The sequence below is a fragment of the Pelagicoccus sp. SDUM812005 genome (genome assembly GCF_031127875.1).
In the GTDB taxonomy this organism is placed as follows: Bacteria; Verrucomicrobiota; Verrucomicrobiia; order Opitutales; family Opitutaceae; genus Pelagicoccus.
The window spans coordinates 1-50,743 of sequence record NZ_JARXIA010000030.1; the positions used below are offsets into that span (position 1 = coordinate 1).

At 59.1% G+C, this 50,743-nt stretch carries 21 protein-coding genes; 5 read left to right on the forward strand and 16 right to left on the reverse strand.

All coding sequences use genetic code 11. The annotated features are described in order from the left end of the window. The first annotated feature begins 717 nt into the window (after nucleotides 1-717). Together QEH57_RS23115 and QEH57_RS23120 are read left to right on the forward strand one after the other, a co-directional pair. Nucleotides 718-1,113, forward strand: a complete 396-nt coding sequence (locus QEH57_RS23115) for a hypothetical protein (protein ID WP_309009173.1) — start codon at nucleotides 718-720, stop codon at nucleotides 1,111-1,113. A gap of 36 nt (nucleotides 1,114-1,149) precedes the next feature. Further along, complete coding sequence (locus QEH57_RS23120) at nucleotides 1,150-2,205, forward strand: integron integrase (protein ID WP_343224835.1); 1,056 nt, start codon at nucleotides 1,150-1,152, stop codon at nucleotides 2,203-2,205. 765 nt (nucleotides 2,206-2,970) lie between these two features. Here the strand turns inward: QEH57_RS23120 and QEH57_RS23125 are convergent. Both QEH57_RS23125 and QEH57_RS23130 read right to left on the reverse strand, forming a co-directional pair. Then, nucleotides 2,971-4,299, reverse strand: a complete 1,329-nt coding sequence (locus QEH57_RS23125; protein WP_309009174.1) for a mechanosensitive ion channel family protein — start codon at nucleotides 4,297-4,299, stop codon at nucleotides 2,971-2,973. A gap of 192 nt (nucleotides 4,300-4,491) precedes the next feature. Beyond that, nucleotides 4,492-4,851, reverse strand: coding sequence for a hypothetical protein (locus QEH57_RS23130; RefSeq protein ID WP_309009175.1), 360 nt, complete (start codon nucleotides 4,849-4,851; stop codon nucleotides 4,492-4,494). Between the two features lie 372 nt (nucleotides 4,852-5,223). Between QEH57_RS23130 and QEH57_RS23135 the strand changes: the two genes are divergently transcribed. After that, nucleotides 5,224-6,228, forward strand: coding sequence for a hydroxyacid dehydrogenase (locus QEH57_RS23135; RefSeq protein WP_309009176.1), 1,005 nt, complete (start codon nucleotides 5,224-5,226; stop codon nucleotides 6,226-6,228). Between the two features lie 24 nt (nucleotides 6,229-6,252). After that, nucleotides 6,253-7,047 (forward strand): TIM barrel protein, encoded by a 795-nt coding sequence (locus QEH57_RS23140; protein ID WP_309009177.1) that lies wholly within the window; start codon nucleotides 6,253-6,255, stop codon nucleotides 7,045-7,047. 250 nt (nucleotides 7,048-7,297) lie between these two features. On the opposite strand, the gene QEH57_RS23145 is transcribed toward QEH57_RS23140, so the two are convergent. The 10 genes from QEH57_RS23145 to QEH57_RS23190 all read right to left on the reverse strand — a co-directional run bounded on the left by QEH57_RS23145 (nucleotide 7,298) and on the right by QEH57_RS23190 (nucleotide 25,607). After that, nucleotides 7,298-8,746, reverse strand: coding sequence for a DUF1501 domain-containing protein (locus tag QEH57_RS23145; RefSeq protein WP_309009178.1), 1,449 nt, complete (start codon nucleotides 8,744-8,746; stop codon nucleotides 7,298-7,300). A 20-nt stretch (nucleotides 8,747-8,766) separates the two neighbouring features. Further along, nucleotides 8,767-11,184, reverse strand: coding sequence for a DUF1549 domain-containing protein (locus QEH57_RS23150; protein ID WP_309009179.1), 2,418 nt, complete (start codon nucleotides 11,182-11,184; stop codon nucleotides 8,767-8,769). Nucleotides 11,185-11,518: 334 nt separating this feature from the next. Continuing rightward, complete coding sequence (locus QEH57_RS23155) at nucleotides 11,519-12,856, reverse strand: sulfatase-like hydrolase/transferase (protein WP_309009180.1); 1,338 nt, start codon at nucleotides 12,854-12,856, stop codon at nucleotides 11,519-11,521. A gap of 18 nt (nucleotides 12,857-12,874) precedes the next feature. Further along, nucleotides 12,875-14,821: a hypothetical protein gene (locus tag QEH57_RS23160; RefSeq protein ID WP_309009181.1), complete on the reverse strand. Its 1,947-nt coding sequence runs from the start codon at nucleotides 14,819-14,821 to the stop codon at nucleotides 12,875-12,877. A gap of 38 nt (nucleotides 14,822-14,859) precedes the next feature. Further along, a complete protein-coding gene (locus tag QEH57_RS23165) occupies nucleotides 14,860-16,314 on the reverse strand; it encodes a sulfatase-like hydrolase/transferase (RefSeq protein ID WP_309009182.1) in 1,455 nt (484 codons plus the stop codon). 15 nt (nucleotides 16,315-16,329) lie between these two features. After that, entirely contained in the window at nucleotides 16,330-18,084 is a 1,755-nt protein-coding gene (locus QEH57_RS23170; protein WP_309009183.1) for a hypothetical protein, read from the reverse strand. Between the two features lie 160 nt (nucleotides 18,085-18,244). Next, complete coding sequence (locus tag QEH57_RS23175; RefSeq protein WP_309009184.1) at nucleotides 18,245-20,248, reverse strand: fructose-bisphosphatase class III; 2,004 nt, start codon at nucleotides 20,246-20,248, stop codon at nucleotides 18,245-18,247. Nucleotides 20,249-20,378: 130 nt separating this feature from the next. Further along, entirely contained in the window at nucleotides 20,379-21,737 is a 1,359-nt protein-coding gene (locus tag QEH57_RS23180) for a BNR repeat-containing protein (RefSeq protein ID WP_309009185.1), read from the reverse strand. 14 nt (nucleotides 21,738-21,751) lie between these two features. Beyond that, nucleotides 21,752-23,809, reverse strand: a complete 2,058-nt coding sequence (locus QEH57_RS23185; protein ID WP_309009186.1) for a BNR repeat-containing protein — start codon at nucleotides 23,807-23,809, stop codon at nucleotides 21,752-21,754. A 79-nt stretch (nucleotides 23,810-23,888) separates the two neighbouring features. Further along, entirely contained in the window at nucleotides 23,889-25,607 is a 1,719-nt protein-coding gene (locus tag QEH57_RS23190; RefSeq protein ID WP_309009187.1) for a sulfatase, read from the reverse strand. A 173-nt stretch (nucleotides 25,608-25,780) separates the two neighbouring features. Here QEH57_RS23190 and QEH57_RS23195 point away from each other — a divergent pair, with 173 nt between their 5' ends. Next, the gene (locus QEH57_RS23195; RefSeq protein WP_309009188.1) at nucleotides 25,781-26,824 is read left to right on the forward strand and encodes a LacI family DNA-binding transcriptional regulator; all 1,044 of its coding nucleotides are present in this window, start codon (nucleotides 25,781-25,783) and stop codon (nucleotides 26,822-26,824) included. Nucleotides 26,825-26,936: 112 nt separating this feature from the next. Here QEH57_RS23195 and QEH57_RS23200 read toward each other — a convergent pair whose 3' ends face one another. From QEH57_RS23200 to QEH57_RS23215, 4 genes are all read right to left on the reverse strand, one after another. Then, complete coding sequence (locus tag QEH57_RS23200) at nucleotides 26,937-30,998, reverse strand: TonB-dependent receptor plug domain-containing protein (protein ID WP_309009189.1); 4,062 nt, start codon at nucleotides 30,996-30,998, stop codon at nucleotides 26,937-26,939. Between the two features lie 621 nt (nucleotides 30,999-31,619). Beyond that, nucleotides 31,620-35,384, reverse strand: a complete 3,765-nt coding sequence (locus QEH57_RS23205; protein WP_309009190.1) for a TonB-dependent receptor plug domain-containing protein — start codon at nucleotides 35,382-35,384, stop codon at nucleotides 31,620-31,622. A gap of 419 nt (nucleotides 35,385-35,803) precedes the next feature. Continuing rightward, nucleotides 35,804-36,355, reverse strand: coding sequence for a VPDSG-CTERM sorting domain-containing protein (locus QEH57_RS23210; protein ID WP_309009191.1), 552 nt, complete (start codon nucleotides 36,353-36,355; stop codon nucleotides 35,804-35,806). A gap of 164 nt (nucleotides 36,356-36,519) precedes the next feature. After that, nucleotides 36,520-50,205 carry a BNR-4 repeat-containing protein gene (locus QEH57_RS23215; protein ID WP_309009192.1) on the reverse strand — a complete coding sequence of 4,562 codons (13,686 nt, stop codon included), beginning with the start codon at nucleotides 50,203-50,205 and terminating at the stop codon, nucleotides 36,520-36,522. Between the last annotated feature and the right edge of the window lie 538 nt (nucleotides 50,206-50,743).

The window sequence follows — 50,743 nt, forward strand, 5'->3', positions numbered from 1 at the left end:
CTAGGTCAAATAATCTGTTCCGTCGTTTGAGGATGCTGCCTCCTTCGATTCAAAAATTCTCTATGATATTATATATTCTTCAGAAGTGGCTAACGACAAGGTCAGACGCGAGCGCTTGCGCGAGTTGTCTGCACCGCCTGGATATGTGTTGATCTTTTGGGTTTCATCTTGGGGTAACCTTTTCGACAAATCGATCTTTTGAATGCTTAGAAGATCATCTTTTTGTTCGTCGGTTAGATCCTAATTTCTTTATTTTTATTTAGGTCGGAGTCTTTGGGGCTTCCTGTTTCGAAGTTGGGTAGGGTGCTTTCTTCTCAGAAGTAGATTATTGATAAGGTCGGATAGTTGCTCAAGTAGATCGTCGAAGTCTTCGGTTGTTCTCTTTTGTATCCAGATTTATACGTCTCAGCCTGATCATTCGTTTTCTTCACATATCAGTAGTATTCTATGTAGTTTTGGTACACATAACACTTCTGATGTTATTTGCGGTTTTTAACTGTTAAGTGCGCAGAATAACCGGCTATGGGCGTGGTTATGTGTCGGTAAATGGTCATATGCACTTTTTTCGGGGAATGGTTATTTGGACGTAGACGCTTGTTGGGAGCTTGTTGGAGCGAGGGGTTGACACAAGTCAAAAGTAAGTGAAAATACGAGTTCTTGTATCTGTTATGTGCCTAGGATACCCCCTCTAGGCTTAACCCCAATCTTGCTTGTATCATGAAGGAATCCGCCCCTGACGCTCCGGTTTGGGTAGCGCGAGCTCGCGCTGCCTGGAAGTCGATTCAATCTCCACCGCCCAGCCGCAAATGGACGGCTTACTGGATTAAGAAGTTTCTGGTATACCTTGAGCGCAGGAACAAGGGGATCTTGCCGGAAAAAACGCCTTCGATGGGAGCGGTGAAGTCGTTTTGCCGATTCATCGAGGATAAGTGGGAAGTGGAGGAGTGGAAGGTAGAGCAAGCAAGCGAGGCGCTTGGCTGGTTCGCTAACGTAGCCCGATTTGGCGAAGGAGGAGGCAATGCGGAGTCGAAAGGAGCCTCGGCTTGTCCTGCTCCGAGGGCCGCTGGTTTTTCGGGTCCCGACCTAGGCGGTACGGTTGAACGTGAAAGATGAATTTGCGCCGAGGTTCCAGCTCTGCCTCGCCCGTGGTTGCTTGACGATCGCTTAGCCGGGCGTTTTTCGAAATGGGGGGAGTTGGTGGTTGCGGAGTGTCGCAAGCGAGGGCACTCGATTCGGACGGAAAAGACCTACGAACAGTGGTGCCGTCGCTTCTCGGAGTGGTGGAAGGGGGTAGCCGATGAATCGACGGCGGCTCCGGAATTGGGAGGATTGGGAGAGGTTGTGGAGAGTGCGGTGGTCGGATTTATGGACTATCTGGCGGTTGACAAGTGCAGCTCGGCGTCGACGCAACGGCAGGCCCTGAACGCGGTTAGCTTCTTGGTGACGAAGACCTTAGGGCTGGAGGCCTTGGATTTTTCCGACTTCGTGAGGGGAAAGCGTCGTAAGAACCTGCCGGTGGTGCTGAGCGTGGACGAGGTGCAGCGGCTGCTCTTGCAGATGGAGGGGGAGTCGCGGCTGGCGGCGGAGCTGCTGTACGGCGGTGGGCTCCGCTTGATGGAGTGCGTGAGGTTGCGGCTCAAGGATCTGGATTTTGAATACGGCACGATCTTGGTAAGGGACGGCAAGGGAGCGAAGGATCGGGTGGTGCCTTTGGCCAAGTCGGTTGTGCCGGCACTGAAGCGTCAGGTGGAGTTCGTGAGGTCGCAGCACGCGGCGGACCTCAAGGCGGGCTTCGGGGACGTCTACCTGCCGCCGAACTTGGCCAAGAAGTGGCCGAAGGCCGGCAAGGACGTGATCTGGCAATACCTGTTCCCGAGCAAGCGCATGCAGGTGGATCCGCGCTCGGAGGCGGAGAGGCGTCACCATATGACCGATCGCAAGCTCCGGGACGCGGTCAAGAAGGCCTCGCGGGACGCTGGGATCCTTAAGCGGGTGACGCCGCATACCTTGCGGCACAGCTTCGCGACGCACTTGCTGGAGAAGCACTATGATATCCGTACGGTGCAGGAGCTTATGGGGCATGCGTCGGTGGAGACGACGATGATCTATACGCACGTGATGAATCGCCCGGGGCTGCACGTGGTGAGCCCGATGGACGACTTGGCGCTGGACAGTGGCGAGAGGGTGGCGGGAGCGGCGTTTTGAGGCGGGGATGAGGGGGATGGGTTTTGGGGCCCGCAGATCTTCGCAGATTTTCGCAGATTGGGTTTGGGGATGGAGTGAGTACGGGGAGGAATCGCAGATATTTTGATGATTTTTGACGGATCCTGTGAGGGGATGCTGCGCCGCGGAGGAATTAACATCGCTTCGCTGAATCCCTTCGGCGGGCCTTCCACCTTCGCTAAAGCTTCCACCTTCGCCAAGGCTTCCGCCTTCGCCAAGGCTACTGCGGACATGCCTGTGGACATGCCTGCGGACGAGTCGGTGGACAAGTTGGAGGGCACGACGGTGGCAATGTTCGCGGGCCTCAGGGCGAGGATCCCTTCGCTGAACTCAGGGCGAGGACTCGATGCGGGAGTTGGTAGGGAGGGAAGAGTTGGATCTGCCTTCGTTATAGGGCCGCCATTTCGTCGGCCGTAGCTTTAGCGAAAGTGGAAGCTCAAAGAGCGACGGCCGGATTCGCGGTTCCACCCCCCTTAATCTCTCTCGGTACGCGGTTCCTCCGAACAAAAACCCCATCAGTCTCCAAACCAATCTGCGAAGATCTGCGGGCCCCAAAACACAAACCCAATCTACCATTCATCCCGAACGTCTACTTTGCTCTGATGAGCGAGGAGGCGTTTTGTGGTTCGTGGATGTAGCGACGGTTTTAATTTGGTTCATCATGTTTGTTTTGTAAAGCGAGGCGTCGCGTGGCGGCGATGCGGCCTTTTGACGAGGGCGAGGAGGTGAGATGAGGGGGCTTGGGGTTTATTCGTAGGCAAGGGGACTCGCGAAGGGGGCCGACAGGGTGCGTAAGTCGTGTCCGGTAGGCGCTTCGTGGATACGAAGGCCGAACTCGGGGAGCACCGCGAAGATGTGGTCGAAGATGTCGGATTGGATGTCTTCGTATTCGCCCCATTTGGTGGTGGCGGTGAAGGCGTAGATTTGCAAGGGGAGCCCCTGGTTGGACGATTCGAGCTGCCGCACCAGTATCAGCATTTCCTGGGCAATCCTGGGGTGGCTTTTGAGGTAGGATTTCAGGTAGCCGCGGAAGGTTCCGACGTTGGTGAGGCGACGTCCGTTCAGCGGAGACGACAGGTCGAGCTCGGCTTGCGAGTTCGATTGTTCCAGTTCGGCGAGCTTTCCTTCGAGATAGGGGGCCAGCAACTTCGCTTTGCGGAGCCGTTGCAGGGTGTCCTCGTCGAGGAAGGCGATGCTGGAGGTGTTGATATGGATGTTGCGCTTGATGCGTCGTCCGCCGGAGTCCGACATGCCGCGCCAATTCTTGAAGGAGTCGGAAATGAGGGCGTAGGTGGGAATGGTGGTGATGGTCTTGTCCCAGTTTTGCACCTTCACGGTGGTGAGTCCGATGTCGATCACGTTGCCGTCGGCCCCGTACTTGGGCATTTCGAGCCAATCGCCGACCGATAGCATGTTGTTGGCCGAGAGCTGGATTCCGGCGACGAGTCCTAGTATCGGGTCTTTGAATACGAGCATGAGCACGGCGGAAAGGGCACCGAGGCCGCTGAGCAGGATGAGCGGGGATTCGCCCATGAGCAGGGATATGCCGATGATCGAGGCGACGACGCTGGCGGCGATTTTGAGGGTTTGGGTTATGCCGCGCAGCGGGAAGTGGATACGTTTTCCGTTGCGAAGGAGGAGGCCCTGCAGGGCGTCGAGAAGGGCGTAGAAGGTAAGCAGGCCGAACAGCAGCATCCAGAGTTGGAGGGCTGTGGTTAGGGCCTTGCTGAGGAAGGATGCGGGCGAGAGCCAAAGCTGGGCTTGTACGTGAGCCACGGCTCCCTGCAGGGCGAAGGCGGCGCGGGAAAGCACGCGGCGGGCGTAGAGGGTCCTGCTCAAGCCCTGCGTGTTTCGGGCCTTGGCCCGGTCGATCAGCTTCAGGGCGAGGCGATGGAGCAGCAGGTGGAGGATGCTGGCTACGATAGCCATCCATGCGAGGGCGATGGCGTTGTACAGGAGGCTTGCGTACTCGGGGGATTGGCTTTGCAGCCAATTGTGCAAGGATTCGCGGACGCCAGTCCGGATGATTTCGAAGTTTTCTAGGGAAGCGATTGGTTCCCACCGTTGTGTATTCATGGAAAAGTGTGAGTTGATGGATCGAGGGAATTGCGGCGGTGAGCTCGCGGGGCGTTGAGGTGGCTCCGCTTTTGGTGTTCGCGGCGAAGGCTTGGGCCGCGAACGTATAGGGGCAGGCCTGGCTGGCCCTGGGGGCTTGCCAGTCGTGGCGGGGCCCGCTAGCGGCGCATACCGCGGTCGAGCTCTACAAGATTAACGAGAAATCTCGCTGCTTCTAGGCGGGGAGCGGCACCCGAAGGACGCTTGTAGGACTCCTTCGACGATCTCGTTTTCTTCCTCCAGTACGCTGACGAAGAAGGAAGTGGGGGCCGTAGGCGCTTGGTCTTCGTCCGTGGCGAAAACGAGTTTCGCCTGAACGGGGTCCTTGTGGATAGGGAGGCGCAAGGGCGAACCTGTCTCGCATCGCCCTACGGCCAAGCTGTGTTGGTTGTGGAGAGTGGTTAGGGTTGGCTGCTCACTTTCGTCGTGGATGGGCAGGGTCGCGCTGAGCGTTCCGATGGGAGTGGAAACGGCTAGGAACAGCGCGACGAATATATGCCAGATAGTTTTCAAACGACGGAGTGGATGACGGAACCTGCAATGACGAACGGGGGGCTGATGTCAATTGCACTGGGCGTTGGATTTGATGCGGGAAATCGTGTTTTTTTGGCCCGCAGATTTACGCGGATGTTTTTCGGTTTCTTGGGAATGTTGGCAGGGAGAGGATTGCTCTGATGAGCAAGGAGGCGTTTGGGTGAGGTGGGGATTTTGGATTGTGCTTTTGGGGGGGCGCAGATTTACGCGGATGTGCGCAGATTGTTTTTTTGGGGGGGATGGTTGGGGAATGTGGGGAGGGGAGTTGGTTTTGTATTTCATACAGTTGGATTCGGTTGTGGGGGAATTTGGAAGGCGCTGGTCTTGAGGGACTCAACTGAATTGTTTTTTATGTCAAAACTCCCCAAGTCTATCGTGATTATGGACCCGCTTCGCCTCTCAAGCGTTTATGGTCCGGAACAGCTTTCTCAGATCGAAGAAATCAGCGAATTGGTCTGCCCGCCTTTGTCCAAGGAGGATGTCGCTGCTAACCCTGAACGGATGGCTGAAGTCGAATACCTTTTTGGTGGTTGGGGCATGCCTGAGTTGAACACGGCGTTTCTGGAGAGCGCCCCTAACTTGAAGGGGGTCTTTTTCAGCGCCGGCACGGTGAAGCCTTATGTCTCGGACGAGCTTTGGGAGCGTGGCATCGTTTTAACGAACGCCCACCAGGCCAATGCGGTGCCGGTGGCCGAGTACTGCGTGGCGGCTATCATTCTCTCGCTGAAGCTGGGGTGGACTTACCTGCGTACTCTGCGGGAGAAGCAGAGCTGGCAGCGGGAGACGACGGAGATCCCGGGCTGCTACGACGCGACGGTTGGCCTAGTGTCGCTGGGTGCGATCGGGTTCAAGACGCTGGAGCTTTTGAAGCCTTTTAAGGTCAAGCCCTTGATCTACAGCACGAGCATGTCGCAGGCCCAAGCTGAGGAGTGGGGCGGCGAGGTGGTTAGCCTGGACGAAATCTTCGAGCGCAGCGACGTGATATCGCTGCATACGCCGCTGTTGCCGTCGACACGGGGCATGATTCGCGGCGAGCACATTCGCAAGATGCGTCACCGGGCGACGTTCATCAATACGGCTCGCGGAGCGGTGGTGAACCAGGCTGAGATGATCGAAGCGATGCGGGAGCGTCCGGACTTGACGGCTTTGGTCGACGTGACGGACCCGGAGCCTCCTGCCGATGGAGACGAGATCTTCAAGGTGGATAATATCCATGTGACGCCTCACATCGCGGGGTCGCTGGGGCGGGAATGTCGCCGCCTGGGCCAGACTGCGATCGACGAGTGCAAGCGCTACCTAGCTGGCGAGGATTTGCTCTACCAAGTGGTGGAAAGCGATTTGGCCCGCATGGCCTAGCTGGAACTAGAGCTTGGATCCGAGATGAAGATCGCTATCAACACCGTTACCTTGCGCGAGTTTTCCCGCGAGGAGGTTGTATCCATATTAACTGACAACAAGGTAGGCGCCGTTGAGTGGGCGGGAGATGTTCATGTACCGCCGGGCGACTTGGAGGCGGCTGCGGCTGCCAAGGAGCTTTGCGAGCAAGCGGGCATCGTTTGCACGAGCTACGGTTCCTACTACCAGTGCGACGAGCAGGGGCAAGGGGGCGGTCCGTTCCGCTTTAACCTGGGTGGCGACGTAGCGCTCGATACGGCGGCGGCTTTGGGAGTGGACGCGATCCGCGTGTGGGCCGGGCGCTTGGCTAGCGATAAGGCTTCCGCGGAGTACCGCAAAGAGGTGGCTGGGTGTCTTGCTGCCTTCTGCGATCAGGCGGCAGCCTTGGGGATGTCGGTGCACCTTGAGTTTCACCGTAATACGCTGACGGATACGGTCGCGAGTACGCTTGACTTGTTGGGGGCTGTTTCGAGGGACAACTTGTTTTCTTACTGGCAGCCTCGCCATGGGATCGGCGTGGAGGAGAATGTCGCTGACATCCATGCCTTGGGGGAGCGGCTCTCGAACGTGCATGTTTTCCACTGGTTGTTGCAGGAGGATGGCTCGAGCGTGGAGCGGCGCCCGCTCGTGGAGGGGCGGGAGCGTTGGGATGTGTATTTCTCGGCGATCCAGGCGTATCCGCGGGATCGTTACGCGATGATCGAGTTCGTGAGGGGAGATACGCTTCCTCAGTTGGAAGAGGATCTGGGGGTGCTGCGTTCGGTTTTGAGTCTGGATTGAGGTGGATGATTGGGGCGGTGTGTGTGGCCCGCAGATTTACGCAGATTTGCGCAGATTGGGTTTGATGGAGCTTGTAGGGGATCTTGCAATACGGTCGCGGGCTAAAGCTCCGCGCTACGGGATCTTGCAATGGGGTCGCGGGCTTCCGCCTTCGCCAAGGCTTCCGCCTTCGCTGAAGCTTCTGCGGACAAGTCTGCGGACGGGGAAAGCTCCGCGCTGCGGGAGCTTGCGCTTTTTGAGGGGTGGGGATTTAGGCGAAGATGTCGGTTACGGGGGTGCCTTTTCCGTCTTCGGTAACGTAGAAGGGGCGGCCTTCTACGGAAAACTCGGTTTTGGGACTGATGCCCATGGCGGTCATGATGGTTGCGTGTAGGTCCGTCACGGATACGGGGTTCTCGATGGCTACGAGTGGGCGCTCGTCGGCGGTCTTCCCGTAGAGGTAGCCTTTTTTGACTCCGCCTCCGAAGAGGGCAACGCTGGAACCTCCGGTGAAGTGGCGGTGCAGGCCGTAGTGTTTTTCTTCCGTAATGAAGTCGCCTTTGTGGGCGGCTTGGTCGTTGGCGTTGGAACCGGGCTTTCCTTCCATGATGGCATCTCGGCTAAACTCGGAGGCGACGATGACGAGGGTACGATCCAGGAGTCCGCGTTCTTCGAGGTCGAGGATGAGTTGGGCGATGGGTCGGTCGATCTCTTTGTGCATGCGATCGGTGGTGCTGTGGCCGGCGGCATGGGTATCCCAATGGAGAAAGGGCACGTACTCGGTGGTGACTTCTACGAAGCGAGCTCCGTTTTCGACGAGGCGGCGGGCAAGGAGGCAGCCGCGTCCGAATCGTCCGGTATCGTAGGCGTCGCGGACTTCTTGGGGCTCTCGTTCGATATCGAAGGCTTCGCGTTCTTTGGAGCTGAGGAGTCGGTAGGCGTTGTCCATGGATCGCAGGAGTGACTCTTGCTGGTAGTCGCTGGCGTATTCACGATTTGGATTCTTGTCTACGAGCTGGCGGAAAAGGCGGTTGCGGTTGGCGAAGCGCGCTCCGGTCATTCCTTCGGGCGGGCGGACGGATTGGGCCGCTTGTTCGGGGAAGGGGAGATTCATGGGACCGTATTCGCTGCCGAAGAATCCTGCGGTAGTGAAGGCTTTGAGTTCTTCTTGTTCGCCGATGCCTTCGAGGCGCTGCCCGATATTTATGAAGGGGGGCATGATGTCGTTGCGGGGGCCGAGTACCCGAGCGATCCAGGAGCCGAGGTGGGGGCAGGCCACGGTTTGCGGTGGTACGTAACCGGTGTGCCAGTGGTACTGGTGGCGGGAGTGGAGGATGCTGCCGAGGTCGGGCTGGACGGCGGAGCGTATCAGGGTGCCGCGATCCATGATGCTGGCGATGCGCTTGAGTCCGGAACTGATCTTGATGTTGTCGACGGCTGTGTCGATGGAGGGAAAGGTACTGAGGACGGTATCGACCGGCATGCCTTGGGAGTAGGGGGCGTAGCGTTTGGGGTCGAAGGTTTCGGGGGCGGCCATACCGCCTGCCATCCAGAGGAGGATGCAGGCGTCGGCTTTGGCTGCGGGATGCTTGAATCCGCTGCCGCGGACGATCTGTGGGGCGCCAGCCATCCAGGCTGCGGAGGAGGCGAGGGCTAGCTTTTTGAGGAAATCGCGTCGGACGATGGGTTCGGGCGCGTGGGGGTCGATGGAAAAGCTCATGGTCTGTGGGGCTGGGAGGTCTAACGGATTATGAAAAACTCGGGAGTGGCAGTGATGGCCCAGAGAAGGTCGGTCACGGCGGCTGGGGTTGGGCGACGTCCTAGAGCATCCTTGAGCAGGCGTCTTTCTTGGCGGGTGGGGTAGCGGGTTAGCAGTCCGAGGTAGATTTCGTCGATTATCTGGGCGGTGTTTTGTGTATCCGGATTTTGGATAACTTTATCGGCTCCGCGTTGGAGGTAGTCGATCAATTGTTGGCTGGTGGAGAGGTCGACCGCTTCGAGGGTGGTCAGTTCGTTCGGGCGGGAGGTCACGATCTGGTCTCTGTTGGGGCGGCCGAGGGAGCGCATGAGGGAATCGGTTTTGAGGAGGGACGCGCGTGGGGGGCGGTCGCTGCCGGCGTACTGGATGGCGAGGAGGGAGTTGACGCGGCGGTTTGCGATCTTTTCCCATTTTTCGTGCGCGACTGGCTGGGCATTGCGCCAGGGGAGGGCCTTCGGGGAGCGGTTGGCGTGGCCTTCCAGCTGAGGAGGGTGCGGGGCGACCTGCCAGTTCTCGTCGCTTAGGATGAGCTGGCTTTTTCCGTCTTCGTAGTCGAGCCAGAGGGCGCAGAAGAGGGCGGCCTCGGATCGGTTTCGTCCGAAGTTCGCGGCTCGGATGCGAATCTCGTTTTTGCCCGCTAGCAGTTTCGGGCCGAGGGAACCGGCTTGCAGGTCATTGGCGCCGCTGCCTTGTTGGATCAGTTGGCCGTTGAGGTAGACGGCGAATGCGTCTCCCGCTGCGGTGACGATCCCGGCAAAGGCGACTGGCTTCGAAATGTTGAATTCGCGGCGAGCCCAAATTTCCTGATTGGGCTCGGGTGGATCGCTGAGCCATATCCAAGAACTGGTTACGGAGAATCGGCTGTCCTGGTCGTCGGCCCGATCGCTACGATAGACGGGCGCATCGAAGCCGATGGGAGCGGAGTCGGTGAACTTCCAGACGGCGTCCACGAACTGTTCAGCCGTTAGGCGTTTGGGGAGGGGGCCGTGGTAGGTGTATTTAGCGTTGCTGTCAGATTGGCTGCTTGCGCTGGACTGGCTTTGGTAGGCTTGCGAGGAGGCGATGAGCTTTAGGGTACGTTTGATGTTGTATCCATTTTTCTGGAAATCGACGGCTAGCCAATCGAGCAGGTTGGCGTTCCAGGGTTCGGTTTCCATGGCGTCGAGCGGGTGCACGATGCCGCGTCCCATTAGTTGGGCCCAGAGGCGGTTTACGATGGTGCGGGTGACGCGTCCGTTATCCGGGTGGACGAAGAGCTCTGCGAGCTGCTGGAGGCGCTGCTCTTTGGGGGCCTCGGGATCGATTTGTCCGATTTCCGGAAAGGGCCAGGCGGCGACTGCTTGGTCGCCAGTTGGCTTGTCGCAGCGGTAGAGCTCCAGCGGGTCCTCGGAGTAGATGGCTGCCAGCCCGTAGGCTTCGGCGAGGGTCCAGCGATCAACGAAGCTGTCGTGGCAGGAGGCGCACTTCATGTTGATGCCGAGAAAAGATTGGGAGACGTTTTGGGAGAACTGGACAGGGAGGCTTTGGGCGACGCTGACGGTGCCGCGCCATTCGATTCCGTCGATGAAGCCGGAACTTTCCTTGCTGGGGGGAGCGATGAGCTCGCGTACCATGCGGTCGAAGGGGGCGTTGTGTTTGAGTGAATCGTAGAGCCAGCCGCTGATTTGCTTGCGTCCGCCGGTGATGAAACCGGTGCCGGCGTAGTCGTTTCTCAGCAAGTCGTTCCAGAAAGTGAGCCAGTGCTCGGTGTATTCGACATTTCGCGACAGGAGGTTGTCGATGAGGCGATCGCGCTTGTGGGGCGAGCGATCCGCTAGGAATTGCCTGGTTTCTTGCGGAGAGGGTAGGAGTCCGGTTATGTCGAGCGAGACGCGTCGCAGGAAGGCCTCGTCGTTGAGCGGCTCGGGGAGGGGGATTTCTTTGTTGGCGAGGTAGGCGTCGACGATGCGGTCGATAGGGTGGTCGCGGGTGCCCAGAGCACGCGGAAGCTCGGGGTGGCGGGGATGCAGGGGCGGTTCGTATCGAGGCTCCGCGAAGCTGAAGCTGGGGTCCCAAGGCATGCCTTGGTTGACCCAACGCTTGAGGATTTCGATTTCCTCAGGCGGGACGGGAGGGTTGCCGTCATAGGGCATGCGGTAGTCGGGGTCCGGATCTTCGAGGAGCTCGATGAAGTAGGATTGGTCGGCGTCGCCCGGAACGGCTGAGTCGTCTTCGAGGATCTTGTCGAGGGTGTTGATGGAGAAGCCTCCTTTGGATTTGCTGCCTCCATGGCATTCGTAGCAGTGCTGTTTCAGGATGGGCACGACGTCGTGGAAAAAGTCTACGTTCCGCTCGGCCTGGGCAGTAGCCAGGGCTGGTAGCAAATGGCTGATGGATAGAAAGTAGGTGAGGGCTTTCATCTTTATGGTTCGAGGGGGATGGGGATGGGGATGGGGCTGGGGATGGATTGGGTTGTGGTTTTTTTGGGCCCGCAGATTGCGCAGATGTTCGCAGATGGGGTTTGATGGAGCTATTGGGGGGATCTTGCGATGGGGTCGCGGGCTTCCGCCTTCGCCAAGGCTTCCGCCTTCGCTGAAGCTTCTGCGGACAAGTCTGCGGACGGGGAAAGCTCCGCGCTACGGGATCTTGCAGTGGTTGTGGTGTATTGGAAAAGGGAGGACAGCTACCTTGCGGTAGCTGTCCGGGGGTAACGAAGCCTCCGGTAAGATTGGGCATCTTAGGAGGACAACAAGATTAGTTGAGGTGCGGTTTAGGAGTGGTTCGCAGCCAGTCGCTCAGCTTCCGGGAAAGCTCGGTGGCCTTTTCGGGATGGGTTCCGGCGAGGTCGTGGAGGTCGTCGGGGTCGCTCTTCAGGTTGTAGAGTTCAGTGCGATCGGGCCAGGCTATGATTTTATCCCAGCCTTCGATGAGGACGCGTGATTCTAAATTGCTGTTGAGGTCGTCGAGCTTCGATAGCTCGATGTCGTGGGCGTAGTCTTCGACGACGATTTGGTTGCGTTGGTCGAGCAACTCGGGCTGGCGTAGGTCGAGGCCTGCCATGATGGCGGGGACTTCGATGCCGCAGGCTTGCAGGATGGTGGGGGCGATGTCGATGTTGCTGGCGAGGGTGGTTTGATTGCGGGCGGGAGCGACTTTGCCGGTATGGCGGATCATGATGGGAGTGCGGATGCCGTCTTCGAAGGGCTCGCGTTTCGAGCGAATGGAGCGGCCGGGTTGCTCTGGATTGGATACCCAGCCGTTGTCGCAGGTGTAGATTATGATGGTGTTGTCGGCGATTCCTTTGGTTTCGAGGTAATCGATCACTTCACCGCAGGCTTCGTCGAACCACTCGATGTTGGCCCAGTAGCGGGCTTCGGATTCGCTGGAGGCGACGTCCTTGTATTTCAAATACAGCTCTTCGCGGGCGTTGTGCGGAGTGTGGGGCAGGAAGATGCCGTACCAGACGAAGAAGGGTTTGTCTTGCTCGATGGCTTTGTCGACGAAGTCGTAGTAGGGCTGTTGGGTGGTGCGGCCGATTTCCAATCCGACGTCGCCGTGACGTCCGCGTTTTTCGGTGATGCCGTGAGTCATGGCGTCGGTGAAGCCGTGCTCGAGAGGGTCGCCTTCCCACCATTTTCCGGTTTGCAGGGTGAGGTAGCCGTGGGCTTCCAGTTCCTTGACCATGGAGGGAAGTTTTTCGATGGGGGCGGACATCTTGGGTCTCCACTCGACGAAGAGTTCGGGCGCGTGGATTCGGTGTACGTTACCGGGAAGGATGGGGTCATTGCCGCGAATGTTGTGTTGGTGGGGGTGCAGGCCAGTTACGAGGCTCGCTAGGGAGGGGCGGCAGAGGGGGGCGGAAACGTATCCACGTTCGTACAACAAGGATTCGCTGGCGAGTTTGTCGAGGTGGGGCGTCGCGACGTGGGGGTGCCCCATGAAGCCGTAGTCGTCCCAGGTTTGGTCGTCGCTGATGAGGAGGACCACGTTTGGCTGGGATGAATTGGCCGCTGGCGGCTGTGCGGCGTGCAGGCTGGGAAGCAGGCTGCCCAGCAGAGAAAGGATGAGTAGGATATAAGGATTCTTTTTCATAGGTTATAAAGGGTTGGCTTATTTGATGCGAGCAAAGGTGGCTTGGGTCGGGGCGAAGCGGATGGTATCGATGCGGCCGCTAGGGAAGGTGAGCTGACAGGTGTGGGTGTCGGAGCTTTTGTCGTATTGAACTGCAACTACAGGAATTTCGGACTCGTTTTTGAAGGGGAAGGCGATGCTGACGAGGCGTGGGTGGTAGGCTTCGGTTTTGGCGCTGAGACGCTTCAAGTGTTCCGAGTAGACAACTTTCTTGTAGCCATTCGCAATGTAGCTTTGACCGTCGAGATCGTCTTCGGAGACGAGGATGGCTTGGTCGTCGGAGTAGGCGAGAATGAGGCAGGATGCCTTGCCGTTGCCGCCTTCGATGATGGCGCCTTTTCCCTGTTGTTGGATGGTATTGTCGAGGGTGGTGACGTAGCGGGAAACGACTTCGACGGGCTTGTGTCCTACTTCGACGCCAACGTCGTCCCGCCAAATGAGGTAGGGCTGCGGCCCGCGGACGAAGTAGAGCTTGCGCTCCGCGTGGCCGATGAAGCCGGGGATCAAGGGGTAGGCTTCGGGAGCTTGTCCGCGAACGAAGGCGCCGTGTTCGTCTTCGCGGTAGTCCACGACGCGGCCTACTGAGCCGATCTGCTGCTCAACGCCGTTTATCCTGAGGGTGGTGTGGCAGTCGCTGCCGTCCGGCCAGTAGCCTGGATCGGTGAGGAAGTCTTCGCCGAGAGCGGCGAAGGTGACGGCGTTTTCGTCCTGCTGGTTGTGGCCCTGGTGCATATCGTATCCGCTTTTGAATACGACGTGGGCGGCGTCAGGGTCGTCCCATGCGGAGCGGAGAAAAACGCGTCCGCTGTGGTAGCGTTTTCCGAGGGGCCAGTTCGCTTGGCCGGGGGAGAGGGGCTCGAGCGGGGCGTCGCCGCTAAGGAAGGGGAAGAGTTCGCCGAAGCCGTCGTTTTCGCGGCCGAGGCCGTTGTTTCCGGCCCCGTCGGGACCGATGGCCTGCCACCAGGCCCAGAGGTGAACGGAATTGCGATAGGTGAGGGCGTGGGCCATGGCGATGGGGCCGACGGGTTGGGGGTCGTTGTCGTTGAGGGTGCGGATTCGGTTTTCGAAGGGGAGGAGTACCCAGACGAATTGGTCGAGGATGTTTTGGGCGAGGGGTTGCTCGGCGACGAGGTCGGGGCCTCCGGAGCGTTTGAGGGCGAGCGAGAAGGGATAGGCTCCGAGCTGGCCGTAGCTGAGGTAGTGGTGCCCTTCGGTTACGTAGCCGGTGGGGTCGACGAAGTATTTGTAGTATCCACGCACGCGCTCGGTGGCGCGGTCGACCCAGGCAGGCTGGTCGCCGAGCGCGAGGGCCGCGAGGCCGAGGGCTCCGAATTGGACGGAGTTGTGGTTGCAGGAGGTGACGCCCGGCGAGGGAGCTCCCCAGGCGCTGCCGTCGGTGTAGAGGAGGTGTCCGTACTGGTAGAGCTCTTCGCGAACCTCGGTCCGTTCCTCGTCGTTGAGGTATGGATACAGGAAATCGTAACCGATGGCGAGGCCCTGAGTGGCGTCGGCGTATTGGAGGTGGGTCCGCCAGTGGTCGGTATTGTCCGGTTCGCATTGGCGGACCACGGCGAGGAGGATTTCGGTGCCCTTGTGGAAATAATGTTCCTGTCCGGTAAGGTATCCGGCTAGGGATAGGATGCCGAGGCGTCGTTGCACGAAGCGGCCAGCGGTGCCTTTGCCGTTGTCGGGGCCGGAGAGCGGGTAGGGATCGGTTTCCGTATCCAGGAAGTAGTTGGCTTGGTCGATGACAGCTTGCTTCATGGTGCGTAGCCATTCGGTGGAGTCGGCCCGTTGTTGCAGGGCGGGGACATCGTCCAGCGTGAAGAAGAAGCTCGGATGAGCGGAGGGCTCGGCAGCGAAGCTGGGGATGCCGGCGACTGCGGATAGGGCGGCGATCGAAAGGGATGCTAAGGTGGATTTCATTACTACAAAAAGAGTGGGGCGGCAGAAGGCCTTGGGGGCTAGGCTAGGGCTGCTTGGTAGGCGTAGTTGCGTTGGAAGCTTTGGTAGTCGGCCTCGTTGAGTGAAAGGAGGTCGCCGGTGCGTTGCATGTGGGCGCTTAGGGTGGCGAGAAAGCGTGGGAGGGAGGCGTGTTGTTCGAAGGCGAGGTTGCGGGATTCGAAGGGGTCGGCTTCGAGGTCGTAGAGTTCGAAGAAGACCTCGTCCTTGAAGCCGTCGACGATGAGCTTGAGATTTCCGTCGACGACGCAGCGCGACCATTTCTCTAGGGCTCCGTTTCCGTCGCTTTGGATGAATACGGGTTCTTTTGTTGGCTTTTGGCGTCCCTCGATTTGAGGGAGCAGCGATTTTCCGGAAACGGAATTCGGAATCTGGATACCGGCGATTTGGCAGAGGGTGGGGAAGACGTCGACCTGGGAGGTGGGGCCTGGATTCGCGACGCCGGCGTTCTTTCCGCGAGGCATTTTTATGGCGAGGGGGGTGCGGGCGGATTCTTCGTAGGCGACCATCTTTTGCCACAGGCAATGGGAACCGAGCATTTCGCCGTGGTCGGAGGTGAAGACGATCACGGAGTTTTCGTATATGCCTTCCGCCTTCAGTTTGTCGACGATTTGGCCAACGCAGTGGTCGAGCAGGTTTACGAGCCCGGCGTAGACGCGCCAAGGCTCTTGCCATTCCTCGCGGTGGTATCGGGCTCCGATGGCACCCGACATGTGATAGAGGTTGAGGGGGGATTGGAGGGGATCCCAGCGACCCACGTTTTCCGGCATCGGGACGTCCTTGAATTTCTGATACCAGGGGGATGGGATATCGAAAGGAGGGTGGGGCGCGAGAAACATCGCGTTGAGCAGGAAGGGCTTTTGGCGGTCGCGATGCTCGATGGCGTGGAGGGTTTCCTTGAGGATATAGCCGTCGAAGAAGTTTTCAAAGCCGTCTTCGTAGCAGCCAGTTTGGGGAATGGAGTAGCGGCGGGCGGCGGAGGTTTTGCGGGAATGCAGTTCGGGGCAGATGCCGGTGAAGCGTGGTCCGCCGGGAGTTCGGGCCCCGGAATTCGCGAGGTGATCGGCGTATCCTCTTTCCAAGGACATCCAGCGCGTTTGCGAGTCGGCTTGCTCGTCGAAGGCATCGGCGGTGTGGAGGTGTTGCTTGCCGGTGTGCCAGCTGTCGTAGCCAGCGGCTTCGAAGCAGGTGTAGAGGTTGGGGGTGCGGGCGGCGACTAGCCCGTGCTCTTTGTCTATCGGTTCCCAGCCATTGACGAGGCAGCCGGTTTCGTTTGGGTAGCGGCCGGTGAAGAAGCTGCCGCGGGCCGGCACGCACAAGGGGGAGGCCGTGTACATGCGCGGGAATTGAGCGGACTCCGAAAAGAGGGCGCAGATCCTTGGGGCGAATTCCGGGCGTATGAAATCATGCCGCAACTGGTCGGCCATGATGACGATAACGTGCGGATTTAGAGACATGGCAGTCTGCGGATGCTAGGCTAGGTCAGCGGTGGCGGAACGTTGGCGCTTGCTCGTTTTTCTCAACAGGACGCCGATTCCGAAGACGAGGCCGCCGCAAAAGATGAATGCGATGCGACCGGAGAGCGAATTGGGAATCAAGGTGAGCAGGAGGATGAATGTTCCGAAGCTCATAGCGACGCCGCCCATGAGGCCGGCTTGCTTGTAGTCGGTCTTGGTGCCCTCGCATTCCTCTTCGGTAATGGGAGTGCGCATACGTTCGTTGAAGGCTTCGATTTCGGCCCGGCGCTTGGCTGGCATGCGGTTGTAGAAGAGCATGGTGAAGAAGAACCAGGAGCCGCAGGTGGCGAGGTTGGCGAATAGACCGATGCTGGGAATCCAGGTTTCGGCCTCGGCTCTGCTGAGTTCTCTGCCGAGTTGCTCGGCGAGCCAGTCGTTGTTGAAGAGGTAGAACACGGTCAGGGAGGTCATGAATCCTACGAGGGTGGTCGACCAGGCGGCCCAGGTGGGTGCTTTGCGGGTAAAGATCACGAGGGCAAGCGGTATGGTCATGGGAACCGCGAGCATGGACCCTGTCCACTGCACGAGCTTGAAGAGTCCGAATTCCTTGAGTTCGGTGAAGAACAGGGCGAGGCTGATGATCATGGCGCCCAGGAAGACCGTGGTGATGCGGCTGGTGAGCATGAGCTCTTTCTCGCTGGCGTTGGGGCGGAGAACCGGCAGGTAGAAGTTTCGCACGAAGATGCCTGCGTTTCGGTTGAGCCCTGTATCCATGCAGGAAACGGTGGCTCCAAGCATGGCGCAGATCATCAAGCCCATCATGCCCATAGGGAGGTATTCGAGGGCGACGACGATGTAGGCGGCCTCGGCTGGGTTGTTCAGTTCCGGAATCATGGCTCCAATATCTGGATACAAGATTGCGGCGGCCATGGGCGGAATGAACCAGATGACCGGGCCGATGTAGGAGAGGATGGCGGCGAGCCCAGCGGCCTTGCGGGCGTGCTCCGAGTTTTTGACGGCTAGGTACCGGCCCGACTCTATGAGGTTGTTGCAGTTGACCATCTGGCGGGCGATGTTCGACATCATCCAAAATCCAACCAGGCCGTAGGTGAAGGGAGCCGAGAGGTCGAGGTGTCCAGCGGGCATTTTTTCGATGAACGCGCTCGGTCCGCCCACCGCTGACATGGCGAAGATCGCAGCGATGATGGTGACTGGAACCATGACCAGCAGTTGGACGAAATCGTTGGAGGAGGAGGCCCAAGAGCCGCCGAGCAAGGTCGAGGTGATGACGACGACTCCCGTGATGATGATGGCGGTTTCGAGCGGGAGCTCGAAGGAAACGGAAATGAAGAGGCAGAGTCCGAACAGCCAACCGGCGCCGCCGAGGATGCCGAGAGGAATGCTGAACCAGGTGTAGAATTGCTGGCTAAACTTGTCGAAACGCTCCCGCACCGCCTCGACCGTCGTGATGACTCGCATTTGGCGGGATCGGGCGGCGAAGTAGAAGTAGTTGATGGTGAAGCCGAGAGCGTTGCCGATGTAGATGGTGAGGACGCCCCAGCCGTCGTTGTAGGCCTTTGAGGCCGCTCCGGTAAAGGTCCAGGCGCTGAATTGCACCATGAAGGCGGAAGCTCCCACGAGCCACCACATCATGTTGCCTCCGCCGCGGAAGTAGTCGCTCGTATTGGAGACGAACTTGGAGGTCAGGTAACCTACGGTGAGGAGCAGGCCAAAGTAGGCTGCGATGACGATGTAGTCGTATTGAGTCATTTGACGGGGCTTGGGAGAAAGGGACGGGAGTCCGTAAGGGATCAGTGTCGCAGGGTTGGGTCGCGGAGTTCAACGAGCCATCAATCAATACAGATCGAGTCCTTTGAAGGGAGAGTCCTGGAGGCGGCCCGGGAGGGCTCGGATCCAGCCGGGCTGGCGGCTACTTTTCGGTCTTGGCGAGGCTCTGGACGAAGCTGTGCAAGGTGGGGTCGCTAGATGTCTCGAGGAGGCGGTTGTTGCGGTAGGCGTCGACTAGGCGTTCGAGGTCCGCGATGCGGTAGCGCATGCGTTGGCCGCGTTCGTTGTCCGCGGTGCGTCGTGTTTCCTTGAATACGCGGATGTCCTGCGTTTTGGGGATGATGTCGACGCCGTCTCGGATGGCGGATTCGACGGATTCGAAGTGGTGGTGTTCGGCGAGCACGATGCGACGGTTTTCCAGGAGAAGGGTGTAGCCGTAGTCTCCGTAGGCTTCGGAGAAGGCGCCGTCGATGGTGATGGCTTTTCCGCTGCGCTTGAGGGGAGACTCGCCCTGCTCGAGCTTGACGGGCACGTGGCCGTTTACGATGAGGCCGTTTTCGGTATCGGCGCCGAATTCGACCAGTACCTTGTCGCAAAAGTCGCCACGGTGGATGAGCTCGAAGTAGGGATCCTTCTTTTCCTTGTGGGGAGCCTTGTCGGCGATGAAGTCGCGCTCGAGGGTGGCGATGCGGTCTTTACCGAAGAGGGGTGAGAGGGGGCCGCACCAGAGGTACCAGAGGAAGTCGAGGTCGCTGGGGCGCGGATCGCGCAGGGCTCGGCTGACCACGGATTCGATTTTCTCGAAGAGCTGCTTGCCGGAGTAGGGGGTTCCGTCGATTTCGAGCTGGAGGAAGGCGCCGTCCGGGTCGCAGGGCACGCAGCCGTGGAAGATGAGGCAGTCTCCACGTTTCAAATACATGGCGCCGTGGTCTACCATGAACTGCATTTGCTCGCGCAGCTTCTGGCTGCGGAGGAAGGAGCGCTTGAGGTATTTGAGGCAGTCCTGCTCTTCGGGGCTGAGCTGGTAGGGATTCGCGGGGTCGAGGGTGGGGAACTGCTTGTCGGTGAGGGCGTAGCTTTGGCCGTCGATCTCGATCGTGCCGGCGGCTAGGTCGATGCGGTGGAGCAGGCGTCGGTGGTCGAGCTTCCAGTGCGGGTTGCGTTCGATGAGCTGGCCTTCCAGCTTGAACTGCATGATGGCGATGGCCTTTTGCATGCGAGCCACGAGCTGGATGGGCCGCATGCCTTCGCGTTTGGGCATGAAGTGAGTGGCGGGGTCGTCGTGGTAGACGGTGTTGGCGAGGTGCTCGAGCGGGGTGAGGGGAACGCTGTAGCCCTCGTCGAGCTGGCCGAGGCGGCGGTAGCGCAGGGAGACGCGCAGGGCGGTGCAGATGAGGGCTTCGTTGCCGAGGGCGGCGCCCAGCCAGAGGGCGTCGTGGTTTCCCCAGATAAAGGATACGTTAGGCTGCAGGCGCAGGTAGTCGACGACGCGGTCGCCTCGCGGGCCGCGATCCCAGCAGTCGCCGCCGATGATGAGCTCGTCCACGGCGAGGTTGCGGATGAGGCGGCCGATCATGTGAATGAGGTGGAGGAGGCGCCCTTGCCGTTGAAGCTCGTTGATGATGGCGTCGACGAAGAGGGTTCCGTCCTCGTTGGAAGGGGCGTGCAGGATTTCCAGGAGGAGGTTCCTGAAGTCGCTGGGCAGCAGTTCGGTGGCGAGCCGCAGGCTGTAGTTGGACATGAGGTGGCGCAGGAGCTCGAACTGGGGGCCGAGCACGCGGTGGGCGAAGGCCTTGATCTCGTCCGGGTCCTTGAGGTCCCGCTTGAGCTGGCTGGTCACTTCGGCTGGGTAGAAGGTGAGCTTGAGGAACTCGGCGAGGCCTTCTTCCGACATGCGGCCGCGGAACATCGTTTCGACGAGGGGACGGAGGGTGCCGGAGGCGTTGTTGATGACGTGCTGCAGTTTCTTGTCCTCGCCATGGATGTCGCTGATGACGTGGATGGCGCCTTGGGGGAGGGTCTGCACGGCGGCGAGGCGGGCAATCTCTGCGATGGCGGCGTCGGCGTTGGGAAACTTGCAGGAGAGGAGTTCCAGGGAGGAGAGGTCGGCTTCGGGCCGCTTGAAGGAGAGGGTGTTGCTATTCATAGGTGGGTCAGGCAAGGGAGCGTTTTCCGTTTGTAGCGTAGGGCGCCGCGACGGGGAGATTTTCCTGAGGTCAGCTTAGCGTGGCTTGGCGTACGGCGCAAGGCGGCCCGGCACTTGGGCGCTGGGGGCGTCAGTCCGCCTTTTTCTGCTTGAGGGTGTGCAGGTAGAGGGTGCTCGGCGGGAGGATGGATTCGCGGGCTTGGCCGCGGAAGGGGGCTTGGGCTTCCCAGGTGATGTAGTAGCTTAGGCCGTCGTCGCCCTGGGCGGACTTGGTCCGCAGGATGAGCTCGTCTCCGTAGGAGTCGACTCCGTTGAGCAGGACTTCGCCGGAGGAGGCGACCTGCGAAAGGACGGGCGGGTAGGCGAAGCTAGGCCTGCTCTCAAGGAGCTTTAAGGAGGCTTCGTCGAGGATCAGGTCGTACCAGTCTTCCTGCTTCTTGACGGTGAGGCGGATTTTGCCGTCGGGCAGCGCTACTGGTTTTTGGATACGCACGTCGAAGGAAGAGAGGGAGCCGGTGCCGCCGAAATCCCAGCGGAAGTTTCGCCAGTCGCTAACTTGGTAGCTTTTCCAGGCATCGGCTTCGCGACGGGCGATATAGGCTTGGGTCTGGCCGTTCTGGTCGTACTTGTGGAAGGCGATTAGGGGGCGGTGTTGGGAGTCGAAGCCGAGCTTGTTGTTTCCGTTGATGGCTCCTCCGCGGGCGGGCACGGGATCGGCGATGTCGCTGGAAGCGAGGGTGATGGGCAGGGGCAAGGGGTTCCCGGCTGAGTCTTCCCAATGGATGAGGTCGTCGCTGCGGGCGTAGCTGATGTCGTGGTTGGTGCCGGCGTCCGGTGTGTCGCGCCAGATCCACACCATGTGGAAGCGTCCGTCCGGGCCGAGGCTGGGGCCTTCGACGTAGGCGTTCATGAGGCCTTGGCCATCGATCAAGGGCGTGTCGTGGATCTGGGTCCAGGCTTGGCTTTCCGGATCGTAGGCGAGGTAGACTTCGACTCCGTCGCCGCTGAAGCCGCTGCGGTATTTCAGGATGAGTTCGCCGTTGTCGCGTTTTAGGAATTTGGGGTAGGTGGATACTTTTTCGAGTTCGGCGTTCTCCAAAACGTGGATACGCTCGAGAGTGCGAACGTCATGGGGGAAACGGGTGCGGAAGTACTCCATGCGCTGGGCGTGCATGTTGCCGAAGAGGTGGAGGTGGCCCTCGGTATCGAGTTCGATGGTGATGTAGTTGTGGCTGTCCCAGCCGTACCAGCTGTCGACTTTGTAGTAGACCCAAGGAGCGGAGGCTTCGCGGTGGGCTACGGTCATTTGGCGGTTGGCGTCGTAGTAGGCGACGTACTGGTGCTGACCGCTCATGAGAATGTCGAAGCCAACGTAGTTGCCAGACCATACGCGGTCGATGGCTTGGCGGTTCACGACCTCGTAGTCGTCGGCGTTTGCGAAGGAGAGGCAGCCTAGGGAAAGGGCGAGGAAGGAGAGCGTTTTTTTCATGGAGTCAGATCGTGTTACTGGAAGATTTCGATGAAGTCGATTTCGACGGTGCCGCTTTGGAAGGTATCGAAGTCGAGGCGTATGGTCTTGATATCGCCTTGCCAATCCGGGTCTTGTCGCATGTCGACTTCGAGGGTTTCCCAATCCCCGTTGGCGGTGGGCGTGAGGTTGAGGGAGTTGCCGGCTTCGCCGCCGTCGAGCGGAGCGAAGAAGATTTTCCAGTCGGTTCCGGCGGTATTGTTTTTAACTCTTAGGCGTACGTGGGAGTAGGTGTTCGCATCGGTTGATCCGTCGTTCAGGCGCAGGTAGGGATCGTGGAGAGTGGGATCGAGGGTCAGGGTAAGGATGCCGCCGGAGAGGGAGGATTGGAGGTGCTTGTGGGTGACGTTCTCCTCTCCCTGGTTCCAGTCGAAACGCCGGTGCACGGCAGGGGCGGGCGGTGAGGCGAGGCGGAAGAAGGAAGGGGTGGCAAGGGCGTCTGGCGGAAGGACGATGGGGCTGCTGGTTCCCTCCGGCAGAAATTGCCAGGCGTCGTCGGCGAGGTTTCCGGTTTGGGTTTGCAGTCGCTTGTCGTTGGATAGCCAGGTGACGGAAACCTGCTGGGTGAGCGGATCGAGGCGGGCTTCGAGGCTGGGGACGGCGATCTTGTAGTCGATGACGTGCAGCGAAGTTGGGGTTTCGTTGCTGTCGGGACTGGCGCCTTGGGAGTAGGTGGAGAGAATTCGCTCCTGTTGCCAACGGCTGAAGTCGATGACGCCTTCGCCTCCATCGTTGAATTCGTCTTGGGTGAAGATGCGGTTCCAGGTCCAGGCGGTTTTGTCCGGATTGGGAATGCCGTGGGCGATGTGGGTGCGGTTGCCGTTGGTGTAGGCGAGGAAGAGGTTCTTGTCGTCGTCGCCCACGAGGGAGGGGCGGCTGCCGGTGAAGGGGAGCGCTTGAGTGCGCCATTGCCCGGCGGCGTCGCGCCAATGGTGGTGGTAGCGTGTATCCGCGCTGCCGGATACATGGTGCCGCATCATGAGGTGGATGGAGCCATCCGGGTAAGCGTAGTGCGTGCACTGGTTGATTGCGTTTTGGCCGGGCGCGATGGGGACGACAGTGATGCCTGGGGTGTCGAGCGTGATGAGGGTGTCCTTGGCATCGGTGCCGGTGATGGCTACTTGTTGGCCAGCGTTGTTCTTCCAGGTGCGGCCATCGTCGTCGCTGTAGGCGTAGCAGATGTCGTGGTTGTTGGTGAGTGATGTTTTTGTGAATACGTCGCGCCAGATCCAGGAGACGTGCAGGCGGGAGCCGGCGTAGCTGATGGCGTTGATGTAGGCGTAGCGGTAGGGGCTGGATTCGCTGCGGTCGGTGGCGATTTGGCCGTCGCCGTCGTGGTCCCAGGTGTAGGTGGCCTTGTCGCGGGCGATGAACTTGCCGAGTCCGGTGGTCCACTGGTGGGTGGTGGCGTCGTATTCGCGGATCATGCTGTCGCCGTTGCCGGAGGTCCAGTAGCGGTAGTAGAGCATGAGGTTCCCGTTGGGCATGGGAACGAAGCGGGGGTAGGTGACGTCTTCGAGCTTGCCGAGCGGGCCGAGGGTATCGGTGACGGCGCTGAAGAGGGAAGCGTCCCAGGCGACGGATTCGGGATGGGTCGCGACGCCGGGACCGGTGGCGCGGTAGTTGAGGTCGGACTTGTGGTGGTCGAAGGCGAGGTGGATGCTGCCGTCGCCTTCGGCGATGCCGATTACGGTGACGTTGTGGCTGTCGTTGTTGTCGATGGTGTAGTCGGTGAAGCGAATCGTTTCCCAATCGCCGGTCGGGAGCTTGCGGCGGGCGACGCAGACGTTGCGGTTGTGGTCGTAGTAGGTGGCGTACTGGTAGCCCTTGAAGGTTTGCAAGGGCCACTGCTGATGGGTGCGTCCGTTGATGGTGGTGCCGAAGTTTGTTGTTTCGGAAACGGGGAAGTTGAGGCCTTTTTCGTCGACCTGGGTGGCGGCGAGCTGGAAGACTTCGAGCGCGGGCGTGGTGGTGGTGGCTTGGGCAGAGGCGAGGAGGGCGACGTAGGCTAGGAATGCTAGGCAGCGAGGCATGGGAGACAGTGGGGGCTGCGGCGAGTCCTTTTTGTATCGGGATTTGAAGGACAATTGGCGAAGGGGCATCAGGCGGCGTTTAGAGGTCCGAGTCGGTCACGGTTAGGTGGGTGGGCAGGTCGGGACGCTGGTCGAGGTAGGCGGCGATTTTGTCGAGAAGGGCACTGTGTTTTTTGGATACGTCCTTGGTTTCGCCGATGCCTCCGCCGGAGCCGGTTCCCGGGGCGATTTCGAAGACGACTGGGCTGACGCTCGGGTCTGCGAAGAAGATTATTTTTAGGTCCTGGTAGCGAACGAAGCGTTTGACGGCAGGGTCGGAAGGGAGCAGGCCGCGGAGCTCTGCCTTCAGTTCGGCGAACTGAGGCTCGGGGGAGAGGTTGTGGAATTCGTGGGGATCCGCGATGCGGTCGTAGAGTTCTTCGGATCCGTCGAAGTATCGAATATATCGATACTTGCCTTTGACGACGGCATGGGTGCCGCGTCCGTTGCTTGTAATGGCGTAGCGGTCCGAGCTGCTGGGGTCGTAGTCGGTCTTGAGGAGCGGAGCGAGGCTTTGGCCGTCGAGGTCGTGGCCTGGCGGTGCGATTCCGCAGAGTTCCACCAAGGTCGGATAAAGGTCGATGAGGCTGACAGGGGTGTCGACGCTGCGGCCGCGGGCCCACTCCTGGGAGTCGTATCCAGAAGGTGGAACAATGATGAGAGGAACCCGGGTCGATTCGGACCAAGGGGTGAACTTGCCCCAGTGCTCCTTTTCGCCGAGGTGATAGCCGTGGTCGGAGAGCAGGACGATCCAGGTGTTGCGGGCGGCTGGGGATTGCTCGAGAGCGTCGAGGATTAGGCCCAGTTGGTCGTCGATGAAGGTGACGCAGGCGAGGTAGGCAAGCACGGCTTCTTCCCATTGGCCGTGCTCGAGCACGGTTTGGTGGGTGCCTGCGGTGAGGGCGTAGCGGGCTAGGCGTTGGGCGTAGAAGGGAAGGTCCTCGAGGTCGTCGGGAAGGATTTCGGGAAGCTGGATCGTTTCCGGATCGAACTTTTCGAAGTATTCCTTGGGGGCGAAGAGGGGTTGGTGGGGGCGGTAGAATCCGGCGGCGACGAGGAAGGGTTTTTCGCTCGTTTGGGAGAGGGTGCGGGCGGCCCAGCGGGCGATTTCGCCGTCGGGCATTTCCGAGGCGGGCACGTCGACGGGGCCCCAATCGAAGGAGTTGTTGCGCGAGACGCCGTCGCGACGGTCGTCGGGCATGCCATTGAGGGGGAGCAGGGCCTTCAGCTGGCCCGGGCCGCGATCGACGCGGTGGCTGGGGTTTTGCTTGAGGGTGTCCAGCTCTTCTCGGGTGAAGGGGCCGCCTTGGTTTCCGGTGCCCGGGCCGTAGCTGTGGAAGTAGGAGACGAAGTCCTCTCGACGACCGTGGAAGAGTTTGCCGGCACCGTGAGTTTGGTAGCCTTGGTCGGCGAGGTGTTCCGGGATGGTTTGGATGTCCGGGTCGATGTCGAAGAAGGAGTTTCCGTTGGAGAATACGCCGGTTTTTTCCGGCAGGAGGCCGGTCATGAAGGCGCTGCGGGAGGCGGAGCAGATGGGGATGCTGCAATGGGCGTTGCGGAAGGTGACGCCGCGGGAGGCGAGCCGGTCGAAGTTGGGCGTGATGCTCTGGGGATGTCCGCCGAGGGGGCCGACCCAATCGTTCAAGTCGTCGATGGTGATGAACACTACGTTGGGGCGCGGTTCGGGGCTGGCGTCCGAGCCGAGGGCGAGGAAGGCGATCAGGAAGGTGGCGAATGCCTTGTATGGGTGGCGCGTCATGAGAACGAGTGTGTTGGGGGGGGAGGGAATGGGTGTTTGTGGATGCAAGTCCAAGCGGGGCCGAGCTTCGATAAAATCTATCAGTATGAATATTAGACGCCTGCCGGAGGGGGCCTCGGTAAGCTGCGCTTGGAAAGCTTGACGCAAAGCGCTGTCGATCAAAGCTGTGCGGAGTGGAACCAGGTCAGTCACGCGTCAATCAAGCTGAAATCGCTCGGGCCTTGGGCTTGAGCCAATCAACGGTGTCCATCGCGCTGAAGGGCGACACTCGAGTCGCCAAGAAGACGCGCGATGCGATCAAGGCGAAGGCCGAGGAGCTGGGCTACGTGCCCGATCCGAACCTCTTTGCCCTGTCTCTCTACCGTTCCCAATCCAAGACCGAGAAGATCGTGGCGGGGATGGCGTGGGTAACGAACCATTCCACGGAAGACGGCTGGAAGGAGACGCAGATGATCCGCGAGTATCGCAAGGGAGCGGCGGATCAGGCCCGCAAGCTCGGGTACCAGTTGTACGACTTTTGGATCGGAGATCCGGAGGTGTCGCCGCAACGTTTCCGGCAGATCCTGCTGGCTCGGGGGATACGCGGCTTGATTTTTCCACCGCAGGAGAAGTTTCACACCAAGATCGACTTCGACTTTTCGGACTTTTCGGCGGTGACGCTGGGCTACACTTTGCGCGAGCCGGCGCTGCATTTGGTCTCGAACCATCAGCATCGCTCGATTCGGCTCGCTTACCGGAGCTTGCAGAAACTTGGATACAAGAAGATTGGCCTGGTGATGAGCCTGGCGGTCGACAGTCGTGTGGCCGGCTCTTTTTCGGGTGGCTTTCTGAGCATGAATCCGACCTTGAAGGGCAAGGGCTTCGTGGCGCCGCACATGTACGATGAGTTTTCCATCGGAGATTTCGAGAAATGGTACCAGAAGTGGAAGCCCGATTCTATTTTGGTGAGCGGAGACTCGAGCTGGAAGCTGAAGGAGTGGGCGAAAGCGAAGGGGATAAAGGTGGGCGAGGACCTTGCCTTCGCGGAATTGAACCTGATGACGATGGACGGTTCCATGGCGGGGGTGAGCCAGCGGGCGGAGCTGATCGGTCGGGCGGCGGCAAACGTGGTCGACTCGCAGCTTAGCCATTTTGAGTACGGGATTCCGGAGCAGCCCTTGCGGACCTTGGTGGAAGGCGTCTGGGTGGACGGGGCGACGGCCCCGCGGCGGGCCTAGGGCGAACGGGACTTGCGGCTTGCCGCGAGCGGAAGCCCTGCGGATGGACCACAAAAAAGCCCCCGTCTCGCGAGGAGACGGAGGCTTGGAGAGTTTGGCTACAAGTTGGCTCCTAGAAGTCGAAGGAGTTCGTGAGCTTGAATGTAGTTGGAACGTTGATACCGTAGACAGCTCCTCCGTCCGGGTTTAGGCGGATGACGCGCAAGTCGTCGCCTTGCTTGAAGACGTTGTCCACGTTGAGCTGGATGCGCCAATTGATTGTGTCGCCGCGCAGCTTTCCGCGGTAGGCGAAGCTGAAGCCACCGGTTACGATGGGATCGCTTTCGAATTGCTGGGTGACGTCCTTAGCGAAGGAGGCGGGCTCGCCTAGCAAGGTTTCGATGATGCCGTTACCGTTAAGGTCTGGATCAGGGAAGCCCTCTGGGATATCGTCAGCGGTCAGCACCTTGAGTGGAGCACCCAGGGCCTTTCCGCTTTCCCAGCGCAGGTTGGTGCCCACCGAGAAGCCTTTCAAGGCTCCTTCGCGGAACGAATAGTTGGCGGTGATGCGAGCGTTGTATTCCGAGATGCCTTGGCTCGGCAGGCCTTCGTTTTCGATGTTTTGGAACAATTCCGAACCGACTGTACCGTAGAACTGGGCGACCAAGAGGCTGTCGTTCGGCTCTGGGTCTGCGTCTCGGGTGTTGGGCGCTTGCTCGTAGCCTTCGGCGGACGTATCGACGTAGCCTGGATCACCTGATTCTAGGCGAGTGAAGCTACCGTCGGGATTGATGACACGGTTGATGTAGGTCGTGTCGTCGTTGTCGCCGTTGATATGGTAGCCCTTCTCGAAGAATTGGTTCCAGAAGGGGGCGCGGGTGCGCACATAGTCGATGGTTTGGAGCTCGATATTGTTGTCCACGTTCTCGAGCTTGGATGCATTGAACATGAGGCGAAGGTTCCGGTTCGGATTGTAGGTTGCCTCGAATTCCCAGCCTTTCGAGGTGGAGTCCGCGGTGGTGCCCGGGTTGAGCGGGGTATCGGCTTCGACTGCGTAGTCGTAGGTGTAGAAGTCGGTGCCTGGGTCGTATACTCCGTTTTCGTTCACGTCTTCGAAGACTTCGTTGCCATCGTCGTCCAGGCGAATGGTGCGGACCTCGGAGGCGATTGGGTTCGCGAATATCGGGTTCCCGTTTTCGTCGAAGGTGCCGGTTTGCTGTTCCCAGTCGGTGATGTCGAAGTTTGTCGTCTCACCTTCGCTACGCCGTTGGTCCTCGCGTTCGAGGATGGTGATGATGCGATTTTCGAAAGATGGAATTCTTCCGGAAAGACGGATCCCGTTTCCGAAGGACTTGTACTTCTGCTTGGTCTCGTAGACGGTGAACTTCATATCGAGCTTGTTTTCGAACATCGACATCCCGAGTCCGAACTCCTCCGTTTCGCCCTGCTGCTGTGGGTTGGGTCTGCCAAATCCGTCGCGGGTGGCGGCCGAGAGGGAAAAGTTCTCGGACTGGTTGTAGAAGAAGCGGAGGGATTGGGTGGCGTGGAAAACAAGGCTGTTGGTGCTCAACCCTACGGTTGTGCGACCGGTCGGAATAGCATTGTCCAATATGAAGTCGGCGGCGCTGGATCCATCGCCTTCAACGTCGGCGACAGTTGAGCGGAAATTGTCGCGGCGGTAGTTTCCGACTAGGTCAGCCTCGGTGACATCGGCAGGGATGAGACCACGGCGGATACGCTCCTGGATAACGGGATCGTCGAGGGAGTTCGCCCCCGGGGCGAGACGGAAGTTGTCCCATGGCAGGTAGTTGTAGTTCGCTACGGTATCCTTGCGGTAGCCGAAGGTGGTGACGATCCTGCCGTTCATGAAGAAACTCTGCAGCGAAGCGCCCCATGCTCCTTGTTCCGTAGTCGTGTACTCGGGAGTTTGGTTGAGCACCCACTTGCGCCAAGAGGCGACTTCGCCACGATTTTCGTAGCTGCCTCGGGTGACGACTGAGTTGGTCACCGAGTCGCGGCCGTTGAATCCGTAGAAGTCGTAGAGTTTGCCTTCGCCAGTAAAGGTTTCGCTTGGCAGCTCGGTCACGCTGCTGGAGGTGTCTCCGGGCTGGATCGGATCGCCGATGTACCAAACGGGAGTGATCCAGGCGCCAGCAGAAGGTTGGCCTCCCGAGTTCGTGCCGTCGTAGACGCCCGGGATGTAGTTCTGGGCGCTGGTGTAGCGGTAGTTGTGCCGGGACTTGTCGACGCCGGACATGAATCCGGTGAGGTTGTGCTTGCCGAGGAAGCCGAGCTTGTCGGACTTTTCGTCGAAATCGAAAGCGTAGTTGAGCTGAGCCAGGAAGGCTTCGTTCTCGATGTGCGTTTCTTCACCGATGTAGCGGCCATGGAAGAAGGGACGCAGGTATCCAGGATTTGGAGTCCGCTTGTCGTTCTCGGGAGTGAGCGGCTGGGTGGGGTCGATCAGGATAGAGTCCAAGAATCGCTGGTTGCTCTCGACTTCGGTACCGTCCGCGATGAAGTCCTGAGCGAGGGCGACGGCTTCTTCGAGGGTCATTCCGTTGCGGCGAACTTGGCTGTTAGGTCCACGGAGGTCTTCCGGGTTTGGAATGGCGCCTGGAAGGTACTTGTTGATATCGATCGAGACCGCGTGCGACTGGGCGAGAGGAGCGAAGACTTGGTCCTTGTTGTATTCCTCGTTCAGGTATGAGAAATTGAAATACAGGTCGTCTATGATCTTCTGCTCGAGGTTGAAGCCGAGCTTCTTGTTCTTAACCTCTCGGTTGTTGCCTGGCAGCGCTCCCATCTCCTGGGTCAGGAAGGGGAAGATGTTTTCGTCGAGCACTTGGCGGTCGACGTAGGAACGGTCTACCCGGTCGTTACCGAAGGAGCTGCGGGCGAACCTGACCCGGGCGTTGGGGCTCGCGTTGCGGGCTTGGCCGATGGTTTCCGTGCGATTGCCGAGGAAGGAGAATTGGTTGAGGTAGGGATCGTCCCAACCGGTTTCAGGGAAGTAGTAAGCCGTGGTGCCGTCAGGACGAACGTCCATGATGCGTCGATACTCGCCAGCGCGGATCGTGGGCGTGGTGACCGGGGATCCGTTTTCGTCTAGGACTAGGTCGCCGAACTCGTCGACTACGGGAGTTGTGAGCTCGCGTTCGAGGAATGGAATGTCTGGAGAGCGTGGAGGCGTTCCTCCGTTGGTCGTCGACCACGATGCGTCCCAAACCAAGTTGTCGTCGAGGTACTGCTGGAGCGGGATTTCGCCACGGTCCGGAGTGGTAACCATGCCGTCGTCGGCTGCGTCCGCGTAGGCTTTGTTGTACTCGTTGAGCCAGTCGGTGACGTTGTCTTGCGGGAGGCGATAGTTTGGACGGCGACCCTCTTGGTTTATGTTTTCGTAGTAAGCGTCGATCCGGGTCTTTTCGAATGGCTTGTAGGCTGCGGAGAGGTAGATGCTGTCGTTTCTCTGTTGCGCGGTCTCGACGCGGTAGCGCTCGTCGGAGGTGACGCCGGCCAAGCGCAGGGCGAGCTTGTCTTCGATGAGCACGCGGCTGAAATCGACCTGGAGGCGGCGAGAATTCCAGTTATCGAGCACGAGGTTGATCTTGTTAACCTCGTTTTGCAGATTCGCCCGCTTGGTGCTGTAGTTGACGACGCCGGCAGCTTCGCCGAGGCCGAAGAGCAGGGCGCTGGGGCCGCGAAGGAATTCGGTACGCTCCATGTTGAAGCGGTCCAGCGGGCCAACCACTTCGAGGTAGTTGGCGGCGTTGGTCGCTCTGCCCAGTCCGCGGATGCGGATGCGTCCTTCGGATGCGTTGGCGTTATTGAAGTCGCCGCCGAGGAAGCCTTGGCCGAGGTTAAGGTCGGTCTGGTCCGTGGTGAGGTCGGTCTCGACGCCAGCTACCATGGAGAGGGCGGTTGCGATGTCGGTCGCGCCTAGGTCGTCCATGAAGGCGTCGGTCAATACGGTAACCGATGCGGCGACGTCCTTGAGCTGGGTATTCAGGCGGCTTCCCGCTGTGGTCGAGGTGGCGCGATAGCCATCGTCGCCTTCGGATGTGACGGTAAAGGGCGACAGTTCGAAGATGTCTTCGTTCTCTGACGCGTCCGTTTCTTGAGCGTGTAGGTTTGCCCATGGGGTCGTGGCAGCGAGCGTAATGGCGAGCCAGCCACTTTTAGGGATCTTGTTCATATGTTTCTGCAGTTTGCTGTGGGTTGGCGTTACCCGAAGTAAAATCCAGAAACCCTCAGAAAGCAAAACGGCAGGCACGCGGTGCTGTCGTTGTCGCTAGGGGTAGACTAGATAGAACGGGGTAACGTAGGAGTTGTCGAGAAGCGCACGTTTCAGCGGCGCCCCCCGGACAGATCCATCAAGCAATATAGCAGGAATCCAGACAACGGCCCGAAAATCGATTCATATGAAGTAGCTATCGATCGGAGCCGAATCGCGAACGGATACAGAAGAGTCGGAGACGTATAAATTATAAAGTCCTACAATTGTACTATTATAAAATGGGCCTAGATCTTTGTATATATACGGAAGGCTTTGGACAAATGCGTACGAGAACTGCGATCCTCGCCCAATTGAGGGCCGTGGTGGGGGCTTCGTCGCGAAACGGTTTGGGGCCAAAAAACGGTTCCGATTTTTTTTCGTTTAGAGACGAAAAGGAGGCGTTCGTTTTTCTTGCCGACGTAAGTTTCCCGTAGGAGGGAGCGAATCCTGCGAGGTTTGCGCTTCGCTTGGGTATATAAAGAGCCTCCGCCCTGTTGGGGGCGGAGGCTAAGCTTTTTTATACTGACTGGATCCTCGGGCTTAGAAGTCGAAGGAGTTGGTCAGCTTGAATGTAGTGGGAACGTTGATACCGTAGACAACTGTCTCGTCGGGGCGGAGGCGGATGGGACGCAGGTCGCCGCCTTGCTTGAAGAGGTTATCCACGTTGAGCTGGATACGCCAGTTGATCTTCTCGCCGTGCAGCTTGCTACGGTAGGCGAAGCTGACGCCGCCGGTTGTGATGGGATCGCTCTCGAGTGGATTGTTGAAGTCATCCTGTACGATGATGATTTCGCCTTCGTCGAGCACGCCGTTACGGTTGATGTCGGTAGTGGGAAATCCTTCCGGCAACGACGCTGCATCACGTAGAACGAGGTTGTAGCCGAACACCTTACCGCTTTCCCAGCGTAGGTTGGTGCCGACCGAGAACCCCTTGAGCTTGCCTTCGCGGAAGCTGTAGTTCGCGGTGAGGCGAGCGTTGTACTCGGAGATGCCGGGGCCTGATGTTCCTTCGCTGCGAATTGCGTCTAGGAGCTCAGTGCCGAAGCGATTGTACAGGTTGGTCACGAGCAGGTTCGAGTCTGGAGCGGGCGTTTCGCCGGGCTCGTACACGGTCGAGTCGCTGTCGCCGTTGGTGTGGAAGCCGCGGTCAAAGAACTGTTGCCAGTACTCGGAGCGCAGTCTGACGTACTCGATGGACTGGCGCTCGATGTTGGTGAGCTCGTTTTCGAGTCTCGAGACGTTGGCGGAGACGCGCAAGTTCCTTGTTGGATTGTAGGTCGCGCTCAGTTCCCAGCCCTCGGATACAGAGTCCCGCGTGACGCCCAAGTTGTTCAATGGTTCGTATCGGTAGGTGTATTCAATAGTTGGAGATCCATCGGGATTGGTCTGCGGCACTCCGTCCACGACGAGTTGTTGGCCGGTTTCCAAGGCAGGATTGACGGTGGTCAAGACGCCATCTATGAGGCGGATTTCCTGCCAGTCCGCGATGGTGAAGTCGGTCGCTTCTCCCTGCTGGCGGAGCAGGTCTTGATCTTTGAGGATATCGAGGACATCGTTCTCGAAGTTCGGGAGACGTTGCTCGAGGCGGATAGCAGCCCCACTGGGGAGTTGGTCCTTTTGCCGCGTGTCGTAGAAATTGAACTTCAGGTCCAGCTTGTCTTCGAGCAAGCTCATGCCGAAACCGTACTCTTCCGTGAGGCCCGATGCGGGAGGGTTGGGACGTCCAAACGCGTCGGTGGTGGGACGGGTGAGGGCGAAGTTCTCCGATTCGTTGTAGAAGAAGCGCAGCCATGGCGTCGCGTGGAACACTAAGCTGTTGGTGCGAAGGGCCACCGTTGTGCGGTTTAGGACCGACGGGGCAGAAAGATCGAATTCGTCGATTCTCGAGCCTGATCCGCCTATTCCGCTGTCGAAGTCTATCTGGGTGGCGTCGACTGGATTGGTGAGAAAGTACGCATCGTTTTGCACGGTGTCTTTGCGGTAGCCGAGGGTAGCCACGATGCGATTGTTCCAGAAGAAGCTCTGCAGCGAGGTGCCCCATGCGCCTGCATCGATCGAGGTGAGTTCGGAGCTATTGCCGATGACGTATTGCCTCCACGTAACCGGGTTGGGCGCTACCTGCCAGCTGCCTCGAGGTGAGTCGCCATTGGCGGCCGTTGCGGTGTAGCCGTAATAGGGCAAGGAGTCGCCTAGGTTGGGAACCGTGGTATCGGGAAGCTCCGTTATGCGCAAGGCCGTGTCGCCGGGCTGTACGGCGTCCCCAATGTACCAAATCGGCACGAACCAGCGGCCGGCAGGTATGTTTTCGGTACTTCCTTCGAAGGCTCCCGGGTTGTAGTCGGCATATCCCGAGAAACGATAGGTGTGGGTTTGGTTCGAGTTGCCGGACATGAAGCCGGTGAGTCGATGATTTCCGAGGAAGCCGAGCCTATCCGTCTTCTCCGAGAAGTCGAAGTCGTAGTTGACTTGAGCAAGGAAAGCTTCGCTTTCGACGTTTCTATAGCTGCCGATCGTGCGGCCATGGAAGAATGGGCGCAAGTAGTTCGGGTTGGGCGTGCGCGCGTCGTTCTCGGGCGTGAACGGAAGGCTGGGATCGATCAGGATCTGCTCGAGGAACGCTTGATTGTTTGCAACCTGGATCCCGTTGCTGACGTTGGTTTGGGCGAGCTCGACGGCTGCTTCCAGCGTCAGATTGGTCCTTACCGGCAAACCGTTGGCTCCCGTGAGGAGGCTTGGATTCGGGATCGACCCGGGAAGGTACTTGTTGACGTCAATGGACACCGCTTGGGCTTGAGCGAGCGGCGCGAAGGTCTGCTCGGCGGTGTAGCTTTCCTTCAAGTACGAAAGGTTGAAGTAGAGGTTCTCGACGATCTTTTGCTCGAGGTTGAAGCCAAACTTTTGGTTCTCGACTTCGCGTTCGTTGCCCGGGAGGGCGCCGATTTCATAGTCGAGGTAAGGGAATATTCCTTCGTCCGTGACTTGTGGGTCAACGAAGGCGCCTTCTCCGGGAGCAGCGTCGTTGCCGAAAGAGCTGCGGTGAAAACGAAGCTGGCTTCGAGGGTTGTTGTTGACGCCGGCGCCCAGGGTGGGAGTAAGCGTCCCGTAGGCGGTGAATTGACCACCAAGGGGAGATTCCCAACCACCTTCTGGGGTGTAGTAACCGGTGAATGCGTTGTTACGCGTATCCATGAAACGACGGAAGTCGCCCTCTCTTACCAGCGGATTGCCTTCGGCGTCGGTTGCCACTCTTGACTCGATCAGGATGTCGGGAGAAGGCCCTGAGTTGCCGTTGTTCGTGGCGCTCCACGAGGAGTCCCAGACGAGGTTGTCGTCGAGGTACTGCTGGAGGGGCTTGGTTCCGGTTACGTTCCCGTCCAAATCGAGGATGTTGACCAAGCCGCCATTGGCGGCGGCGTCCGCGTGGGCGCGATTGAATTCCCTCAACCAAGCGGAGGTGTTGTCCTGGGGGAGGCGGTAGTTCGGGCGACGCCCCTGGAGATGTACGTCCTCGACGTAGGCATCGAAACGAGTGTTTTCGAAGGGCTTGTATCCGATTGTGAAGTACGCTCGGTTGTCGGTCTCGCGTGCGGTCTTCACTCGGTAGCGACGATCGTTGGCGACGCCGGCAAAGCGAACTGCCAACTTGTCCTCTATCAAAGCGCGGCTGAAATCGACCTTCAGGCGTCTGGTTCCAAAATTGTCGAGCTGGAATTCGACTTCGTTTTTATCCTTGGCCATAAAGGCCTTCTTCGTCGTGTAGTTCACGACGCCGCCGGGTTCGCCCAAACCGAAGAGGAGAGCATTGGCTCCGCGAAGGAACTCGACACGCTCCATGTTGTAGCGGTCGAGGGGGCCGAAGGCCTCGAGGTAGTTTGCTGCATTTGTGGCGCTGCCGAGTCCGCGAACGCGAATCGTTCCCTCGGAAGCGTTAACGTTGTTGAAGTCTCCACCGAGATAGCCCGATCCCAGGTTGATGGCAGTGACGTCGGAGGTCAGGTCTGTTTCGACGCCCGCCACCATGGAAAGAGCGGTGGCGACGTCGATGGCTCCGAGGTCATCCATGAAAGCGTCCGTCAAAACGGAGACGGATGCAGCCACGTCTTTCAGTTGCGTGTTGAGGCGGCTACCAGCCGTAGTGGAAGTCGCGCGATAACCGTCGTCGCCTTCGCTGGTAACGGTGAAGGGCGAGAGCTCGAAGATTTCCTCGTCTTCGGAGCTGGAGGAAGTCTGGGCACTTGCGTTTGCCCAGGTAACGCTTGCAGCGAGGGGCAGGGCCACCCAGCGGCAGATAGGGTTCTTTTTCATGATTTGCAGTTTTTGTTAGTGGGGGGTATGCCACCTGCAAAGCCATGGATCCCGACGTCTAGGATTCATATAAACACGTGTCGCGCTCATGGATTCTGAGAGCGCGGGAGCCAAAGCTTGAGGTAACAAACAATTAAATGGCCGCGTGTGTGATGTGATCTCGAACGTCGGTTGTATTTCGTTTTGCCGTGGGAATTCCGGCGAGCAATACACTCGCATTCGATACTTATGAAAGAAGCTTGGCCTGCCCGAGACGCCGAACCGCGGTTGGGCCGGGGCGCGGTCTGCCAGTAGGCTTGGGAAGCGCTTTTAGGTGAGACCTAAAGCTGTATACGTATACAAAAAGGCACCGGGCGAAATCTCGCGCGGTGCCTGAAAATTGAATACGGACGTTGCTGCCTCGCAGCGAGGCCGTGTTACTAGTTCGTTCGCTGGATACGTTTTCTCGCTCCGGCGATCGCGAGCATTCCGAGGCCGAGTAGGGCGAAGGTGGGGCCGGAATCGGGCACGTTGCTCCGTGTCACGATAACGAGCTCGCTGGAAACGGATGTTTGTCCGCTAAACAAGTCTGTGACGCCTCCGACAAACGGTGGGAATGGAGCAAAAGGACTGGCGCCCACATCGTAAGCGAAAAGGCCGTTGGTCGCTGCAATCCCTTCGAGGTCGAGAACGAATCCATCTCCGATGGTGCCATCCAGATCGTATACGAGGCTGAACAGGTCGACGAAGAATAAGTCGAAACTAGAGACGAGCGAGTTTCCGCTGAAGCTCATGGAGAAGTCGCTTATTTCGCCGGAACCGAAGAATCCGCTGATCTGCCCGTTTAGATTGATGTCGTCAGCAGTGAAGGAGCCGCTTACGAAAGCGCCTTCTTCGAATCCGCCTTGGGTGAATTCGTAGCTTATGCTGGCAGCCTTGGTGGTGGCAGCGGTAAGTCCCAGGAGGGCGATTAGGCATATCTTTTTTATCATGACAGTAGGTGTTGTTTGTTGTTTAGGTAGTAAGGGAATTGGCTGCGGCAAGGGATGGCTCCTATGAAGGGATGCTTGCGCTATCTAGAATCTAATTAAGCGAAAAGGGCGCTGATCAGGAATATCCTGATCAGTGCTGCATTTGAATCGTATCCGAGGAACGACTACTCGAATTTGAAGGTGTCGATGCTGTACTGTTTTTGGCTCTTGTTGACGAATACGAGGTACAGGTCTGCCGTTCCGGACGGCACGGATGTGAGATCCACCGTGTAGGTCTGGTATGTGTTGCCGCTGCCAGGTATCGGATCTACGGATACCGTTGCGATCAGCTCGCCCTCTGGACTTCCGAGGCGGAACTCCACGTCCCCCGCGGATGCGGAGGCCGAGTTGGCGGTGAGGGTTACGGTACTCGCTGGCGAACCGAAGCGGAAGGCTCCGAACTTGACCCATGTACCGCCTCGGACCTTGCTCAATACGCCATTGAGCGGAGCGATGCGGCTTGGGTCCTCAGGATGCGATTCCTGGTCGTAGGCGGCCGCATTGATTAGCGTGCCGACTTCGGACGGGGTGTAGTCGTAGAAGACGTGCAGCATCGGCGTTGTTCCAGACGATTCACGGCTGTCGATGAAAGTCTGTGCGTTCTTGTTGCTTTCGTCGATGAGGGCGAGGGTCAGCTTGCCGTCGAGCAGGTTCGCGTTGACGGACGTGGAGACGTCGAGGCTTTCGATCGATTCCTCCAAGAGCTGGAAGGTGAGCTGGCCTTCCAGTATCGCGTCGGGATCGAGGATACTTGCATCCGTCAACGCGGCATCGGATACGCGGCTCCAGCTTAGGTTGTCTTCGTTCCAGTCGTCATTGGTGAGTCCATACACGTTTATATCGATCGAGCCTGTGTTTTCGCGCATGCTGCCTCTCAAGTAGAGATCAGCGGAGAGCACTTGCGTGGCGGGGATTTGATCGAGATCGAACTGCAGGTAGCTCACGCGATCGAAGGCAACGTTTCCGGTGTCCTTGACTGCGAGGCGCGTCTCCTTCGCGTACACGTTATCGGTATTCGAACCGCCTCGGATATAGCCGTCGGCGTGGGTGAATATATCCAGTTCTCCAATACCGCCGACGCCCTCCTCGAAGGTGAATCGACTGAGCTCGAAGCCGCCTTGCGGGAAGACGAGATAGAGGTCATGTACGCCGCTTACGCGGTCGAGGGCGTCGGTAGTGAAGACCTCGAACACGCCTGGGGCTGTCATAGCGGGACGACGCACGAGCATGATCTGACGGTAGTCGATCCAGCTTAGGTCGCCTGACCTGAGGAGGTCACTGCCCGGTCCGGTGGGGAGGATTTCGACGCTGCCGAGGAGCGGGCCGTCGGGCGCGATCTTGCGCAGCTCGACGGAGGTGGCCTGGAATCCCTTGTTCGCGGCCAAGATCGAGAAGGAGGAGACTCCGTTGCCGAAGTCGAAGTTCTCGAACTTTATCCAAGTACGGGGCCGTATCGAGGTAACCTCGTCATCCCTTACTGCGATGAAGGTGTCGTTGGCAGGATGGGATTCTTCGCTGAAGTCGGCTGCGAAGATGGTTTCCCCGGGCTTGCCGGAGGTCGTTTCCAGCTTGGAAACGCTTACGGGAGCGTTGGAGGCGATGGCTGGTTCTTGGCCGGGACGGAGGATGACGTTCGCGGAGATCGCTTCGCCGGAGGTGGAACGTACTACGTCGCGTCCAAGGCTCATAGCGGAGGCGTCGCCCAGGTAGAAGGTACGTTCCTGGTTGGCCTTTTCGCTGATGATGCCGAATCGACCTTCGAAGGTGATGCCGCTCTCGAGGTCCGTGTAGGTTCCGTGATCGGGGAGGGCGAAGATGTGGTAGGTGGCGGCGAGGCCGTCTACCATTGTCTGTACCCGAATGCCAACTACGGTACCGTTGTCTTCGATTTCCTCGACGGATTGTACTACGGGAGCCTTGCTCTCGAAGCGGGGCTCGAAGACGGCGCTGAATGGCTGGCTCCAGGCTTCGCCTTGCTTGCGTATGACAAGGGTCGGCGTGGGCTTGGTGTTGTAGCCGGGCACGGTTTCAGTGGTCTTGGGCGAATCGACGGTGGTGTACTCGCGTCGGGCATGGCCGGGGATATGCATCTCCATGTAGCCCTTGCCTCCAGGGAGTCCTTCGATGACCCAGCGAGCGGCGACGTCGCCGGGGAATTCTCCTGAAGTCTCGACGTTTTCGAAGTAGCGCCATCCGGGCTGCTGGTAGTCGTCACCGACGTCGCTTTGGTATCGATCGGGGTCGCTGCTGAGCGGGATTGGGTTTCCGTTTTCGTCCCTCACCTCGACGCGGTCGCCGATATTGTGGTAGAGGTAGTCGTGGTATTCGTTTTCCAATGACGAATCGGAGCGGAACAGGTCGACGTAGAAACCGCTGTCTTCGCCGGTACGGATCATGGCCATGGTTCGCAGCTGTGTGGCTTCCGCTCCCTCTCCCGCATTGTCTAGGAAGGAGGTGTGGGTGAAGGAGATGTCAGGCGAAAGGGGGGCCTGCTTGGCCTTGGGCTCCATGGCTTCGATCACTACGTTGTTGGTGCCGAGCTTCGACCAACCGCCTTCGCCGCGCGAGGCGCCGTTGACGATGATGGTGTTGTGAGCGGCCCAGTTGCGGTAGTATTCAACGTGCTCTGGGAGGGCGTAGTTGACGTGGCCGGGATCGACGCCGAGGACTTCGCCGAGTCCGTAGAGTTCCATGTTCATGCCGCCGGCGTGGGCGTGCACGAAGTGTCCGCCGCCGACGTGGTACATGAGGCCCTTTTGTGGGTCGCCGTCCGCTGCTTCGTTTCGCTGGATGGCAATGGTGGCGAAGGGGAGCGTATCGGCCCGCGGCAGTTCGACCTCCGTTGGGGCATGGCTGACTTGGTCCGCGTACCAGAGCAGCTGCAGCGGCGCGTGGTGGGGAGAGAGCGTGTCGTACTCCTTGAGTTGGCTGCGATCGTGCTCTCCTCTATCGATGCCGTTGGCGATGAGGCCTCCGAGCTTGTCGGCGAGTTCGGCGTTTCCGTTCTTGAGAGCATGCTGGTAGGTCAGCTCGTAGTCATGGTAGGGGGCGTCGAGCACGCGAGGGCCGTCGCCGAAACGGATGAATTCGCCGTTCGGGAAGGTCAGCTCCCGGATGCGAGGCAAGGCGTCGGGAAGTTGTGGATACGTTTCGTAGAGGCCGAGGCTTGGATCGTAGCGATCCAGCAAGGTCATGGCGTAAACGGACCAGTTGGCTACGGCGTTGGAGTACTGCAGCGACTCAGGCCAGATGTTGCCATCTGCGTCGTGAGCGGCGGCGAAGAGTCCCACAGGTCCTTGGCGCGGGGTACCGTCGGTGGTGTGCAGGCTTACGATTTCCGCGCGCAGCTCTGGATCGTCGAGGGCGAGGCCGTTGTGCAGGAGGCTGGGAGTCATAAGGACCGACCAGTTATTGTCGCGGGTCCCGTGCTCGAGGGTGAGCTCGGTGAAGGTCTTGAAGACCCACTGGGCGTCATCCCATGCGAAGGGAGTCAGTCGGCCAGCCTTGACGTCGTAGACGAGGTGGCCGTCGAAGAGCCAGTCGTAGAGGTAGTCGTAGACGATGGGAAGCTGGATGCTGATTTCGCGAGCTTCCTTGAGGTGGTCGTCCTGCAGGAGCCAGCCGCCGTTGCCGACGGAGGACGAGGGCTCGAGGCCGGTGTAGCCCTCGATGGCGTTTTGCATGATGTCCGCGCCGAGGCGAGCGTAGCGTCCATCTTCCGTGAGGTGGTAGAGGACAGCGGCATCTAGAGCGACGTTGAGCTTATCGCGTAGTGGTCCACGGACTACGCTTTCGACGGTGGAATGGACCGGGTCTGCGTCATCCCAACTGAGCGGCAGTTCGCGCAGGTAGGCGTCTCTGTCGGTTTCGTAGGCGGCGAGCTCGTCCGCGATGCGGTCTTGCATGCCTTGGAAGACGCTAGCTGCCCAGTCGTTGTTCTCGATCTTGGCCAGGATGGCGGCGCGTTCGCTGTCGCGGGTCCAGATGAAGGGACGTTCGAGGCGAACCGGCGGCTCGTAATGACGAACCTTGAGGGTTGGAGCGTTTTCGCTTTCGGAGCTTTGGATGCTGACGAGGTCTTCGTTTTGGTCGCCGCCAGAAAGCAGGAAAGTGACGACTGCGTCGGCCCCCGCTAGCTCGACGAAGCTAGTGACGTCGAGTTGTTGGTAAGCCCCTGTCCTGTCGAATGACATCGTGCCGAGCATGGTAGCTCCAGCGCCATCGACGACGCCGTTGTTACTTTCATGGTTGGAGGAATTGTTCCAAGTGAGGGTAGATTCGTCCCAATCGTCGTTGAGCAGACCCCATACCTCAATGCTCTTAGCTCGATCCTGGTTGTTGCTGCCATAGAGGGAGAGGACGACGCGGTTCAGGGGAGCCCTACGAATGCTCTCCAAGTCGAACTTGAGGTAGGTCATGTAGTCGTTCCAAGGCTTCTCAGCGTTGCGAACGCGCATACTGGTCTCTTCGCCGTAGTTGGTATCCTTGAAGCTGCCGGCACGGATGTGGGCATCATCGACAGCATTGAAGTCAGTATTGATCGGGGCTCCGAGTCCGCCTTGCGCAGAGTTGATGGTGATCAAGACGGTGTCTTCGTAGGTCTCCTCGCCGGCTACGACGGTGAGCTTGAATTCGTGAACGCCGACGAACAAGTCGAGCGAGAGTTCGAGTCCGGTGCCTACGACTTCGCCGTCCTTAGTCCAAGTAATGCTCGAAGGGGTGATGTCGTCGCGGAGGATACCCGAGAGTTGGACGGTCTGGATACCGTCTCCGTCTTCATCTTCGATAGTTTTAGCGGCCCCTGCAAAGAGAGCTTCCTGTCCGTCGATGTTAAGATCGATGACCTGGAGGTAGGTCGTGCGTTCGTCGCCAGCGCCCGGTACCTTCAAGTAGTAGTAGAGTTTTCCATCGTATACGTGTGCCACGCCTTTGTCGAAGGTGAGTCCCTCCGTCGGTTGGTAGACGGTCTCCCAGTTGTTGGTACCGCCTTCGGTGCGCTGCACGAAGGGGCGTCCACCTTTGAGAGTGATCATGAAGATGTAGTTGCCTGATGCATACAGACTATTGCCGCCGGCAAAATCATCCGTGACGATGAACTCACCCTCGCCCCGTGGGCGGTAGGCGTGGAGGTACACCGTTTTGTTAATCTCTCTATCGATGACGCGAGCGATAATATGCTCGTCGCCGCGATCGGTCACGTTGAAGTCGAAGTTACCGACCATGTAGGCTTGGTTCTTTTCGGTGGTATCAATCCAGTCTCCTGGCTCGAAGACCTTCATTATTTCCGGATCCAAGCGCGGGATGTCGAAGGGTTCGCCCTTGTAATTCTTCCAATCGCTCTTGCCGTCTTGGCTATCGGAGTAGGCGTAGTATGCGCCATTCTGATACAGGTAGCGGTCGTTGTTGTTAGATGATCGCTTCTGGAAGGCCACGCGTACCTTGCCGTTTGCGTATTTCATGGATCCGTAGACGCCGTAGTTGAAGTCGAGTCCCTTTCTGCTGGCGTTGTTTTCGTGGATACTCGTTTGGTTTTCCCACTTGGAGACGCCGTCGTATTTGGAGTATATCCATCTTCCGTTGTTGGACGAGCCTGCGCGCATGTAGAAGAAGAGGTCGCCTTCGTCATTGAGGAAGAAAGTAGGATAAGTAAGACCGCTCCAGAGATTGTGGTTCTCGGTCCCCGTCATGGTGAGATGCTTGTAATCGCCGTCTGGAGACTTGACGAACTTGTCCAGTGTGAACTCCTCGTCGGGCACTTCAGCCGCTCCGTCGATGGAGTAGCTGTAGCGGAAGTAGTCATTGGAGAAGGAGCCATCGGAGGGCCTGGTCCTTGAGTAGGCGTGCATGTCGTAGAGCAGGTGGATGGTGCCGTTTTTCGGACTGATGCCTACTGCTATGGTGTTGTGGGTCTCGCCGATCCAGTATTGGTTCAGGTAGCCGGTATGGCGGTGTGGGAACTCTATGGTCGCCATGGAACCAGTCTCTGTGTTGAGACGGGTGAGCATGACATGGCGATTTTCCTTTCCGCCGCGGTACCAGGTCATGAAGACATACTGTTTGTAGACCTTGATACAGTCGCCGTGGGGCGTGAGGGCGTTGCCGAAGAACCAATCGTAGCCGTCTTCGCGGTTCGGGGTACCGTTGGGGACCTTCTTGCCGTCGAAGAACATGACGTTGTCTGCGATCACCATCTCCGAGAGCAGCGTCGCTTGGTTGGGAGCAGTTCCGGTATCTCCTCCTCCGGTATCTCCACCGCCGGTGTCTCCGCCGCCGCTATCACCTGAGTCTGGGATGGAGCTGACAGCTACGTTGTCGAGTTCGATATGACGAGAATCCGTGGTGGCGAAGTTCAAGCGGAAGGTGACGGAGCTCGATGCGTCCAAGGTGCGGTCGGCCAGCTCGGTGAGATCTACGTCGATGTCGCCGAGCTCGTTTTGAGCCGAACCGGTCTGGAGGGTGCCGGAGGCGATTTGGCCAGCTGTCAATGCTCCGCCTTCCAGGACCTCGAGCGCCCAGGTGGTGGTGCCCCCGCGAGCGACGGAGTCGAAGTGGAAGCCGGTGAGCTCGACATCGATGCCGTTGGGCTCGGTGACGACGAAGTCGATGGAGCGTTCGCCTGCGCCGGAGCTTCGAGAGCCGGTGTAGTGGAACGAGGCGTCGTTTGGCTCGGTCGCGGGCAGGTGAGTCGGGTCTGCAGGGGCTAGCTCAGCCGAGAGGCTGCCGAAGGTGCCGTCGTTGCTGCCGGCTCTGAACTCTTGCTTCCATGCGGAGTTGTTTTCAACCAGGCCAGCGAGTCCATCCTGTAGGGCGGCTTCGGGGGCATCCCACCGATCCCAACCGACGAATGCGGGTTCCGCCGGTGGAGTCGTTTGTTCTGTGGCGCTGATGCCGACGTTGTCCAACTCCATGTACTTGCTGCCGACTGACTCGAAGGTCAGGCGGAAGGTCACGGTGCCGTCGGCTTCCAGATGGCGGTCCGCAAGGCCGGTGAGGTCTACATCGACGTCGCCCTTCCAGCCGGGGCCCCATCCGTTTGCCATCTGGCCGGTGGCGACTACTCCTGCTGTGAGGGCTCCGCCATCGACGACTTCCAAGGTCCAGGATGCCGTGGGCGATCCATTTCTTTGGATGGCATCGAAGTGAAAAGCCGACAGGTCGTAGCCGGTTCCGTTGGTTTCAGTTACCGCGAAGTCGAGAGACTTTGCTACATCCGTTTTAATGCGGTAGCCCGTGTCGTTGAAGCTATCATCGGAGCCGCTTGTGATATCTGCTGCGGCAATATCGGCTGATAGGCTGCCAAAAGTGCCGTCCTCGCTGGAGCCTCTCCAGTTGTGGGTCCAGCCTGCATCTATGTTTGCGGTTGCTCCGGTCGCTCCGTTTTCAGTGGTCGCTGGCGAAGAGGCCGCATCGCTGGTCCATTTCTCCCATCCGACAATCAAACGAGGATCAGCAGGGTTGTCCTCGCCCGTCTCGGACTCCTTCTCGATAATCTCGACTTCGTTGATGCTGACCCAATCGTTGGAATAGCCGGTGGCTCCGGTTACGGTGAGCTTCAAGTACTGGGCTTGAGTTGTTTCGAAGCTATGCTCGAAGGGGCCTGTTCCAGCTCCCGTGCGGCTGGCGACTTCTACGAAGCCGTCGGTGGGCGAGTTGGAGAGCTCGACCGTGTAGTGGTAGGCTCTGCCTTGGTAGGTGTAGATCTTGACGCCTTCGATGTTCCTTGTGGTTCCGTAGTCAAGTGTCACGGATTTTGGATACACCTGGGCACTCCAGCGGTGGTCGTCGTCGGTGAAGCCGTCGAAGAGGTTGGAGGCTGGGTTTCCGTCTTGTTCGCCGTCGACGGAGGCAACGGATACGCCTTCTTGCGGAGTGCCGTCTGGGGGAGTGTCGTCAGGAGGCGTGCCTGTTCCGGAGATTTCGAGTGAATCGAAATTGAAGCTTCCGGCTTCGGAAGCGAAACGAAGGGTTTGTACGCCCTTTTCGAGCTGGATCGTCGCGGTGCTGGTACGGAAGGCGGTGAGGTTCGGGCTCTTGGTAAGGTCGATGGTAGCCAAGGTCGAAGCGCCGCTCGTTACCTTCATCTTCGAATTGGCGGTCGGCGCAGCGGTGCGGACTTCGACCGTGTAGTTGCCGGCGTTGGGCGCGTCGACCGTGTACTCGGCGTACTGGCCAGGGGCGAAGCGATTGAGGTAGAATACGGAGTTGCTCCAGCGCGTAACCTTGGTGCTGCTGCTCTTGGTGGTGAAGTGCTCGGCTTCGATGAGCTTGGGAAGGGCGTGGGTTTTGGGATTCACGCGTAAGGTTTGGCTGGCTTGGGCAGGCAGGAAGTAGTCGTCGCCTTGGTCCGATACGGTGATCGTCGCTTCGCCGGGGCCGAGGAGGTGGCGAACGGTGTCGCTCCACACGATTGCCACCTGGTTATTCGGGCAGACGTAACGGAGTTTGGCGTTGGGATTGTTGCTCGTGACTTGCAGCGTGAATTCCGCGTCGCCGGATTCCTTGGCGGGAATGGCTTCGAAGGTAATCACTTGCTCGCGCTTTGGCACGGAGAGCTCGTGGCCGACGATAGGAGCGGCGTTGTAGGTTCCGTTGCCGGCTTGCAATGCGTTGATGGTGGTCTGGCCGGCGCGCTTGACGACTACCGTGTTGCCGACGACTTCAGCGACGGCGGGGTCGGAGCTTTCGAAGGTGACAGGCAGGCCGGAGCTGGCGCTTGCGTTGAGGGCGATGTCGCCGCTGCCCCAGACGTATTCAGAAACTGGAAACGAGAATTGGATTGTCTGGTTGGTCTTGGAAGTGTCGGGAGTGATGGTCAGCGAGCGAACGACGCTTGCAGCGGAGTCGAACTCGCCGTCGCCGGCTTGGCTGGCGGTGATGTTGCAGGTGCCGACGCCCATGATCTGGACCTTGTTGCCATCGACGATGCGGGCGATGTTCGGATCCGAGGAGGTAAAGGTGATGGGAAGGCCGGAGGTGGAGCTTGCGGTTAGCTCGAAGTCGTCGGCGCTTTCGATCTTGTTGGGCAGGGGATCGAAGGTGATGCTTTGCTCGGCGTAGTCGGTTTTATTGATATCGAAAACGTAGCAGTGGATGGTGACTTCGTCGCTCGCTTCCTTCTCGGCGAAGACGGCGACGATCTTGCCGTCTTCCATTTGGATTTGGCTCTTTTGCACGTCAATGCCGGTGTCGATCGCGTAGTCCGTTTGCCAGTCTAGGGTGCCCGCCAAGGCGCTTTGGACCGTCAGGCTACCGCCGCTGGAGGTGATTTTGTACATACGGTTGCCGTAGAACTCACCGAGTGTACCTGCACCCTCGAATTCGATGAACGCGCTTTCGCCGGCCTTTCTGAGATAGGCGAAGCCGTCGGTGCCTTTGGGCTTGTTTCTGAGGTAGACGTCGCCATGGGGAGACATGGCCGCGTCCGGGCCGCCAGCCCAGCCAGCGTCGTCTGGAACGCTTCGAGGGTCGGCGACCAGGAAGGGAGCGTGGTCGATAATCGGAAGCTCGTATGATCTGCCGTCTAGCGTGGTGCCGGCTCCATCCATGCGCGGTCCGAGATTAACCATGTAGTATCCTTCGTTAAGAGTCGTGGGAGACTCGGCCCATCTAACGGAGTAGACGTAGTAGAAGTCTCCATTGAGAAGGTAGGGAGCGCCGTAGGCGTAGTTTCGCTCGCCTTGAGTGACTTCGCTGCCGGTACCTTGCAGGATCATCTTCTCTTCCGACCAAGCATTGCCGTCATAGTAGCTGATCATCATGTTGCCGCCCACGGCCGAGCCCAAGCGACGTTCGAAGAACACTTCTCCCTGATCGTTGTTGATCAATTTTGGATACGTCACGCCTGTGACTTTCTTGCCGGGCACGAGGTAGTCGCGCTGGGGGAGGAAGTTTGCCGCGGTGAAGTCAGCGTCCGGCGCGAAAGCGATGTTCTTTTTGGATACGATGTAGTTCAGGTCTTCGTTGTGGTGATCGTACATGATGTGTACGGTGCCATCGATGGGGCAGACTCCGATGTTGGTGGTGAGGTGGGTGTCACCCTTTCCGCCGACGAGGCTGAGCTTGCCGGGAAGTTCGACGTGGGTCCAAGCGCCTTCGCCGATTTTCTTGCGAGAGACCATCAAGGCGCGGTCCGCGAATCCGCCTCTGTACCAGGTGTAGAAAACGTATCCATTTACTACTTTCACGCAGTTGCCGTGCGGGTTGATGGCGGCTCCGTAGTGGTAGGGCTTGGGATCGTCTGCCTTCCAGAAGAAGAGGGCGTCGTCCGTGACGGTAGAGCTTTCGTTCAGGGTAACGAGGCCAGTGGGCTCTACTTCGCCCGGCTCGTCGCCACCGCCGCCCGGTTCGCCGTCGCCTGGATCGCCGCCGTCGCCTGGATCGCCGCCGTCACCTGGATCGCCGCCGTTCGGATCGTACTTGACTGCGAGAGTCAGTCCGGCTCCGGATTCGACGTCGCTGATGATCGCTATCTTGTTGGTGGCGTTGACTCCCGCGATGACGATCGAAGCGAAGCCGTCGGCGATGTTGGCGTTGATGAAGTCGGTGGCGTCGACGGAATGGGTTTCGGTGGCTAGGTGCGAAACGACAACTGTCCCGAGGGCTTGGGCTCCGCCTGCTTCGACAGCTGCGGCGTCCGTTCCCTTGGAGGGAGCGCTGTTCCAGGTCAGCGTGTCGGCGCTCCATGCGTCGTCGCTTATCCCAAATACGGTGATGGACTCGGGAGCGGTGGCGCCTCCTACCCGGGCGTCGAAAGAGAGGGTCGCCTCGGTGACTCCGCTGGAAGGCAGGCTGCTGAGGTCGAACTTCGTGTAGGCGATCAAGTCGTTGTCGTTGTTGCCGTTGTTGCGAACGTCGAGGCGGTTGTTAACGCCATCGTAGTTGGTGTCGCCGTTGGCGCCGCCCTTGATGTATGTGTCTTCGAGGGCGCTAAGAGTTGCTTCGACGGGCTCTACCGTTTCGGTCACGGCGGTAGCGGACAAGGTGAATATCGAGATGGAGGAGGTGCTGCCGTCCTTCAGGCTGACTGCGGTCAATCGAATCTTGCTCGTCTTGATGCTGGGCAGCGGCACGGTTTGGTCGTCGCTGGGGTCGTAGCCGGTAGCGGCGGTCTGCCAAGCGCTGCCGTCCCAGTACTCGATGAGGTAGTCGCCGATACGGTCGAAGGCTTCCACGATGCGTACGGAGGTAATGTTTTTTTCCTGCCCGAAATCGAGCTCGAGCCATTGTCCGGCGCCGGGAGGATTCGAGTTCCAGCGGGTGGTGTCGTCGCCGTCGTTGGCGTCCTGGGCAGGGCGGTCCGCTTTTTCAGTGGATGCGGTGATGGTGGCGTCGGTAACGAGGTACTCTTCGGCTCCGTCGGGCAGCGGCAGCGTTACGGTTAGCGTGAACTCTGCTTGGCTATTCAGCCCGCGGCTGTCGGTCGCTTCGATCGCGATCTGGTAGGAGCCTTGGGTTAGGTGGGAAAATTCGTTTTCGTAGGCGGTCCCGGCTTGGCCCCAGATGAAGGGGGCAGTGGCGATCTCGCGAACGAGGTTGCCGTCGATGAAGAGGCTGACGCTGGTGAGGTCGCCGTCTAAGTCACCCACGTTCGCTTCGACGCTGAAAGCCTCGCCCTCTTCGATCGCGGTATCGCCAGCGGGGAAAACGAGCTCGATGTCGGGGGCGTATGCTATGGCTGTTGCTGCGAAGGTCCAAAGGGAGATGGACGAGGTGCTGCCACCCTTCAGGCTGACTGCGGTGAAGCGGAGCTTGTTTGTTTCGATATTGGGTAGCGGGATGGTTTGGTCGTCGCTGGGATCCCTGCCGCTTGCCGCTCTTTGCCAGGCGCTGCCGTCCCAGTACTCGAGCAGGTACTCGTCGATACGGTCGAAGGCTTCCTTGATCCGTACGGATCGAAGGGTGCGGACCGTGCCGAAATCGAGTTCGAGCCATTGACCGGCGCCGTTGCCGACCGAGTTCCAACGGGTGGAGTCATCGTGGTCGTTGGCGTCCTGGGCGAGCCGAGTTGGTTCGCTCGTCTTCTCGGTGGATGCGGTAATGGTGGCGTCTAGGATCGTGTACTCCACTGCTCCCGCGGGGAGGGGATTGCCTTCCACTGTTAGCTTAAAGGCCTTTTCCGCGGTGAGTCCGTCGTTGTCGGTCGCAACGACTTCGACGTCGTAGGTGCCGGCTTCGAGGCCGACGAGCTCGTATTCGTATACCGTCCCAGCTTGTCCCCAGATATAGGGAGGGCTGGTGATTTCGCGCACGAGAATGCCGTCGATGAAGAGGCCGACGCTGGAGATCGTTCCGTTGGCATCGGTGGCGCTCGCTTCGACGCTGAGGGCGGCTCCCACTTGTACTTCGATGTCGTCGGTGGGGGTGACGATTTCAAGCTCGGGGCGAATATCTGGATTTGCGATTTCGCCGGGAGAAACGGGCAGGGTGATGAGCTCGAGGGCGCTGCTGGTAGCTGTATCCAGATTGCTAGGACGACGTTGGGCGAGGATGTAGAGTGTGCCTCCGTCCTCCGCGATTTGTCCGGTCGCGTTGACGTAGTCGGCGTCGCTGGAGTAGAGCGTTTTCCAGGTCCCCCAATGGTCGGCGCCTTGGTTGGCCCCGTAGACGCGGAGTTGATTGGCGACGATGGTGACGAGGTAGAGCGTGTTGTTGGCGTCGTTGGTGGGATCGGCGTAGATCTTGGGGCGAATGCTGGAGCTGAGGGAGAGTTCGTTCTCGATAATGTCAGAGCTTCCGTCCGCCTTGTAGTAGTGGAACATGCGTTTCTGGTTCGCGTCGTTGTAGTGGCGGAAGAGCATGTGGACGCCGCCGTCCTTATCGATGGCTTGGCCGGTCTGGTTGTCGACGCGCTTGGCGTAGGGCACGTCCTTGAACTTGATATTCGGGGTGTTGAGGTTGATCGCGCCGACGGCCGCGTTGCCGAAGCGGTCATTCCAGGAGGTTCCGCCGTCGGAGCTGTAGGCGTAGTGGAGGTCGTGGTTGGTTACGAGGCCGTTTTCGGACTGGGAGTTTTCGCGATAGGTCCAGCTGATGTGGGTCTTGCCGTTGCGGAAGCCGATGTCGTTGAAGTAGGCGTTGCGGTTGCTGTTTACGTTGCCCCCGTTGTTGTTGCTATCGGGGTCGGTGTAGTTGCCGGTCTTGCCGTTTACGACGCGAAGGCGCGGGGTCCACGTTTTATCGTCGTTGTAGGTAGCGATAAAGCTGTCTGCGTTGCCGGAGCCGCCGTCGTCACGCCAGACGGCTTGCAGCTTGCCGTTGGCCCCGACCCACAGGCGCGGGTAGCAGACGCGGGTGAGATTTTCGCCGGGAGCGAGGTATTGGCGCTCCGGTTCGAAGAGGCTGACTTGAAATTCGGAGTCGGAGGTGAGGGTCGCGTCGGGGGCTTGGGTGACGACGTAGCGGAGCTTATCGGCGTGGTGTCCCCAAAGGATGTGGAGCCGCTTGTCGTTGGGCGAAACGGCGATGTTGGCGGTTCGGTGGGAGTCGGGATCGGTTTGGTCGTGGGAACTTGGGAACTCCCGCTTTAGCCAGGAATCGCTTGTATCCGTGGCGGACTTACGCGCGAGAACGAGGGAACCATCTTCGTCGAAGTAGACGATGTATATCTTGCCGTCGGCGACCAATACGGCGTTTTGCTGGTGGGCGGCGGAGTTGGAGGAGTACGAGAATTCTCGTACGCCGTTGGGGAAGAACTGGGCGCTTGCGTCGATGGGGTCGACATGAGCGGTTCCTGCATCGACCGCGAACGACGAGCTGGCGGATAGGGTCGCTAGGGCGGCGACCGAAAGGGCTTTCAGGGCTTTCTTTATCATATATACGGTTTCCCCGATTAGGCTAGGGAGGGGAAGTACTTGGGTTGAAACGATCGATCCCGTTCGTTTGTAGTAGGGTTTTGGGTACGGCTTAGCTCGAGAGCATGCGCTCCATTGCTCAATAGCTGGCTGGAAGGCAACCTGTTCGGCTAAGTAGGTAAGAGGGGGATCTTTGGGTTAGGAAGATGGACGTATTTTCCCGCCGCCTTGTCTACCTATATGGATTAAATACATATGAAATATTTGTAAACAGACGGGGGCTCGCGCTCGAATTGTTTCTAGCCTCCTGCAATACGGTTGGCCGCGAGCGCCAGCGCTGCATTTCGAAAGCAAAGCAGGAACGGCAGTCCCACCGCTTTTGGCGAAGGACCAAAAAAAAGGGTTTGGGAACGAACCCTAACCCTTTGCATAAATATAATAGAGAGACGTCGCTGCTAGCGGTTCTAGCCTAAATTATTCATGACAATTCTGCTGCGCGACCACGAATCCCGCCCGGAAGTGGGGTTGCCTTGTTTCGCGACCGAAGCGGGGTTTCAAC

Coding starts and splice junctions, on each gene's coding strand:
- QEH57_RS23150 (WP_309009179.1), bottom strand. CDS start 11,184: ATGAAAGCCCTCACCTACTTTCTATCCATCAGCCATTTGCTACCAGCC.
- QEH57_RS23200 (WP_309009189.1), bottom strand. CDS start 30,998: ATGAACAAGATCCCTAAAAGTGGCTGGCTCGCCATTACGCTCGCTGCC.
- QEH57_RS23185 (WP_309009186.1), bottom strand. CDS start 23,809: ATGCCTCGCTGCCTAGCATTCCTAGCCTACGTCGCCCTCCTCGCCTCT.
- QEH57_RS23155 (WP_309009180.1), bottom strand. CDS start 12,856: ATGAAAAAGAATCCTTATATCCTACTCATCCTTTCTCTGCTGGGCAGC.
- QEH57_RS23125 (WP_309009174.1), bottom strand. CDS start 4,299: ATGAATACACAACGGTGGGAACCAATCGCTTCCCTAGAAAACTTCGAA.
- QEH57_RS23165 (WP_309009182.1), bottom strand. CDS start 16,314: ATGTCTCTAAATCCGCACGTTATCGTCATCATGGCCGACCAGTTGCGG.
- QEH57_RS23115 (WP_309009173.1), top strand. CDS start 718: ATGAAGGAATCCGCCCCTGACGCTCCGGTTTGGGTAGCGCGAGCTCGC.
- QEH57_RS23160 (WP_309009181.1), bottom strand. CDS start 14,821: ATGAAATCCACCTTAGCATCCCTTTCGATCGCCGCCCTATCCGCAGTC.
- QEH57_RS23210 (WP_309009191.1), bottom strand. CDS start 36,355: ATGATAAAAAAGATATGCCTAATCGCCCTCCTGGGACTTACCGCTGCC.
- QEH57_RS23175 (WP_309009184.1), bottom strand. CDS start 20,248: ATGAATAGCAACACCCTCTCCTTCAAGCGGCCCGAAGCCGACCTCTCC.
- QEH57_RS23215 (WP_309009192.1), bottom strand. CDS start 50,205: ATGATAAAGAAAGCCCTGAAAGCCCTTTCGGTCGCCGCCCTAGCGACC.
- QEH57_RS23205 (WP_309009190.1), bottom strand. CDS start 35,384: ATGAAAAAGAACCCTATCTGCCGCTGGGTGGCCCTGCCCCTCGCTGCA.
- QEH57_RS23145 (WP_309009178.1), bottom strand. CDS start 8,746: ATGAGCTTTTCCATCGACCCCCACGCGCCCGAACCCATCGTCCGACGC.
- QEH57_RS23170 (WP_309009183.1), bottom strand. CDS start 18,084: ATGACTCAATACGACTACATCGTCATCGCAGCCTACTTTGGCCTGCTC.
- QEH57_RS23135 (WP_309009176.1), top strand. CDS start 5,224: ATGTCAAAACTCCCCAAGTCTATCGTGATTATGGACCCGCTTCGCCTC.
- QEH57_RS23140 (WP_309009177.1), top strand. CDS start 6,253: ATGAAGATCGCTATCAACACCGTTACCTTGCGCGAGTTTTCCCGCGAG.
- QEH57_RS23190 (WP_309009187.1), bottom strand. CDS start 25,607: ATGACGCGCCACCCATACAAGGCATTCGCCACCTTCCTGATCGCCTTC.
- QEH57_RS23180 (WP_309009185.1), bottom strand. CDS start 21,737: ATGAAAAAAACGCTCTCCTTCCTCGCCCTTTCCCTAGGCTGCCTCTCC.